The organism is Azoarcus sp. CIB, from assembly GCF_001190925.1.
Classification (GTDB): Bacteria; Pseudomonadota; Gammaproteobacteria; order Burkholderiales; family Rhodocyclaceae; genus Aromatoleum.
Window position 1 is genome coordinate 624,002 of the sequence record NZ_CP011072.1, and the last position, 56,028, is coordinate 680,029.

Annotated in this window: 51 protein-coding genes, 2 tRNA genes and 3 rRNA genes (2 of these 56 only partly in view); 31 read left to right on the plus strand and 25 right to left on the minus strand. The window is 66.0% G+C overall.

Features of this window, described 5'->3' with window-relative positions; genetic code table 11:
- Positions 1-241: the 3' portion of a transglycosylase SLT domain-containing protein gene (locus tag AzCIB_RS02640; protein WP_050414470.1), read on the plus strand. It extends 488 nt beyond the left edge of the window; only the last 241 of its 729 coding nucleotides appear in the window; the start codon falls outside the window, past its left edge; its stop codon occupies positions 239-241.
- A 43-nt stretch (positions 242-284) separates the two neighbouring features.
- Here the strand turns inward: AzCIB_RS02640 and AzCIB_RS02645 are convergent, their stop codons facing one another.
- Entirely contained in the window at positions 285-1,445 is a 1,161-nt protein-coding gene (locus AzCIB_RS02645; protein WP_050414471.1) for a pyridoxal phosphate-dependent aminotransferase, read from the minus strand.
- Positions 1,446-1,553: 108 nt separating this feature from the next.
- The gene (locus AzCIB_RS02650) at positions 1,554-3,401 is read right to left on the minus strand and encodes a phosphoenolpyruvate carboxykinase (GTP) (protein WP_050414472.1); all 1,848 of its coding nucleotides are present in this window, start codon (positions 3,399-3,401) and stop codon (positions 1,554-1,556) included.
- Positions 3,402-3,734: 333 nt separating this feature from the next.
- Between AzCIB_RS02650 and AzCIB_RS02655 the strand changes: the two genes are divergently transcribed.
- The 3 genes from AzCIB_RS02655 (at position 3,735) to pbpG (ending at position 8,500) form a co-directional block, all read left to right on the plus strand.
- Positions 3,735-6,011, plus strand: a complete 2,277-nt coding sequence (locus AzCIB_RS02655; protein WP_050414473.1) for an NADP-dependent malic enzyme — start codon at positions 3,735-3,737, stop codon at positions 6,009-6,011.
- A 97-nt stretch (positions 6,012-6,108) separates the two neighbouring features.
- Positions 6,109-7,239 carry a patatin-like phospholipase family protein gene (locus AzCIB_RS02660; protein WP_050414474.1) on the plus strand — a complete coding sequence of 377 codons (1,131 nt, stop codon included), beginning with the start codon at positions 6,109-6,111 and terminating at the stop codon, positions 7,237-7,239.
- Between the two features lie 178 nt (positions 7,240-7,417).
- Positions 7,418-8,500, plus strand: coding sequence for a D-alanyl-D-alanine endopeptidase (pbpG, locus tag AzCIB_RS02665; protein WP_050414475.1), 1,083 nt, complete (start codon positions 7,418-7,420; stop codon positions 8,498-8,500).
- Between the two features lie 52 nt (positions 8,501-8,552).
- Here pbpG and AzCIB_RS02670 read toward each other — a convergent pair whose 3' ends face one another.
- Positions 8,553-9,284, minus strand: coding sequence for an IclR family transcriptional regulator (locus AzCIB_RS02670; RefSeq protein ID WP_232299423.1), 732 nt, complete (start codon positions 9,282-9,284; stop codon positions 8,553-8,555).
- A 585-nt stretch (positions 9,285-9,869) separates the two neighbouring features.
- On the opposite strand from AzCIB_RS02670, the gene AzCIB_RS02675 reads away from it, so the two are divergent.
- Positions 9,870-10,961 carry a pseudouridine synthase gene (locus AzCIB_RS02675; protein ID WP_232299340.1) on the plus strand — a complete coding sequence of 364 codons (1,092 nt, stop codon included), beginning with the start codon at positions 9,870-9,872 and terminating at the stop codon, positions 10,959-10,961.
- Here the strand turns inward: AzCIB_RS02675 and AzCIB_RS23605 are convergent.
- From AzCIB_RS23605 to AzCIB_RS02700, 6 genes are all read right to left on the minus strand, one after another.
- On the minus strand, positions 10,905-11,210 hold the full coding sequence (locus AzCIB_RS23605) for a hypothetical protein (protein ID WP_083446854.1): 306 nt from the start codon (positions 11,208-11,210) through the stop codon (positions 10,905-10,907). The two genes, AzCIB_RS02675 and AzCIB_RS23605, sit on opposite strands and share 57 nt — an antisense overlap.
- Positions 11,211-11,342: 132 nt before the next feature.
- Positions 11,343-12,542, minus strand: a complete 1,200-nt coding sequence (locus tag AzCIB_RS02680; protein WP_050414477.1) for an ABC transporter permease — start codon at positions 12,540-12,542, stop codon at positions 11,343-11,345.
- A complete protein-coding gene (locus AzCIB_RS02685) occupies positions 12,539-13,747 on the minus strand; it encodes an ABC transporter permease (protein ID WP_050414478.1) in 1,209 nt (402 codons plus the stop codon). The genes AzCIB_RS02680 and AzCIB_RS02685 overlap by 4 nt, the downstream gene beginning before the upstream one ends.
- Position 13,748: 1 nt before the next feature.
- Entirely contained in the window at positions 13,749-14,441 is a 693-nt protein-coding gene (locus AzCIB_RS02690; RefSeq protein ID WP_050414479.1) for an ABC transporter ATP-binding protein, read from the minus strand.
- An 8-nt stretch (positions 14,442-14,449) separates the two neighbouring features.
- Positions 14,450-15,613 (minus strand): efflux RND transporter periplasmic adaptor subunit, encoded by a 1,164-nt coding sequence (locus AzCIB_RS02695; protein ID WP_050414480.1) that lies wholly within the window; start codon positions 15,611-15,613, stop codon positions 14,450-14,452.
- A gap of 90 nt (positions 15,614-15,703) precedes the next feature.
- Positions 15,704-17,437 carry a glutamine--tRNA ligase/YqeY domain fusion protein gene (locus AzCIB_RS02700; protein ID WP_050414481.1) on the minus strand — a complete coding sequence of 578 codons (1,734 nt, stop codon included), beginning with the start codon at positions 17,435-17,437 and terminating at the stop codon, positions 15,704-15,706.
- 229 nt (positions 17,438-17,666) lie between these two features.
- Here AzCIB_RS02700 and crcB point away from each other — a divergent pair, with 229 nt between their 5' ends.
- From crcB to AzCIB_RS02715, 3 genes are all read left to right on the plus strand, one after another.
- Positions 17,667-18,065, plus strand: a complete 399-nt coding sequence (gene crcB / locus AzCIB_RS02705) for a fluoride efflux transporter CrcB (RefSeq protein ID WP_050414482.1) — start codon at positions 17,667-17,669, stop codon at positions 18,063-18,065.
- A 139-nt stretch (positions 18,066-18,204) separates the two neighbouring features.
- Positions 18,205-18,663: a DUF2778 domain-containing protein gene (locus tag AzCIB_RS02710; protein WP_050414483.1), complete on the plus strand. Its 459-nt coding sequence runs from the start codon at positions 18,205-18,207 to the stop codon at positions 18,661-18,663.
- Positions 18,664-18,704: 41 nt separating this feature from the next.
- On the plus strand, positions 18,705-18,920 hold the full coding sequence (locus AzCIB_RS02715) for a hypothetical protein (RefSeq protein ID WP_157058410.1): 216 nt from the start codon (positions 18,705-18,707) through the stop codon (positions 18,918-18,920).
- 66 nt (positions 18,921-18,986) lie between these two features.
- On the opposite strand, the gene AzCIB_RS02720 is transcribed toward AzCIB_RS02715, so the two are convergent.
- Complete coding sequence (locus tag AzCIB_RS02720; protein WP_050414485.1) at positions 18,987-20,279, minus strand: TIGR03862 family flavoprotein; 1,293 nt, start codon at positions 20,277-20,279, stop codon at positions 18,987-18,989.
- Positions 20,276-20,770, minus strand: coding sequence for a DNA-deoxyinosine glycosylase (locus tag AzCIB_RS02725; RefSeq protein WP_050414486.1), 495 nt, complete (start codon positions 20,768-20,770; stop codon positions 20,276-20,278). Before AzCIB_RS02725 ends, AzCIB_RS02720 begins: the two co-directional genes overlap by 4 nt.
- A 142-nt stretch (positions 20,771-20,912) precedes the next feature.
- On the opposite strand from AzCIB_RS02725, the gene AzCIB_RS02730 reads away from it, so the two are divergent.
- The 14 genes from AzCIB_RS02730 to AzCIB_RS02790 all read left to right on the plus strand — a co-directional run bounded on the left by AzCIB_RS02730 (position 20,913) and on the right by AzCIB_RS02790 (position 36,343).
- Entirely contained in the window at positions 20,913-21,509 is a 597-nt protein-coding gene (locus AzCIB_RS02730) for a Yip1 family protein (protein ID WP_050414487.1), read from the plus strand.
- A gap of 172 nt (positions 21,510-21,681) precedes the next feature.
- Positions 21,682-25,770, plus strand: a complete 4,089-nt coding sequence (hrpA, locus tag AzCIB_RS02735) for an ATP-dependent RNA helicase HrpA (protein ID WP_083447124.1) — start codon at positions 21,682-21,684, stop codon at positions 25,768-25,770.
- Positions 25,771-25,873: 103 nt separating this feature from the next.
- On the plus strand, positions 25,874-26,257 hold the full coding sequence (rpsF, locus tag AzCIB_RS02740; protein WP_050414488.1) for a 30S ribosomal protein S6: 384 nt from the start codon (positions 25,874-25,876) through the stop codon (positions 26,255-26,257).
- Between the two features lies 1 nt (position 26,258).
- Positions 26,259-26,612: a primosomal replication protein N gene (gene priB / locus AzCIB_RS23610; protein WP_083446855.1), complete on the plus strand. Its 354-nt coding sequence runs from the start codon at positions 26,259-26,261 to the stop codon at positions 26,610-26,612.
- Positions 26,575-26,847 (plus strand): 30S ribosomal protein S18, encoded by a 273-nt coding sequence (gene rpsR, locus AzCIB_RS02745; protein WP_015434307.1) that lies wholly within the window; start codon positions 26,575-26,577, stop codon positions 26,845-26,847. The genes priB and rpsR overlap by 38 nt, the downstream gene beginning before the upstream one ends.
- A gap of 16 nt (positions 26,848-26,863) precedes the next feature.
- Positions 26,864-27,313 (plus strand): 50S ribosomal protein L9, encoded by a 450-nt coding sequence (gene rplI / locus AzCIB_RS02750; protein WP_050414490.1) that lies wholly within the window; start codon positions 26,864-26,866, stop codon positions 27,311-27,313.
- A 115-nt stretch (positions 27,314-27,428) separates the two neighbouring features.
- Positions 27,429-28,838: a replicative DNA helicase gene (gene dnaB, locus AzCIB_RS02755; protein ID WP_050414491.1), complete on the plus strand. Its 1,410-nt coding sequence runs from the start codon at positions 27,429-27,431 to the stop codon at positions 28,836-28,838.
- A gap of 340 nt (positions 28,839-29,178) precedes the next feature.
- Positions 29,179-30,714 (plus strand): 16S ribosomal RNA (locus tag AzCIB_RS02760).
- A 72-nt stretch (positions 30,715-30,786) separates the two neighbouring features.
- Positions 30,787-30,863 (plus strand) — tRNA-Ile (locus AzCIB_RS02765).
- 8 nt (positions 30,864-30,871) lie between these two features.
- Positions 30,872-30,947, plus strand: a tRNA-Ala gene (locus AzCIB_RS02770).
- 269 nt (positions 30,948-31,216) lie between these two features.
- Positions 31,217-34,100, plus strand: a 23S ribosomal RNA gene (locus tag AzCIB_RS02775).
- A gap of 84 nt (positions 34,101-34,184) precedes the next feature.
- Positions 34,185-34,298: ribosomal RNA gene (gene rrf / locus AzCIB_RS02780) — 5S ribosomal RNA — on the plus strand.
- The 16S, 23S and 5S rRNA genes sit together here with 2 tRNA genes alongside, the layout of an rRNA operon.
- A 141-nt stretch (positions 34,299-34,439) precedes the next feature.
- Positions 34,440-35,603 carry a UbiH/UbiF family hydroxylase gene (locus AzCIB_RS02785; RefSeq protein ID WP_050414492.1) on the plus strand — a complete coding sequence of 388 codons (1,164 nt, stop codon included), beginning with the start codon at positions 34,440-34,442 and terminating at the stop codon, positions 35,601-35,603.
- 17 nt (positions 35,604-35,620) lie between these two features.
- Entirely contained in the window at positions 35,621-36,343 is a 723-nt protein-coding gene (locus tag AzCIB_RS02790) for a DsbC family protein (RefSeq protein ID WP_050414493.1), read from the plus strand.
- Between the two features lie 48 nt (positions 36,344-36,391).
- Here AzCIB_RS02790 and mltA read toward each other — a convergent pair whose 3' ends face one another.
- On the minus strand, positions 36,392-37,645 hold the full coding sequence (mltA, locus tag AzCIB_RS02795) for a murein transglycosylase A (RefSeq protein WP_232299341.1): 1,254 nt from the start codon (positions 37,643-37,645) through the stop codon (positions 36,392-36,394).
- 92 nt (positions 37,646-37,737) lie between these two features.
- On the opposite strand from mltA, the gene AzCIB_RS24830 reads away from it, so the two are divergent.
- From AzCIB_RS24830 to AzCIB_RS02805, 3 genes are read left to right on the plus strand one after another with little or no spacing between them, the layout of a single operon-like run.
- On the plus strand, positions 37,738-37,860 hold the full coding sequence (locus AzCIB_RS24830; RefSeq protein WP_286130891.1) for a hypothetical protein: 123 nt from the start codon (positions 37,738-37,740) through the stop codon (positions 37,858-37,860).
- A complete protein-coding gene (locus AzCIB_RS02800; RefSeq protein WP_050414494.1) occupies positions 37,853-38,728 on the plus strand; it encodes an ATP-binding protein in 876 nt (291 codons plus the stop codon). The genes AzCIB_RS24830 and AzCIB_RS02800 overlap by 8 nt, the downstream gene beginning before the upstream one ends.
- Positions 38,725-39,666 carry a Nudix family hydrolase gene (locus AzCIB_RS02805; protein ID WP_050414495.1) on the plus strand — a complete coding sequence of 314 codons (942 nt, stop codon included), beginning with the start codon at positions 38,725-38,727 and terminating at the stop codon, positions 39,664-39,666. The genes AzCIB_RS02800 and AzCIB_RS02805 overlap by 4 nt, the downstream gene beginning before the upstream one ends.
- Here AzCIB_RS02805 and AzCIB_RS02810 read toward each other — a convergent pair.
- The 12 genes from AzCIB_RS02810 to AzCIB_RS02865 form a co-directional block, all read right to left on the minus strand.
- Positions 39,657-39,860, minus strand: a complete 204-nt coding sequence (locus AzCIB_RS02810) for a DNA gyrase inhibitor YacG (protein ID WP_050414496.1) — start codon at positions 39,858-39,860, stop codon at positions 39,657-39,659. The two genes, AzCIB_RS02805 and AzCIB_RS02810, sit on opposite strands and share 10 nt — an antisense overlap.
- Positions 39,861-39,873: 13 nt before the next feature.
- Positions 39,874-40,629: a cell division protein ZapD gene (gene zapD, locus AzCIB_RS02815; RefSeq protein WP_050414497.1), complete on the minus strand. Its 756-nt coding sequence runs from the start codon at positions 40,627-40,629 to the stop codon at positions 39,874-39,876.
- A gap of 122 nt (positions 40,630-40,751) precedes the next feature.
- Positions 40,752-41,369, minus strand: a complete 618-nt coding sequence (gene coaE, locus AzCIB_RS02820; RefSeq protein ID WP_198149606.1) for a dephospho-CoA kinase — start codon at positions 41,367-41,369, stop codon at positions 40,752-40,754.
- Complete coding sequence (locus AzCIB_RS02825) at positions 41,366-42,097, minus strand: SPOR domain-containing protein (RefSeq protein ID WP_050414500.1); 732 nt, start codon at positions 42,095-42,097, stop codon at positions 41,366-41,368. The genes coaE and AzCIB_RS02825 overlap by 4 nt, the downstream gene beginning before the upstream one ends.
- A gap of 43 nt (positions 42,098-42,140) precedes the next feature.
- Positions 42,141-43,508: a TrpB-like pyridoxal phosphate-dependent enzyme gene (locus AzCIB_RS02830; RefSeq protein ID WP_050414501.1), complete on the minus strand. Its 1,368-nt coding sequence runs from the start codon at positions 43,506-43,508 to the stop codon at positions 42,141-42,143.
- A 47-nt stretch (positions 43,509-43,555) separates the two neighbouring features.
- Complete coding sequence (locus AzCIB_RS02835; RefSeq protein WP_050414502.1) at positions 43,556-44,284, minus strand: type III pantothenate kinase; 729 nt, start codon at positions 44,282-44,284, stop codon at positions 43,556-43,558.
- Positions 44,281-45,090, minus strand: coding sequence for a biotin--[acetyl-CoA-carboxylase] ligase (locus AzCIB_RS02840; RefSeq protein WP_050418177.1), 810 nt, complete (start codon positions 45,088-45,090; stop codon positions 44,281-44,283). Before AzCIB_RS02840 ends, AzCIB_RS02835 begins: the two co-directional genes overlap by 4 nt.
- A 126-nt stretch (positions 45,091-45,216) precedes the next feature.
- Positions 45,217-46,632 carry a nitrogen regulation protein NR(I) gene (gene ntrC, locus AzCIB_RS02845; protein ID WP_050414503.1) on the minus strand — a complete coding sequence of 472 codons (1,416 nt, stop codon included), beginning with the start codon at positions 46,630-46,632 and terminating at the stop codon, positions 45,217-45,219.
- A gap of 45 nt (positions 46,633-46,677) precedes the next feature.
- A complete protein-coding gene (glnL, locus tag AzCIB_RS02850; protein WP_050414504.1) occupies positions 46,678-47,748 on the minus strand; it encodes a nitrogen regulation protein NR(II) in 1,071 nt (356 codons plus the stop codon).
- Positions 47,749-47,807: 59 nt separating this feature from the next.
- On the minus strand, positions 47,808-48,275 hold the full coding sequence (locus AzCIB_RS02855) for a DUF4124 domain-containing protein (protein ID WP_050414505.1): 468 nt from the start codon (positions 48,273-48,275) through the stop codon (positions 47,808-47,810).
- Between the two features lie 134 nt (positions 48,276-48,409).
- Positions 48,410-49,819, minus strand: a complete 1,410-nt coding sequence (glnA, locus tag AzCIB_RS02860; protein ID WP_050414506.1) for a type I glutamate--ammonia ligase — start codon at positions 49,817-49,819, stop codon at positions 48,410-48,412.
- A gap of 277 nt (positions 49,820-50,096) precedes the next feature.
- On the minus strand, positions 50,097-51,275 hold the full coding sequence (locus tag AzCIB_RS02865; RefSeq protein WP_050414507.1) for a cation diffusion facilitator family transporter: 1,179 nt from the start codon (positions 51,273-51,275) through the stop codon (positions 50,097-50,099).
- Positions 51,276-51,335: 60 nt separating this feature from the next.
- On the opposite strand from AzCIB_RS02865, the gene AzCIB_RS02870 reads away from it, so the two are divergent.
- The 6 genes from AzCIB_RS02870 (at position 51,336) to AzCIB_RS02895 (ending at position 55,989) form a co-directional block, all read left to right on the plus strand.
- Complete coding sequence (locus tag AzCIB_RS02870) at positions 51,336-51,788, plus strand: rhodanese-like domain-containing protein (protein WP_050414508.1); 453 nt, start codon at positions 51,336-51,338, stop codon at positions 51,786-51,788.
- Between the two features lie 78 nt (positions 51,789-51,866).
- Positions 51,867-52,967: a quinolinate synthase NadA gene (gene nadA / locus AzCIB_RS02875; RefSeq protein WP_050414509.1), complete on the plus strand. Its 1,101-nt coding sequence runs from the start codon at positions 51,867-51,869 to the stop codon at positions 52,965-52,967.
- A 22-nt stretch (positions 52,968-52,989) separates the two neighbouring features.
- Positions 52,990-53,739, plus strand: coding sequence for an endonuclease/exonuclease/phosphatase family protein (locus AzCIB_RS02880; protein ID WP_050414510.1), 750 nt, complete (start codon positions 52,990-52,992; stop codon positions 53,737-53,739).
- On the plus strand, positions 53,736-54,893 hold the full coding sequence (gene clsB / locus AzCIB_RS02885) for a cardiolipin synthase ClsB (RefSeq protein WP_050414511.1): 1,158 nt from the start codon (positions 53,736-53,738) through the stop codon (positions 54,891-54,893). The genes AzCIB_RS02880 and clsB overlap by 4 nt, the downstream gene beginning before the upstream one ends.
- Before the next feature lie 103 nt (positions 54,894-54,996).
- A complete protein-coding gene (locus AzCIB_RS02890) occupies positions 54,997-55,230 on the plus strand; it encodes a DUF2789 domain-containing protein (RefSeq protein ID WP_050414512.1) in 234 nt (77 codons plus the stop codon).
- A gap of 48 nt (positions 55,231-55,278) precedes the next feature.
- Entirely contained in the window at positions 55,279-55,989 is a 711-nt protein-coding gene (locus AzCIB_RS02895; protein ID WP_050414513.1) for an SDR family oxidoreductase, read from the plus strand.
- 7 nt (positions 55,990-55,996) lie between these two features.
- Here the strand turns inward: AzCIB_RS02895 and gluQRS are convergent, their stop codons facing one another.
- Positions 55,997-56,028: the final stretch of a tRNA glutamyl-Q(34) synthetase GluQRS gene (gluQRS, locus tag AzCIB_RS02900; protein WP_083447125.1), read on the minus strand. The gene runs 895 nt beyond the window's last position; only the last 32 of its 927 coding nucleotides appear in the window; its start codon lies off the right edge, out of view; its stop codon occupies positions 55,997-55,999.

Here is a 56,028-nt window from a genome sequence, read left to right on the forward strand (position 1 = left end):
TCTCGACAAGATCGGCCGCCATGCCGGCGAGGATGCCCTGTTCGATCCCACGCTCAACATCCGCGTCGGCACGATGGTGCTCGTCGAGGGTATGCAGCGCTTCGGCACCCTGCAGAGCGCGCTGCAATACTACGGCGGTGCGCTCAGAGATCCGAACGCGAGCTACGCGAACAAGGTGCTCGCGATGAAGAAGCGCCTCGTCGCGGCGGCAACCCGCGCCAAGACCGAAACCGGCGTCTGATCCGCAGCGGCGGGGTGAACGCCCCGCCGCGCGGTGCTGTTCCTCAGCCGCGCATGCGCGCGATGCGCTCCGCCGCTTCCAGCAGGCGTTCGCAACGGTTCGTGTAGGCGATGCGCAGATGGCGGCCCGGCTGGTTGTCGCCGAAGTCCAGCCCCGGCGTCGCCGCCACGCCGGCTTCCTCTATCAGCCGGTGCGCGAGCGCTTCGCTGTCGTCGGCGAGGCGCGAGATGTCGGCGTAGATGTAGAACGCCCCCTGCGGCTCCGCTGCGACGACGAAACCCAGTTCGCGCAGTGCCGGGAGCAGGGTGTCGCGACGCAGCGCGAACTCGTTGCGGCGCGCCTCCAGGATCTCGATCGTCGCAGGCGCGAAGGCCGCCAGCGCCGCGTGCTGCGCCGGCGTCGAGGGCGAGATGAAGAAATGCTGCGCGAGTTTCTCGATCTCGCGCACATAGGCCTGCGGCGCGACCAGCCAGCCCAGGCGCCAGCCGGTCATCCCGAAGTACTTGGAGAAGCTGTTCACGACGAACACGTCGTCCATGGTCTTCAGCACGGTGCTCGCTTCGACGCCGTAGGTCAGGCCCTGATAGATCTCGTCCACGATCAGCGTTCCCTGGCGCGCCATCACCGCTGCCCGCAGCGCCGCGAGTTCGGCCTGGTCGAGCAGGGTGCCGGTCGGGTTGGACGGGCTGGCGACGATCAGGCCGCGCGTGCGCGCCGTCCAGGCGTCTGCCACCTGGTCGGGCGTCGGTTGGTAGCGTGTCTCGGCGCCCACCGGCAGCGCCCGCGGCACGCCTTCGAAGCTGCGCACGAGATGGCGGTTCGACGGATAGCCGGGGTCGGGCAGCAGCCACTCGTCGCCGGGGTCGGTCGTTGCGGCGAGCGCCAGCATCAGCGCGCCCGAGGCGCCCGGCGTGACGATGATGCGCTCCGGGGCGACGTCCGCGCCGAAGCGCTCGCGGTAGAAGCGCGCAATCGCCTCGCGCAGCTGCGGCAGGCCGAGTGCCGCCGTGTAATGCACGTCGCCGCCGGCAAGGAAGCGCGTCGCCGCGGCTATCATCGGCTGCGGCGTCGCGAAGTCAGGCTCGCCGACTTCCATGTGGATGATGTCGCGCCCCTGCGCCTCGAGCTCGCGTGCGCGTCGCAGCAGCTCCATCACATGGAAGGGCTGGATGTCGGCGGTGCGGCGGGCGAGATGCGGGGGCATGCGAGGTCCTCGGGGGCGATCGATGTGAAATTGTAGGGGACAGAAAAAACAAAAGCGCCGACGCGCGGCGCTTTTGCAGGCTCAGCCGGCCGTGGCCGGCCGGGAAGCTCAGACCGACAGGGTCAGTTCGAACATCTCACGCTTGAGTGTCAGCGCGCGCGGCAGGCGATCCTGGAGCTTGTCGAACCATTCCTTGTGCAGCTCGAGCTCCTTCTTCCAGGCCTCGGCGTCAACCGTGGTCAGCGCATCGAACTCTTCCTTGGTCACGTCGGAGCCGGTCCAGTCGATGTCCTCGAAGTTGGGCATCCAGCCGAGCGAGGTTTCCTGCGCGCCGATGCGGCCGCGCACGCGGTCGACGATCCACTTCAGTACGCGCATGTTCTCGCCGAAGCCCGGCCACATGAACTCGCCCTTCTCGTTCATGCGGAACCAGTTCACGCAGAAGATCTTCGGCGTGTTCTCGACCACATGGCCCATTTTCAGCCAGTGATTGAAGTAGTCGCCCATGTGGTAGCCGCAGAAGGGCAGCATCGCGAACGGGTCGCGGCGCACCACGCCCTGCGCGCCGAAGGCGGCGGCGGTGGTCTCCGAGCCGAGCGTCGCCGCCATGTAGACGCCGAAGTTCCAGTTGAACGCCTGGTAGGCCAGCGGCACGGTGGTCGCGCGGCGGCCGCCGAAGATGAAGGCCGAGATCGGCACGCCGGCCGGGTCCTGCCAGTTCGGGTCGATCGACGGGCACTGCTCGGCCGGCGCGGTGAAGCGCGAGTTCGGGTGTGCTGCCTTGCGGCCGGTTTCCTTCGCCAGTTCGGGCGTCCAGTCCTTGCCCTGCCAGTCGATCAGGTGGGCGGGCGCTTCCTTGCTCATGCCTTCCCACCACACGTCGCCGTCGTCGGTCAGCGCGACGTTGGTGAAGATGATGTTTTCCTTCAGCGTCGCCATCGCGTTGTAGTTGGTCTTTTCCGACGTGCCCGGGGCAACGCCGAAGAAGCCGGCTTCGGGGTTGATGGCGTAGAACTTGCCGTCCTTGCCCGGCTTGATCCACGCGATGTCGTCGCCGACGGTGGAGATCTTCCAGCCGTTGAAGGATTTCGGCGGGATCAGCATGGCGAAGTTGGTCTTGCCGCAGGCCGACGGGAAGGCCGCCGCGACGTAGGTCTTCTCGCCTTCGGGCGACTCGACGCCGAGGATCAGCATGTGCTCGGCGAGCCAGCCTTCGTCGCGCGCCATCGTCGAGGCGATGCGCAGTGCGAAGCACTTCTTGCCCAGCAGCGCGTTGCCGCCGTAGCCCGAGCCGTAGGACCAGATCTCACGGGTCTCGGGGTAGTGGACGATGTACTTGGTGTCCGGGTTGCACGGCCAGCGCGAATCCTTCTCGCCCGGTCCGAGCGGGGCGCCGACGGAATGCACGCAGGGCACGAATTCGCCATCGGTGCCGAGCACGTCATACACGGCGCGGCCCATGCGCGTCATCGTGCGCATGTTGGTGACGACGTAGGGGCTGTCGGAGATCTCGACGCCGATGTGGGCGATCGGCGAACCGAGCGGGCCCATCGAGAACGGCACCACGTACAGCGTGCGACCCCGCATGCAGCCCTTGAACAGGCCGTTGAGGGTCTCGCGCATGGTGGCCGGATCTTCCCAGTTGTTCGTCGGGCCGGCGTCGTCCTTGTCCTTGGAGCAGATGTAGGTGCGGTCTTCGACGCGCGCGACGTCCGAGGGGTCGGACCACGCGAGGTAGGAGTTCTTGCGCTTTTCCGGATTGAGCTTGATCAGCATGCCCGCCTGAACCATTTCGGCGCACAGGCGATCGTATTCCTCGACCGATCCGTCGCACCAATACACCCGGTCGGGTTCGGTCAGTGCGGCGATTTCCGCGACCCACTTCTTCAGGCCAGCGTGGCGGATGTAAGCGGGCGCGCCGGCCAGGATGGCCTCGGCGGACAAGCGTTGAGTCATGGTGAAAAGCTCTCCAGATTGCAGAAGCAAAAGCGGTAACCCACCTGGAGCTCGCAGCCACGCGTCCTGGCGGGGTTTTGAACGGGCCTTTCGACCTTCTTGTTGTGCCGGTGTTGCGGAAACTACTAGGGTAAACCGCAGTCGGCGAAAGCCTAATATTATGCCACGCCAGACGGTTCGACGGAAAACACCTTCTTCGTCCCCTGGCGCCCAGCCGTCCCGCCGCACCCCGGTGGGACTGTCTCCTTGTTGCAATCCGCGGCATCATTGCAGGTTCGGGAGACGGTCGGAGACGACCGCGAGAGATTGATTACAACAATTACGGGACATCACATGGACGAATTGATCCGCGCTGCGGCGCTCGACTATCACCGTTATCCGCGGCCGGGCAAGATCTCGGTCACCCCCACGAAAGTACTTTCCAACCAGCGCGACCTGTCCCTGGCTTATTCGCCGGGCGTCGCCGCCGCGTGCGACGCGATCGTCGAGGAGCCTGGCGAGGCCGCGAACCTGACCGCGCGCAGCAACCTGATCGGCGTCGTCACCAACGGCACCGCCGTGCTGGGCCTGGGCAACATCGGCCCGCTCGCCGCCAAGCCGGTCATGGAAGGCAAGGGCGTGCTGTTCAAGAAATTCGCGGGCATCGACGTGTTCGACCTGGAGATCGCCGAGAACGACCCCGACAAGCTGATCGACATGATCGCGGCGCTGGAGCCCACCTTCGGCGGCATCAACCTCGAGGACATCAAGGCGCCGGAGTGCTTCTACATCGAGTCGCGCCTGCGCGAGCGGATGAAGATTCCGGTCTTCCACGACGACCAGCACGGCACGGCGATCGTCGTCGGCGCGGCGATCCTCAACGGCCTGCATCTGCTCGGCAAGGACCTGAAGAAGGTCAAGCTCGTGACTTCCGGCGCGGGGGCTGCGGCGCTCGCCTGCCTGGGCCTGCTCGAGAAGCTCGGCATTCCCGTCGAGAACATCTGGGTCACCGACCTCGAAGGCGTCGTGTACGAGGGCCGCACGGCCCTGATGGACCCGATCAAGGCGCGTTACGCGAAGGCCACCAGCGCCCGCAAGCTCGCCGAGGTCATCGAGGGCGCGGACGTGTTCCTCGGCCTGTCGGCCGGCGGCGTGCTCAAGCCGGAGATGGTCGCGAAGATGGCGGCGCAGCCGATGATCCTCGCGCTCGCCAATCCGACGCCGGAGATTCTGCCCGAACTGGTGAAGTCGGTGCGGGACGACGCGATCATCGCGACGGGCCGTTCGGACTACCCGAACCAGGTCAACAACGTGCTGTGCTTCCCCTTCATCTTCCGCGGCGCGCTCGACGTCGGCGCGACCACGATCACCGACGAGATGCAGCTCGCCGCCGTCAAGGCGATCGCCGAGCTCGCGCGCGCCGAGCAGAGCGACATCGTCGCCGCCGCCTACGGCGAGAAGGTGTCTGGCTTCGGGCCCGAATACATCATCCCGCGTCCCTTCGACCCGCGCCTGATCGTCAAGATCGCCCCGGCGGTCGCGGAGGCCGGCATGGCCTCCGGTGTCGCGACGCGCCCGATCACCGACTGGGACGCCTACCGTACCCAGCTCAACAATTTCGTGTGGCATTCGGGCCTCATCATGAAGCCCGTGTTCGCTGCCGCGCGCGGCACGAACCAGCGCATCATCTTCGCCGAAGGCGAGTCCGAGCGCGTGCTGCGCGCGGTGCAGACGGTCGTTGACGAAGGCCTCGCGCGCCCGATCCTGATCGGCCGCCCCGATGTCTTGAGTGCCAACATCGAGCGCTTCGGTCTGCGCATGCGTGCCGAAGAACATTTCGAGCTCGTGAACCCCGATTTCGATCCCCGCTTCAAGGAGCTGTGGACCTCCTACCATGGCCTGACGGAGCGCCAGGGCGTGTCGGTCGAGTACGCGAAGAAGGAAGTGCGCCGCCGCACGACGCTGATCGGCGCGCTGCTGCTCAAGCAGGGCTACGGCGACGGCCTGATCTGCGGCACCTACGGCATGCACCGGCTGCACCTCGACTTCATCGAGAAGGTCATCGGCCGGCGCGAGGGCGTGAAGCACTGCTACGCGCTCAACGTCGTGAACCTGCCCGAGCGCACGCTGTTCCTCGCCGACACCTACATCAACTACGACCCGTCGCCCGAACAGATCGTGGAGATGACGCTGCTGGCGTGCGAGGAGATGTCGCGCTTCGGTATGACGCCCAAGGTCGCGCTGCTGTCGCACTCGTCCTTCGGTAGCGCCGATTCGCCGACCGCCGAGAAGATGCGCGCCGCGCTGCGCCTGCTGCACGAGCGTCATCCCGAACTCGAGGTCGAGGGCGAGATGCACGGCGATGCGGCGCTCGACGCCGAATTGCGCCTGCGCATCTTCCCCAATGCGCGCATGCGCGATGCCGCCAACCTGCTGATCTTCCCGACGCTGGATGCTGCCAACATTGCCTTCAACCTGCTCAAGACTGCGGCGGGCGAAGGCATGACGGTCGGTCCGATCCTGCTCGGCGCGGCGCGTCCGGTGCATATCCTGACGCCCTCGGCGACCGTGCGCCGCATCGTCAACATGACCGCCCTCACGGCGGTCGAAGCGGCACAGCGCAAGTCCTGAGGCGGGTTGCCGTGAAAACGCGGGCTTCGGCCTTCCCCGGCCGGGTGCCCGCGTGGCATGATTTCCCCGGAAGTGTCCGCAAGCGACCGGAGGCTGCATGGCTGAAGGCAAGGCTGCGCTGGTACTGACGGGAGGCGGCGCGCGCGCCGCCTACCAGGTCGGCGTGCTGTCGGCGATCCGCGAGATCCGCGGGCGCCGCGCGGGCAATCCGTTTCCCATCCTGTGCGGCACCTCGGCGGGCGGCATCAATGCCGTCGCGCTGGCGGTGTTTTCCAGCGACTTCAACCGCGGCGTGCGCATGCTCGCCCGTATCTGGCGGCAGTTCCACGTCGACCAGGTCTACCGCGCCGACGCCGGTGCGCTGCTCGCGACCGGCTTGCGCTGGGCTTCCGCGCTGACGCTGGGCTGGGCGGTACGTCAGACGCCGGGCTCGCTGCTCGACAATTCTCCGCTGCGCCGCCTGCTCACCGAGGTGCTGGATTTTTCCGCCATCGGTCGCAGCATCGAGCAGGGACACCTGCACGCGGTGAGCGTGGCAGCGTCGGGCTATTCGTCGGGCGAGAGCCTGGTCTTCTTCGAGGCCGTGCCCGAGGTGCAGGCCTGGCGCCGCATGCAGCGGCTGGGCGTGCGCACTTCGATCGGCGTCGACCATCTGCTGGCGACGAGCGCGATTCCCTTCGTGTTTCCACCGGTGCGCATCAACCGCGAATGGTTCGGTGACGGCTCCATGCGCCAGCTCGCGCCGATCAGCCCTGCAATCCACCTCGGCGCAGACCGCATCCTCGTGATTGGTTCGGGGCGGCTGGTTGAAGAGGGGCGTCAGCGCACGGAGGGCTACCCCTCCCTCGCGCAGATCGCCGGCCACGCCTTGTCGAGCATCTTCCTCGACGGCCTGTCGGTGGATCTCGAGCGGCTTCAGCGCATCAACGTCACGGCGGGTGCGATGAGTCCGGAACAGCGCGCGGCGGCAGGCATCTACCTGCGGCCGATCGAAACGCTGGTGATCTCGCCGTCGCAGCGTCTCGACGCCATCGCGGGACGCAACCGCGACAGCCTGCCGCTCGCGCTGCGCACCGTGCTGCGCGGTGTCGGTGCCATGCGGCGCGACGGCTCGACGCTGCTGTCCTACCTGCTGTTCGAGCCGTCCTTCACGCAGGCGCTGATGGAGCTCGGCTACAAGGACACGATGGATCGGCGCGGCGAAGTTGCGGCCTTTCTCCGTGTGTAACGGTCTCCATGCCCGACGCAGGGTCATCTAAACTACGACCTTGGACGGACGTGTGACGCGATGTAAGAAATTTTTCGCGAATTACTTCAAAAAGACTTGATATCTGTTTAATTTGTATAAGAATAATAATGAGTCCGGTGTTGTCCCCATTTTTGTTTCCAATGTTTCAGGCCACAAGATGAAATTCCGTAATCTGGCGATCGCGATGATCAGTCTCGCGATGATGCAGGCGGGTTGGAGTCTCCCCGCTTCGGCCGCCACGAGGGCGGCTGGGTCCGGTTCCGAAGGGACCGCGGCGAAGGTCGTCAAGAAGTCCGCCAAGCGCTCGGTCAGCGCGCCGGCGAAGCAGGCAGTGAAGAAGCGCGTGAGCCGCAAGGTGGCTGCACGATACGAGGCGCGCCGCATCAAGGTTTCGCTGCGCCGTGAGGCCGCGATTCCCGAGGCCGCGATCGACCATACGCCGCTGCAGCTCGATGCCGCCGGCCTGCCGCACCTGCGTTCGTCGGCCTTCCTCGTCATGAACCAGAATACCGGCCACGTGATCCTCGAGAAGAAGAGCGATTCGGTGTTGCCCATTGCCTCGATCACCAAGCTGATGACGGCGATGGTCGTGCTCGATGCCGGTCAGAGCCTGTCCGAGGAGATCGTGATCTCCGAAGGTGATATCGACATGCTCAAGGGCACGGGTTCCCGTCTGGCGCTGGGCACCCGCCTGACGCGCGAGGAGATGCTGCATCTCGCCCTGATGTCGTCGGAGAATCGCGCCGCTTCTGCGCTCGCTCGTCACTATCCGGGCGGCGAGGCCGCCTTCATCGAGGCGATGAACGTCAAGGCGCGCATGATCGGCCTGACGGAAACCCGTTTCAGCGATCCGACCGGGCTCACGCCGGAAAACGTGTCAAGCCCGCACGATCTCGCGCGCATGGTGTCCGCGGCGTCGACGTACCCGCTCATCCGCGAGTTCTCGACGACCTCCGAGCGTTATGTGCAGATCGGTTCGCGCACGCACCGCTTCGGTAACACCAATTCGCTCGTGCGCAGCCCGGACTGGGAGATCGGCGTGCAGAAGACGGGCTACATCCGCGAAGCCGGACGCTGTCTCGTGATGCAGGCCTGGCTGATGAAGCAGCCGGTGATCATCGTGCTGATGGATTCGGACGGGCGCTACTCGCGCACCGCGGACGCCGTGCGCATCAAGAAATGGCTCGAAGCCGCCGGCCCGCAGCGCGTGGCGACGGCCGCCGGGAAGGAAAACATTTGAGAGTGTGACGGCGCGCGTGAAAGTGCGCGCACCGGCAGCGCCGGGGCGATGTTCAGCGCGCGCTGCGCCTGACGTAGCCCAGGGCGCGTGAAATCTCGTCCGCCGCCTCGCGCACGAGCGGGGCGCGGTCGGGGTTGAAGCGCTCCGACGGGGTGGACACCGACAGGCCGGCGATCAGTTCGCCGCTGTCGTCGCGCACGCCGGCCGCGATGCAGCGCACGCCGATCTCTACCTCTTCCAGGTCGAAGGCCACGTCGTGGCGGCGGACCTTGTCGAGTTCCTTTTCGAGGGCGCCGATCTCGGTGATCGATGCCGGCGTCGAACCGGGCAGGCCGGTGCGGCGGCCGTACTCGCGTACGCGGTCCAACCCGTCCTCGACGAGGAAGAGCTTGCCGGTTGCGGTCGTGTGGAGCGGCGCGCGCGCGCCGACGATGTGCACGACGCGCACGGCGGAGCGGCCGCTGGAGGTTCGTTCGACGTAGACGATCTCGTCGCCGTCGCGGATGCCGAGGTTCACACTCTCCCCGGTCGCGGCGTGCAGCTTGAGCATCGCGGGCATTGCGGTTTCGCGCAGCGAGATGCGCGACTTGACCAGGCTGCCCAGTTCCAGGAGCCGGATCCCCAGGCGATAGGTGCCCCCTTCCCCGCGTTCGACGAAACCGCTTTGTGCCATCGCACTCAGGATGCGGTGCGCCGTCGACGGGTGCAGTCCCGTTTCCTGGGCGATCTGCTTGAGCGCGGCCGGGTCCGGGTGACGCGCCAGTACGTCGAGCAGCTTCATCATGCGCTCGACGACCTGGATCGGATTCTTGGTTTCGGTGGGGGTGTTGGTGCTCACGCGATCGTAAGGGATTTGCAGTTGCGCGCATTCTAGCCGGCCCGGCGTGATTTCGCCTAGTGAAATGCCGCGGCGCGTGCCGCAATGTCTGCCGTCGCGTCGCTGGAAGCTGCGGCAGGCAGTCGATATACTGGAAAGCGTTGCGCCCGGCGATGCCGGGCATTGTTTTTTTGAAGGGTTCGTCCGCGCTGTGCGTGGGCGCGCCTGCGAACCGGATTGCCACCATGAAGCGCTCGAAGGAAGCCGGTACGCCCGGCGATGTCCCCGCACAGGAAGATGCAGCCGACGCGCCGCGCCGCACGCTTGGCGTGAAACGGCAGGGCGATGCGCCCGTCGCCGAGGTGCCACGTCGGGCCGGCGTGCGTGCGCGCTTCCAGCCCGGTTATGCGAAGACGGTCGCAGCAAAGCGGGCGGCTGTAGGTCGAGGGGCAGGGAAAGGCGCGCGGAGGCAAGGCCGGGCGGCCACCGGAAGCGGAGCGTGCGGAAGGGGCCGGGCGCGGCCGCAAGACTGAACGTCCGACGACGGCCGGTGTGGCGGGCGCCGAGCGCCGTCCGCGCAAGGATGGCGGAGCGCCTGCGGGCGAGGGGCAGGGAAAGGCGCGTGGGGGCAGGGCCGAGTGGTCGCAGGAACCGGAGCGCAGGGACGAGGCCGGGCGCGGCCGCAAGCCGGAGCGTCCGAAGGCGGCCGGTGTGGCGGGCGCCGAGCGCCGTCCGCGCAAGGAAGGCGATCAGCCGCGCACGACGCCGGGGGGAGAGCGCCCGGCGCGCAAGCCGGCAGCTCCCGCCGACCGTGCCCCCGGCGCTCGCCGTGAGGAGCGCTCCGCCGCTCGTCGCGAGGACCGCCCCGCCGCCGCACGACCGGCGGCCCGCGCCGAGGCGGCAACGATGGCTGCCGCCGAAGGCGTGCGCCTGTCGAAGGTGATGTCCGAACGCGGCCTGTGCTCGCGCCGCGAGGCCGACGAATTCATCGAACGAGGCTGGGTGCTCGTGGATGGCCAGTGCGTGTCGGAACTCGGTTCGCGCATCGACCCGCATGCGGAGATCACACTCGCGCCGCAGGCGAACCGGCGCCAGTCCGAACGCGTGACGATCCTGCTGCACAAGCCGGTCGGCTACGTGTCGGGGCAGCCCGAACCCGGTTACGAGCCTGCCGTGTCGCTGATCGGCGCCGGCAACCAGTTCGACCGCGACACTGCGCAGCCCTTCGACTTTTCGCACCTCAAGGGCATCGCGCCGGCCGGACGCCTGGACATCGATTCGACCGGCCTGCTCGTGCTGACCCAAGACGGCCGCATCGCGCGCCAGCTGATCGGCGACGACTCGGAGGTGGACAAGGAGTACCTCGTCCGCGTCGAGGGTTCCCTCGACGAGCACGGACTCGCGCTGCTGAACCACGGCCTCGAACTCGACGGCCGCAAGCTGCGGCACGCCAAGGTCGAGTGGATCAACGAGGATCAGCTGCGCTTCGTGCTGCGCGAAGGCCGCAAGCGTCAGATCCGGCGCATGTGCGAACTGGTCGGCCTGAAGGTGGTCGGCCTCAAGCGCATCCGGATCGGGCGGATCCGTCTAGGCGACCTTCCGCTCGGGCAATGGCGCTTTCTCCACGAAGACGAGGGGTTTTGACCCCTTCGCCCGCAGCTTCAAGGACGTGGGCTTGGAGGTCGCGGAACTGCGACGGCGCCGTGTTGCGCGCTTGGCCGGCAGGTTCGCGGGATCGCTGACCCCGGATTGTTCGGTAAACCAGCCTTTCAGCGGGCAGTCACGCCCGTCCGGGCAGCCATGCTCGTGGGCGCACTCCTTCTGCGTTTCATCCAGCAACACCATTTCCCGGACCGCTTCGCAGCGGCCGATGGGCGAGTCGAGGAAGGTCATGACGAACTCCTTGAAGCGGTTATGCGGAAAACGGGAATTCTTGTACTTTTAATCTAGTCAGCATCGCCTTCACGTGCCCGTTCGAATCGTGCGGGATTGATCTGGCTCAAGAAATTCCGCAGCGCAAAATGGTTATTCGGCACGCAGCGCTTCGACCGCATCGAGGCGCGCCGCACGGATCGCGGGAAGCACGCCGGCGACGAGCCCGATCGTTACCGCGAGCGTCTCCGCGATGACGACGAAATGCCATGGCGTATGGACCGGCAGGGCCGGCACGAGCAGGCCGACGAGCTGGGCGGCGCCCGCGCCGGCGACCAGTCCGAGTACGCCGCCGATGGCTGCGAGGGTGACGGCCTCGGCGAGGAAGAGACGCAGGATCGTGGCCCGCCGCGCGCCGATGGCGACCAGCAGCCCGATCTCGTTGGTGCGCTCGGTGACCGCGATCGTCATGATCGTGACGATGCCGACGGCGCCGACCAGCAGCGAGATGCCGCCGAGCGCGCCGACCGCGGCGGTGAGGATGTCGAGGATGTTCGACAGGCGCGCGAGCATGTCTTCCTGCGTCGTCAGCGTGAGGTCGTCCTGGCCGTGGCGGGCGACGAGCACCTTGCGGATGCCTGCCGCGACCAGCGTGGCCGGCACCGCTTCCTCATAGGTGACGTTGATCTCCATCAGGCCTTCGCGGTTGTAGAGAGACAGCGCGCGCGAGGTCGGGATGTAGGCGGTGTCGTCGAGGTCGACGCCGAGGAACTGGCCCTTTTCCGCCATTACGCCGATCACGCGGTAGCGTTCGCCGCCGATGCGCAGGCGTTCCCCCAGCGCGTTGGCGCTGCCGAAAAGTTCGTTCTTGAGCTTGGCGCCGAGCACGACGAAGGCGCGTGCGCCGTTCGGATCGTCGGGCGGCAGGAAGCGGCCGATGCGCACCTGCATCGCGAAAATGCGCTGCATCTCGGGGCCGACGCCATACACGCTCGTACGGCGCACACGGCCGCCGCCTTCGACGTCCGAGTTGCCCCACACGATGGGGGTTACGCCGGTGATATGGGGCAGGCGTTCGAGCGCCAGCGCGTCGTCGAGGGTGAGCGGGCGAGCCGTGCTCGGAAGCCCCGGCGGGCCGCCGCGCGTGCCCTGGCGACCGGGGGTGACCTCGATGATGTTGGTGCCGAACTGCGTGAACTCGTTGAGCACGAAGCGGTGCAGGCCCTCGCCGATGGAGGTCAGCAGGATCACTGCGGCAATGCCGACGCCGATGCCCAGCAGCGTGAGGAAGCTGCGCAGGCGGTGGGCGAGCAGCGAGCGCAGCGCGAGCTGCATGAAGTCGCGCACGTTCATCGGCGGGACAGGGCCTGTACGGGGTCGAGCCGGGCGGCGCGCCGGGCGGGCATTACGCCGAACAGGATGCCGGTAATGAGCGCCGTGCCGATGCCGGCGAACACGGCCCAGTCGGGCGGCCACGCGGGCAGTACCGGGAAGGCGAGGCGCAGGCCCCATGCGCCGAGGTGGCCGAGCGCGAAGCCGGTGATCGCACCGGCGAGCGACAGCAGCGCGGCCTCGGTGAGGAAGGCGAGGCGGATGTTGCGGCCGGTCGCCCCTAGCGCCTTGAGCAGACCGATCTCGGCGGTGCGTTGCGTGACCGCGACCAGCATCACGTTCATCACCAGGATGCCGGCGACGGCGAGGCTGATCGCGGCGATGCCCGCGACGGCCATCGTCAGCGCGCCGAGGATACGGTCGAAGGTGCCGAGCACCGCGTCCTGCGTGATCAGCGTGACGTCGAGTTCGCCCTCGCGGCGCAGGCGCATGATGTCTTCGAGTTGCTGCTTCGCCGGCCCGATCGCTGCGCGGCTGCGCGCCTCGACGATGATGCGGAAGAGGTTGTTGGTGTTGAACATCGCCTGCGCGGTGGCGACCGGCACGAACACCAGCTCGTCGGTGTTCATGCCGAGACCCTGGCCGGTCTTGCCGAGCACGCCGATCACGCGCAGGCGTCGGTCGCCGACGCGAACCATGCGACCGACGGCGGGGTCGTTGCCGAAGAGCTCTTCGCGGAGCTTCGTACCGAGCACGGCGACTGCCGAGGCGCGGCCGAGATCCTCGCGCGGCAGGAAGCTGCCTTCGGCCATGTGGAAGGCGCGGATGTCGACATAGTCGCCGTTGGTGCCCACGACCATCGCCTCGCGCAGCCGTCCGCCGTAGGCGATCTCGGAATTGCCGACCGACAGCGGCGCCATGCGGGTGACCAGTGGGGCGCGCAGCAGCGCTTCGGCGTCGCGCACCGTGAGATCGCGCGGCGTGCTCGTGATGATGTTGCCGAGCCCCAGTCCGCCCGTGGCAGTGCGCCCGGGGAGCACGATCACGAGATTGCTGCCTAGCGCCGAAAATTCATTCATGACGTAGCGCCGCGCGCCGTCGCCGAGCGCGGTGAGCACGACTACCGCCGCCACGCCGATCGACATTGCCAGCACCATCAGCGCGGTGCGCAGCGGATAGCCGGTGGCGGCGCGGGTCGCGAAGCGGAGCGTGTCGGCGGGCGTCATGTCATGCGGGCGCGGGCTCGCGGACGTCCTGCAGCAGGCGGCCGTCTTCCATCATCAGCCGCCGGCGGGCGCGTCCGCCCATGACCGGGTCGTGCGTGACGACGATCAGTGTGACGCCCGAAGCGTTGAGCTCTTCGAGCAGGTGCGTGACGTCCTGCCCGGTCGTGCGGTCGAGGTTGCCGGTCGGCTCGTCGGCGAGGATCACCGCCGGGCGCATGATCGTCGCCCGCGCGATCGCGACGCGCTGGCGCTGGCCGCCCGACAGTTCCTCCGGGCGGTGGCTTTCGCGCGTTTCCAGGCCGAAGTCCTTCAGCGCCTGCGCCACCCGCGTGTGGCGCTCGGCGGGCGGGATGCCGGCGAGCATCAGCGGCAGCGCGATGTTCTCGGCGGCCGTCAGGCGCGGCACCAGATGGAAGCTCTGGAACACGAAGCCGATGCGCGTACGGCGCACCTCGGCCTGTTCGTCCGGGGAGAGCGTCGTGACGTCTCGTCCTTCGAGGCGGTAGGTGCCGGCATTGGGGCGGTCGAGCAGGCCCAGCAGGTTCAGCAGGGTCGACTTGCCCGAGCCCGATGGGCCCATCACGGCGACGTATTCTCCGCGCTCGATTGACACGCTCAATTCTTGCAGCGCATGGACTTCGCTGTCGCCGAGCTTGAAGACGCGCTCGATGCCCGAGAGTTCGATCTGCGCCATCGCCGCCCTCAGCGCGAGGCCCCGGTTCCGTCTTCCGGCCGCACGCGGGCGCCGGCCTTCACGCCTTCGCGCTCCAGCGAGGCGGCGATGCGGTCGCCTTCGGCGAGGCCTTCCAGTACCTCGGTGAATTCCCAGTTCGCGACGCCGGCCTTGATCACGCGCTCTTCCAGGCGGCCGTCATTGGTGCGGTAGAGCAGCACGCGATTGCCTTCGCGCAGTGTCGAGGTCGGCACGCGCAGCGTGTTCTCGCGCACGGCCAGCACGATCTCGGCGTCGGCGCTGTACCCGACGAGCAGGCCTTTGGCTTCTTCGGGATGGACGAAGTCGATGTCGACCTCGACCGTGCGTGCCTGCTTCTCGACTGCCGTGATGTAGGGCGCGATGCGCTTCACGCGCGCCTCGAAGACCTTGCCGGGCAGGGCGTCGAGCGTCACGCGCGTCGGCTGGTCGGGGTGGATCTTGGGGGCGTCGATCTCGTCCATCGGTGCCTTCACGTACAGGCAACTGTCGTCGATGAGGTCGATCGCGGGCGGCGTCGGCACGCCCGGCGGCGACGGCGTCGAGTATTCGCCGAGTTCGCCGGTGATCTTCGCGACGGTGCCGGCGAAGGGCGCGATCAGCACCGTGCGCTGGCGGTCGGTCGAGGTCGCGGTGATCTGTGCCTCGGCCGTGCGCGTGTCGGCGCGTGTGGTGTCACAGGCGGCGCGCCGTGCGCGCGCCTCGGTGCGCGCCTGCTCGACGCGCGAGGTGGAGACGAACTTGCGGTGGAAGAGTTCCTCCTGGCGTGCCGCCTCCCGCTCGGCGTTGTCGGCCTGCGAACAGGCTTCCTGCACGCGCTTGCGCGCGGTTTCCAGTTGCGCGCGATTGACCGCGAGGCGTGCTTCCTGGTCCTCGCTCCACAGCCGCAACAGCACCTGGCCCGCCTGCACGCGGTCGCCTTCCTTGACGCCGAGGTAGTCGATGCGCCCGCCGATGATGGTCGACAGCTTCGTGCGCTGGCAGGCCTCGATCTCGCCCGCGCGCGTGTTCGACAGTGTCGCCTCGACCGTGCCGCGTGCGACCTCGACGAGCCGCACCGGGATGGGCTTCGGGCGGGTGAACCACCAGATCCCTGCGGCAATCAGGGCGAGGACGACGAAAGCGATCAGGCTGCGTCGGACGAAGGGTTTCATGAGGCTCCTGCGCGGTTTCCAAACGGCATGTCGGGATCGATGATCCGCCCTTCGTCCGGTGCGCGCAACCGCGCGGAGAGCCTCAGTTCCTCAACCCTTGGCCTTGGCCCACGAGTCCTTCAGCGTCACGGTGCGGTTGAACGCCGGCGCACCGGCCTGCGAATCGACGCGGTCGGCGACGAAGTAGCCGTGGCGCTCGAACTGGAAGTGCTCCTCGGGGGCGGCGTTGCGCAGCGCCGGTTCCAGCACCGCGCGGATCGTGCGCTTGGAGTCGTAATTGAGGTCGTCGAGGAAGCTGCGCTCGAAGTTCTCGGGGTCGCCCTCGCGGCGGTTGCCGGGGTAGGGGTGGGCGAACAGGCGGTCGTAGAGGCGCACCTCGGCCTCGTAGCCGTGCGCGACCGACACCCAGTGCAGGTTGCCCTTCACCTTGACGCTGTCGGCGCCCGGCGTGCCCGACTTGGTGTCCGGCAGGTACTCGCACAGCACGGCGGTCACGTTGCCGTCGGCGTCCTTCTCGCAGCCCGTGCATTTCACGACGTAGCCATAGCGCAGGCGCGCCATGTTGCCGGGGTAGAGGCGGTGGAAGCCCTTCACCGGCGTTTCCATGAAGTCCTCGCGCTCGATCCACAGTTCCTGCGAGAACGGCATCGCGCGCTTGCCCAGTTCGGGCTTGAGCGGATGGTTCGGCGCCTCACACTGTTCGCTCACGCCTTCCGGATAGTTGGTGATCACGAGTTTCAGCGGGTCGAGCACGGCGACGCGGCGCTCGGCGGCCTCGTTGAGATCCTCCCGCATGCACTCCTCAAGCACGCTGAAGTCGATCCAGGTATCCGATTTGGTGACGCCGATGCGTTCGGCGAAGAGGCGGAAGCCGCCCGCAGTGAAGCCGCGCCGGCGCGCGCCCACCAGCGTCGGTAGCCGCGGGTCGTCCCAGCCCGACACATGGGCTTCCTCTACGAGTTGGATCAGCTTGCGCTTCGACAATACGACGTAGGTCAGGTTGAGACGCGCGAACTCGATCTGCTGCGGCAGCGGGCGTGGGAAGAAACCGCCCGTCGCGAGTGCATCCAGCAGCCAGTCGTAGAAGGGGCGCTGGTCCTCGAACTCCAGCGTGCAGATCGAGTGCGTGATGCCCTCGATCGCGTCCTCGATCGGGTGCGCGAAGGTGTACATCGGGTAGATGCACCACTTGTCGCCCGCGCGGTGGTGATGCGCCTTGCGGATGCGGTAGATCGCCGGGTCGCGCAGGTTGATGTTGGGCGAGGCCATGTCGACTTTCGCGCGCAGCACATGCTCGCCGTCGGCGAACTCGCCCGCGCGCATGCGGCGGAAGAGGTCGAGGTTCTCCTCGACGCTGCGGCTGCGGTAGGGGCTCTCGCGCCCGGCTTCGGTCAGGGTGCCGCGATAGGCGCGCATCTCCTCGGCGGACAGCGACTCCACGTAGGCCTTGCCGGCCTTGATCAGGTATTCGGCGCACTCGTACATCTTGTCGAAGTAGTCGGATGCGAAGTACAGGTGCTTGCCCCAGTCGAAACCAAGCCAGCTCACCGCCTCGATGATCGAGTCGACGTATTCCTGCTCCTCCTTCTCCGGGTTCGTGTCGTCGAAGCGCAGGTGGCACACCCCGGCGTAGCTCTGCGCCAGGCCGAAGTTCAGGCAGATCGATTTCGCGTGGCCATAGTGCAGGTAACCGTTCGGTTCGGGCGGGAAGCGGGTCTCGACCCGTCCGCCCCATTTGCCGCTCCGGATGTCCTCGTCGATGATGTTGCGGATGAAGTTGCTCGCGGGCGCTGCGGCGGCACCGGATTTCGGAGTGTCGGACACGGGGAAAAGCCTCGATTCAAAGGGCGAAAATTGCGTGAGTCGGCGATTTTAGCGCGTCGGCGCCCCGAATGAGTCTCCGGCACCGGCTGGGGCATCGGGTGCGGGCCGCGCTGGGCTAGAATTCCATCCGATTGCCATTCACTGGACGACCCATGCATTTCAGCCGAATCGGCCGGCGCGGCGAGCGCCCGACGCCCGGAAGCGCCCGCGTTTGCACGGGGGCCGGGCGATGAGCGCACCGCTGGCGACCCTGCCCGCATTCGCGGCGATCGGGCTCGGCGCCGCGTTCGGCGCGTGGCTGCGCTGGGGACTGGGCCTGCTGCTCAACCCGCTCTTCCTTGTGGTCCCGCTCGGCACGCTCGCCGCGAACCTGCTCGGCGGCCTGCTGATGGGCGCCGCGCTGGCGTGGATCCACGCCGTGCCCGAGATGTCGCCGACCCTGCGCCTGCTCCTCACCACCGGCTTCCTCGGCGGCCTCACGACCTTCTCGACCTTCTCCGCGGAAGGCCTGCACCTCGCGCAGCGCGGCGAGTGGGCCTGGCTCGCGCTGCACACGCTGCTGCACGTCGCCGGTTCCCTGCTGATGGCATGGGCCGGCTACGCGGCGTTCAACGTCTTGAAAGCTTGACGCCGACAGGTCGCACCACCCAGGCCGGGCTGGCGGGTCGGGTGTTTGCTGCTCGAAATATCACTGTGGAATAATCCGGTTTTGGCCTCCGTCGAGGCCGTATCGTTCGTGTGCAGCCAGTTCAGGAGCGGGAGGGTGGATGTTCAGGTGCAGCTTTGATCTCAATGGTCTGGCCATGAGTTCGTTGCGTGTTGGCGCTCAGTCCTTCCCGGCCTTTTCCAGTTTAGGGGAACATGCCAACAAACGCTCGTCAGCCTGCCTGCGTGGCCAGGGACCCTTGCCGCCCGGCACGTACTACATCTTCGATCGACAGTCGGGCGGAATGCTTGGCGCAGTGCGGGATTTCTTTACCGGGCGGGATGACTGGTTCGCCCTGTATGCAGCCGACGGTCGCATCGATGACGAGACCTTCTGCGACGAAGTAACGCGGGGAAATTTTCGCCTGCATCCCAAGGGGCGAATCGGCAGGAGCGAGGGCTGCGTTGTCCTCGATCGTCAGCAGGACTTCATTGTGCTGCGCTCGATCCTGAAGAGTCTCGAACCGCGGAGCGTCCCCGGTACGAAACTCTCGGCGTATGGAACACTGCTGGTCGCATGACAATCGTGCGGCGGATTATCGGAGGAGGGTTGGTTGCGGGTATGACCTACCTGTTCGCTCGGATATGGCTCAATTCCTCCTGGTCGGAGCGCGTGTGGACGTGGATCAACGCGACGCTCGGTAGGGGGCAGGATCCGGGATTCGCCTCGGATGTCGAACTGGTGATTGTGCTGGTCTGTGCCGCCGCCTTGGCAAGTGTCCTGACTTGGGTGGCGATGCGTTTGAGTTCGTTCATCCTGCCAGGGAACAGCAATTGAGGCTGCTTGAGCAGGACCGCGGTGGCTGTCGCTTCGGTGACATCCTCCGCCCTGGTTGTGCTCGGCTCAGCTTGTGCAATCGTACTCGCTGAGCCAGTCGGCCACGCCCAGCCCCGCGGCACGCCCCGTCGCGAAACACGCTGTGAGCAGGTAGCCCCCTGTCGGCGCCTCCCAGTCGAGCATCTCGCCGCAGCAGAACACGCCGGGCAGCGCGCGCAGCATCAGCCTGTCGTCGAGCGCCTCAAACAGCACTCCGCCGGCGCTGCTGATCGCCTCGTCGAGCGGGCGCGGCGCGGTCAGCGTGACCGGCAGGGCCTTGATCGCGGCGGCGAGGCGTTCCGGCACCGCGAAGGCGTCCTTCGCGATGCATTCGCGCAGCAGGCCCGCCTTCACCCCCTCGATGCCCGCCTTGCTCTGCAGGTGGCTTACCATCGAACGCGATCCGCGCGGGCGTGCGAGTTCCCCTGCAAGGCGCTCGAGACTGCGCCCGGGCGCGAGATCGAGGTACAGCGTCGCCGAACCCGCTGCCTCGATCGTGTCGCGAAGCGGCGCCGACAGCGCGTAGATCAGCCCCCCCTCGATGCCGGTCGCCGAGATCATGCACTCGCCCGCGCGTTCGTACGTGTCCCCATGGGCATCGGTGACGCGCGCCGCGACCGATTTCACCGGCGCGCCGACGAAGCGGTCGAGGAGATGCGCGCTCCAACCGGGCGCCGCGTTGCCGCCCAGGTGACCGACGTCGAAGCCGCAATTCGCCGGGCGCAGGGGGGCGAGCTCCACGCCACGCTGCGCGAGCCAGGGCATCCAGGCGCCGTTCGAGCCGAGCTTCGCCCAGCTGCCGCCGCCCAGCGCGAGGATCACCGCGTCGGCCGCGATGCGGCACTCGCCTTCGGGTGTCGCGAAGCGCAGGCTGCGTGTCGGATCCTCATCCCCGCCTTCCCAACCCAGCCAGCGATGCCGCACGTGCAGGCGGACCCCGGCCTGCCGCAGGCGGTGCAGCCACGCCCGCAGCAGCGGTGCTGCCTTCATCTCGGTCGGGAACACGCGTCCCGAGCTGCCGACGAAGGTCTCGATCCCGAGTTTCCGGGCCCACGCGCGCAGTTCCGCCGCACCGAAGCGGCCCAGCAGCGGCGTAAGCTCTGACTGCCGTTCGCGGTAGCGCGTGACGAAGGTCTCGGGCGGCTCCGAATGGGTGAGGTTCAGCCCGCCGATGCCCGCGAGCAGGAACTTGCGCCCCGGCGAAGGCATCGCGTCATACACGTCGACCGCGCAGCCGCGCTCCGCGAGCATCTCCGCCGCCATCAGCCCGGCCGGTCCGGCACCGATCACTGCGATCCGCCGCTCGTTCGTGCCGCTCATCGTGCAATCTCCTGCCACGCCGCAAGCTGCGTCGCATACGGGCAGGACGCGTTCGCCGGGCTCGTCGACGGCAGTCGCAGCCAAGCGATGCGCTCGTCGAGCCCCGGCGCGACGTGCCGCCGGAACAGTGTCGCCGCCGCCGTGCCGTTGAGGAATACCCGTCCGATCCCCGGATGCGCCGCGAAGAAGGCGGCGAAATCGTTCACTTCCATCGACTCCGGCTCGATGTCGGCGTCCAGGCTGCCCTCGCGCCGGCACGCGCCGAGCACGTCCCACAGCGCATAGCCGCGTTCGGCGAAGAGCCGCGCACGTTCCGCGTAAGGCCGCGCCGCGTCGAGGCCCAGCACGGCGCACACGATCGGCCAGAAGCCGTTGCGCGGATGCGCGTAGTACTGCCCCGCCGCGAGCGAGGCCGCGCCCGGCATGCTGCCCAGGATCAGGGTGTGAGCGTGCGGCAGGGCGATCGGCGGGAAACCTTCGAGTCGGGACATCGGGTGGCGGGTTGCACGCGGCGGGAAACGGGACGCACGGTACCTAGCCGCGCCGTGTCCCGCAAGACGCGCATGTCGATGGATAGATTGCCGACGCAGCCGGTCGAACGATTGTCTCATTCGAGGAGGCAAGGAGGTCGCAATGAACACCCACAACTTACCCAAGATGTTGTACTCGTATTCGGAGGGCTGGCAGGACCTGATCCAGGTGCATCCGACCGTCGCGAAGATCTTCACGCTGTACGTGATGCCGATGTCGCTGATTCCGCCGGTGATGTTCCTGTACTCGATGTTCGCCACGCCGGGAGCGGTATTCCCGGAACTGGTGCCACCGATCAGCGTCGGCGAGGCGCTCGCCGCGGCCGTCGCGTTCTATGTCGCGGAACTGGCGATGGTCGCGCTGATGGCTTCCATCATCCAGCAGATGGGCGATGTCGTCGATGCCACGCCGCCGTACTCCGAGTCCTTCATTCTCGCCGCGGTCGCGCCGACCCCGTTGTGGCTCTCCGCGCTGGCGCTGTTCATCCCCTCCGCGTGGGCGGCCGGGGTCGTCGTCGCGCTCGCGTGGGTCGCCTCGGCGGCGCTGATCTATCACGGCGTCTACCCGCTGTTCAAGCTCGATGACCGGAGCAAGTCGCGTCTGATGGGCTCCTTCGTGCTCACAGCGGGCGTGATCGCCTGGGGCGCCCTGCTGGTCGTACTCGCGCTCGCGATGAGCATGATCGTCGGCCTGCGCTGAGCACCTGATCCGCGCCCGGCGCGACACCGTCGCCTGGCGCCCGCGCTGCGGCCGGTGCTCGACGTTCTGGCATAATCGCCGCACTTATCCCACGGCGCCGCCGGTGCCGGGGATTTCTTCGTTAACCGTTCGCCCGCGTCGCCGGATGCAGGCGCCTTCCGACGACTCGAGATTGACCTCTACCGACCCCCGCCATGCCAGCGCGCGCGGGCGCGATGATTTTTCCGACTGCCTCACCGCCGACCGGCCGCGCCTGCGCCGGCTCGCGCGCGATCTGGGCCGCAACCAGGGCGCGAAGCGCGAGCGCCTGCAGACCGACCTCGACGCGCTGCGCGCCCGTTCGCGCGCGACGCTCGCCGAACGCCAGGCCCGCCTGCCCAAGCCCGACTTCCCCGCCGAACTCCCCGTCACGCAGAGGCGCGACGAGATCGCCGCGGCGATCGCTGCCCACCAGGTCGTCATCGTCTGCGGCGAAACCGGTTCCGGCAAGACCACCCAGCTGCCCAAGATCTGCCTCGCCCTCGGCCGCGGCGCCGCCGGCCTCATCGGCCACACCCAGCCGCGCCGCCTCGCCGCCCGCGCCACCGCGACCCGCATCGCGCAGGAGTTGAAGAGCGAACTCGGCCAGGCCGTCGGCTACAAGATCCGCTTCACCGACCGTCTCAGCGAAGCGAGCTGCATCAAGCTGATGACCGACGGCATCCTCCTCGCCGAGACGCAAGGCGACCCGACGCTCGCCGCCTACGACACGCTGATCATCGACGAGGCCCACGAGCGCAGCCTCAACATCGACTTCCTGCTCGGCTATCTCAGGACCCTGCTGCCGCGCCGCCCCGACCTGAAAGTCATCGTCACCTCGGCGACGCTGGACGCCGACCGCTTCGCCCGCCACTTTGCCGCGCCCGACGGCAAGCCGGCTCCGGTCATCGAAGTCTCCGGCCGCCTCTATCCGATCGAGCTGCGCTACCGTCCCATCGAATCCGACGCCGAACCGGCGCAGGAATCCCGCCGCCCCGGCGCCGATCGCCGCAAGGACCGCGACCTCTACGATGCGATCGTCGACGCCGTCGACGAGGCGCACCGCAGCGGTCCCGGCGACACCCTGGTCTTCCTGCCCGGCGAACGCGAGATTCGCGAAGCGACCGAAGCCCTGCGCAAGGCCCATCACGCCGGCGGCACCGAGATCCTGCCGCTCTACGCGCGCCAGTCCGCGCAGGAGCAGACGCGCGTGTTCGCACCCGGCAAGGGCCGCCGCGTCGTGCTCGCGACCAACGTCGCCGAAACCTCGCTCACCGTTCCCGGAATTCGCTACGTCGTCGACGCCGGCCTCGCACGCGTCAAGCGCTACTCGCACCGCAACAAGGTCGAGCAGCTGCAGGTCGAAAAGATCGCGCAATCGGCCGCCAAGCAGCGTGCGGGGCGCTGCGGCCGCGTCATGGACGGCGTGTGCTTCCGCCTCTACGACGAGGACGATCTCGGCAAGCGCCCCGCGCACACCGACCCCGAAATCCTGCGCTCCTCGCTCGCCGGCGTGATCCTGCGCATGAAGTCGCTGCGCCTCGGTGCCGTCGAGGACTTCCCCTTCATCGACGCGCCGCTCCCGCGCATGATCGCCGACGGCTACCAGCTCCTAACCGAACTCGGTGCGGTCACTGACGACGATGCACGCGAACTCACGCCGACCGGCGTCGAACTCGCCAAGCTCCCGCTCGACCCCAAGATCGGCCGCATGATCCTCGCCGCGCGCGACCGCGGCTGCCTCTCGGAAGTCCTCGTCATCGCCGCCGCCCTGTCGACGCAGGATCCGCGCGAGCGCAACCCGGAAAGCCCCGGCGCCGCCGACCAGGCGCACGCGAAGTTCCGCGGTGGCGAGCAGGATCAGCACTCCGAGTTCCTGTGGTACTGGAATCTCTGGAGGGCCTGGACGGAAGTGCTGCGCCACGAGACCGGCAGCAAGCAGAAAGCGTGGGCGAAGCAGCATCACCTGTCCTATATGCGACTGCGCGAATGGCGCGACGTCCATACGCAGCTGCACACGCTGTGTACCGAGCACGGCTGGAAGGAAAACGACAAACCCGCGCAATACGAAGGCCTCCACAAGGCGCTCCTCGCGGGCCTGCTCGGTCATGTCGGCTGCAAGATCGAGGACGCCAGCGGCCCGCAGGCCGGCAGTTACCTCGGCGCGCGCGGCATCAAGTTCTGGCCGCATCCCGGCTCCGCACTCGCGAAGAAGGCCGGCAAATGGATCGTCTGTGCCGAACTCGTCGACACCTCGCGCCTCTTCGGCCGCTGCCTCGCGAAGATCGAGCCCGAATGGCTCGAGGAAGTCGGCTCCCACCTCCTCAAACGCCAGGTTTATGAGCCCCACTGGTCCAAGGCCTCCGGCTCCGTGCGCGCCTGGGAGCGCGGCACGCTGCACGGCCTCGTCCTGTACCCGCGTCGCGGCGTCGGCTATCGCGACACCGACCCGAAACTCTGTCGCGAGCTCTTCATCCGCGAAGGTCTCGTGCAGGGCGAGATCGCCGAAGGTCCGGCGCGCAGCATGCCCTTCCTGCAGCACAACCGCCGCCTCGTCGCCGAAATCGAACGCCTCGAACACAAGTCCCGCCGCCCCGACGTCCTCGTCGACGAAGAGCTGATCCACGCGTTCTACGAGGCCAAGCTGCCGGAAGACATCCTCGACCTCACGAGCTTCGAGGCCTGGCGCAAGCTGGCAGAGAAGGCCGAGCCCAAGCTCCTGCACCTCTCGCGCGACCAACTGATGCGTCACGAGGCCGAAGGCATCACCACCGACCGCTTCCCGGCGACCTTCGAAGTCCTCGGCCAGAAGCTCAAGCTCACCTATCTCCACCAGCCCGGCGACGCCGACGACGGCGTCACACTTACCGTCCCGCTCGCGATGCTCAATCAGATCCCGGCAAACCGCTGCGAATGGCTTGTGCCCGGCCTGCTGGAAGAGAAGGTCGCAGCACTGCTGCGCACCGTGCCGCAGAAGCACCGCCATCGCCTGCAGCCCATCTCCGAAAGCGCCGCGGCCTTCATGGAGCACTTCGACGCCGGCGAATTGGACACCGACGAAGCGCTCCTGCGCGCACTGCAACGCTTCGTCGAAGAGCGCGTGTCGCTCAAGCTGCCGATGGAATCCTTCCGTGCGGAAAACCTCAATCCGCACTGCTTCATGAACTTTCGCGTCATCGACGAGCACGGTCGCGTGCTGGGCCAGTCGCGCAACCTCGCCGAACTGCGCACGCGGCTGCGCGACCAGGTCGCCGAACGCTTCCGCGGCGCGCGTATCGCAATCCCGGAAGTCCAGGCGCCGAAAGCGGCAGCGCCTTCAGCCGCGCCAGCGAGAGGGCATGTGGGGCAGGGCGCTCCGGCGAAGCCTGCCGCGGAAACTTCTGCCGCCCAGCTGTCCGGCATCACTGCCTGGACTTTCGGCGCACTGCCTGAGCTCCTCGAAGTGAAGGTCGCCGGCCGCGAAGTCATCGGCTTCCCCGCGCTCCACGACGACGGCGACAGCGTCTCTCTGCGCCCCTTCGACACCCCAGAGGAAGCGGCGAAGGTCCATCGCAAGGGCCTCGCCCGTCTCTTCGCGCTCACGCTCAAGGACCAGGTCCGCGCAATCGAGAAGCTCCCCGGCCTGCGCGAGCTCGCGCTCGCCTTCATCCCCTTCGGCACCGAAGCCGAGCTCAAGGTGCAGCTCGTCGCCGCGACCCTCGCGCGCACCTGCCTGCTCGACCCACTCCCCGCCGATGCCGCAAGCTTCGAGCGGCGCTGCACCGAAGCCAAGCCGCGCATCACCCTGATCGCGCAGGAATTCATGCGCCTCGCGGTCGGCCTCATCGCCGAGCACGCCTCGCTGCACAAACGCCTCACCGGCATGAAGGGTTTCCCCGAGGTCGCCACCGACATCCAGGCCCAGGTGCGCGAGCTGATGCCCAAGGATTTTCTCGTCGCCTATCCGTGGGAGCGTCTTGCTCACTTCACGCGCTACCTTAAAGCTGCGGGTGTGCGCCTCGACAAGCTGCGCACCAACCCCGCGCGCGACGCCCTGCTTCTCGCCGACTGGCGCGGCCTCGCCCAGCCTTTCGAGCGCGAGCGCCTGGCCAAGCGCAAGGCCCATGTCGACGACCCGGGCCTCGACGAATTCCGCTGGCTGCTCGAAGAGCTGCGCGTCGGCCTCTTCGCGCAGGAGCTCAAGACCCCGATGCCGATGTCGGTAAAGCGCCTGCAGAAAATCTGGGACGCGCGCCCGCGCTGACGCCGACCGTTGATTTGGTGAGATTTTCCTGTTAATCTGATCGGCTTCCCTTGCTCTACCGGTGCGCATGCCGGGGAGCTGTCATCAACCGCAAGGAGTCTCCATGCGACATTACGAAGTTGTATTCATCGTCCACCCGGACCAGTCGGAACAGGTCCCGGCGATGATCGAGCGCTACAAGTCGCTCGTCACCGCCCGCAACGGCCAGATCCACCGCCTCGAAGATTGGGGCCGCCGCCAGATGGCCTATCCGATCCAGAAGGTGCACAAGGCTCACTACGTCCTCATGAACATCGAGTGCGACGGCGAAGCTCTTGGCGAGCTCGAGCACGCCTTCAAGTTCAACGACGCCGTCCTGCGCCACCTCGTCGTCAAGATGAAGGCCGCCGTGATCACCCCGTCGCCGATGATGAAGGAAGAGAAGTCCCGCTCGCTGACCGCCGCGCCTGCCGCGGAAGAAGCGAAGCCCGAGGCCGAATCCGTCTGAGGTGACTGACGAGGGGATCAACCAGCTGCACCTCGACGCCCGGATCGCTGAACTCCAGCCCCTGCGTCGAACCCCGGCAGGAGTGCCGATCGCCGCTTGCGGCCTCGCGCACGAATCGAAACAAATGGAAGCGGGCCTGGTTCGCGATGTTTCGGTGGAACTGCAGGCGGTGGCGGTTGGTGAACTGGCCGGTGTGCTGGCCAGCGCATCCCCCGGCATGAGGATAAGGGTCGCCGGATTTCTCGCCGCGAAGAGTCTTCGCAGCCGGAGCCCGGTACTGCACCTGAGCAAGATCGAATTTCTGGAAGGAAACGAAAATGGCGTTCAACAAGAAGTTTGCAAAGAAGAAGGATGACCGCGGCAATCGCGGCCTGTTCAAGCGTCGCAAGTTCTGCCGCTTCACCGCGGAGAAGATCGAGGAAGTCGACTACAAGGATGTGGACATCCTGAAGGACTTCGTCACCGAAAACAGCAAGATCATGCCGGCTCGCATCACCGGCACCAAGGCCGGCTACCAGCGTCAGCTGTCGACCGCGATCAAGCGCGCGCGCTTCCTCGCCCTGCTGCCTTACACCGATCTGCACAAGTAATCAGGAGAGATCGGACATGCAAATCATTCTGCTCGAAAAAGTCGCCAACCTCGGCACCCTCGGCGATGTGGTCAAGGTCAAGGACGGCTACGCCCGCAACTACCTGATCCCCCAAGGCAAGGCCAAGCGTGCGACCCAGGTCAACATGGCCGCATTCGAAGCCAAGCGCGCCGAACTCGAAAAGGCCCAGGCCGAGAAGCTCGTCGAAGCTCAGGCTGTCGCCACCAAGCTCGAAGGCCTGATGCTGCAGATCGCCCGCAAGGCTGGCATGGACGGCCGCCTGTTCGGCTCCGTCACCAACATCGACATCGCCGAAGCGCTGGAAGGTCAGGGCTTCAAGGTCGAGCGCAGCACCATCCGCATGCCGGAGGGCCCGATCAAGGCCGTCGGCGACGTGCAGATCGACATTGCTCTGCACCACGACGTCGTGGTTCCGGTTACCGTTTCCGTGCTCGGTGAACAGTAATCCGCCTGCGCTGACGTGATTGCACAAGGGGCTGCCTCGGCAGCCCCTTTTGTTTTTCAGCGCCGTCTGCCGCTTCGTTAGAATTCAGCATCGCTCCCCTGGAAGACTGCCTCCGATGGCCACTCAAAAGCGCCGCTTTTCCGAGAACTCCGGCGACCCCGCGATCTCGGCAATCAAGCTCCCGCCGCACTCGCTCGAAGCCGAGCAGTCGCTGATCGGCGGCATCCTCCTCGACAACCAAGCCTGGGAGCGCGTCGCCGACCTCGCCAGCGAAGTCGACTTCTATCGTGACGACCACCGGCGCATCTTCCGCCACATCAGCAAGCTGCTCGACCTCGGCAAGCCAGCCGATGTCGTCACGGTCTTCGAGTCGCTCGAAAAGAACGGCGAATCCGAGCAGGCGGGCGGACTCGCCTATCTTGCCGAGATCGCCAATAGCACGCCGTCGGCGGCCAACATCCGTCGCTACGCCGAAATCGTCCGCGAGCGCGCGATCCTGCGCAAACTCGTCACCGTCGGCGACGAGATAGCCGCCTCCGCGCTCAGCGCGACCGGTCGTGACGCCAAGACCTTGCTCGACGAGGCCGAAGCCAAGGTGTTCGAGATCGCCGAGGCGGGCGCGCGCAGCTCCACCGGCTTCGTCTCGATCCAGCCCATCCTCAAGCAGGTCGTCGATCGCGTCCAGGAGCTCTACGACCGCGACAATCCGTCCGAAGTCACAGGCGTGCCGACCGGTCTGGTCGATCTCGACGAAAAGACCTCCGGTCTGCAGCCCTCGGACATGATCATCGTCGCCGGCCGTCCCGCGATGGGCAAGACCACCTTCGCGCTCAACGTTGCCGAGCACGTCGCGATCGACTGCAAGCTTCCGGTTGCTATTTTCTCGATGGAAATGCCGGGTACGCAGCTCGCCACCCGTTTCATATCCTCGGTCGGGCGCATCGATCAAGGCAAGATCCGCACGGGCCGTCTCGGCGACGAGGATTGGCAGCGCCTCACGATGGCGATGGGCAAGCTCTACGACGCGCCTCTTTTCATCGACGAGACGCCCGGACTCAACCCCATCGACCTGCGCGCCCGTGCGCGCCGCCTCTCGCGCCAGTGCGGCAAGCTCGGCCTCATCGTCATCGATTATCTGCAGCTCATGGTCGGCACCAAGGACAGCGACAACCGTGCCTCCGAGCTGTCCGAGATCTCACGCTCGATCAAGTCGCTTGCGAAGGAGCTGCATGTGCCGATCATGGCCCTGTCGCAGCTCAATCGAAGTCTCGAGCAACGCCCGAACAAGCGCCCCGTGATGTCCGACCTTCGCGAATCCGGCGCCATCGAGCAGGACGCGGACATTATCATGTTCATCTATCGCGACGAGGTCTATAACCCCGATTCGCCGGATAAGGGCACCGCCGAACTGATTATCGGCAAGCATCGTAACGGCCCGACCGGCACCGTGCGCATGACCTTCGTCGGTGAATGCACGCGATTCGAGAATTACGCCGGCGGAGCTGGTTTTTATCAGAGCGAATAAATTTCCGGATTTTTCCGCAAACAGCTTGACGGCGTGTTTGAGGTCTATATAATTCGCGCCTCTTCAGCGCTGCCGCGGAAAGTGCGGCGGCGGTGGAGGGCAGGAAAGAGAGTGCGGTGCGGCAGCGGATTTAAAAAAGTTTGCTGCGGTGCTTGACGAAAGTAGTGAAGTTTGTCAGAATCTCTTTCTCGCTGCTTCGGCAGCGGTTCTTTAAAAAATTGGACAACCGATAAGTGTGGGTGCTTGGTTGGCGCGACCGAACTGCTTCGGCAGTTTTAATGTTGCAAAGATTGAGTGCTCACAGATGTCAGTAATGATTCTTTGAGTACTTTGTTGGATTGAACTTAAGAGTTTGATCCTGGCTCAGATTGAACGCTGGCGGCATGCTTTACACATGCAAGTCGAACGGCAGCGGGGGCTTCGGCCTGCCGGCGAGTGGCGAACGGGTGAGTAATGCATCGGAACGTGCCCAGTCATGGGGGATAACTACGCGAAAGCGTAGCTAATACCGCATACGCCCTGAGGGGGAAAGCGGGGGATCGCAAGACCTCGCGTGATTGGAGCGGCCGATGTCGGATTAGCTAGTTGGTGGGGTAAAGGCCTACCAAGGCGACGATCCGTAGCGGGTCTGAGAGGATGATCCGCCACACTGGGACTGAGACACGGCCCAGACTCCTACGGGAGGCAGCAGTGGGGAATTTTGGACAATGGGGGCAACCCTGATCCAGCCATGCCGCGTGAGTGAAGAAGGCCTTCGGGTTGTAAAGCTCTTTCAGACGGAAAGAAAACGCCCCTCCTAATACGGGGGGTGGATGACGGTACTGTCAGAAGAAGCACCGGCTAACTACGTGCCAGCAGCCGCGGTAATACGTAGGGTGCGAGCGTTAATCGGAATTACTGGGCGTAAAGCGTGCGCAGGCGGTTGTGTAAGACAGGTGTGAAATCCCCGGGCTTAACCTGGGAACTGCGCTTGTGACTGCACGGCTAGAGTACGGCAGAGGGGGGTGGAATTCCACGTGTAGCAGTGAAATGCGTAGATATGTGGAGGAACACCGATGGCGAAGGCAGCCCCCTGGGCCGATACTGACGCTCATGCACGAAAGCGTGGGGAGCAAACAGGATTAGATACCCTGGTAGTCCACGCCCTAAACGATGTCGACTAGTCGTTCGGAGAGGTAACTCACTGAGTGACGCAGCTAACGCGTGAAGTCGACCGCCTGGGGAGTACGGCCGCAAGGTTAAAACTCAAAGGAATTGACGGGGACCCGCACAAGCGGTGGATGATGTGGATTAATTCGATGCAACGCGAAAAACCTTACCTACCCTTGACATGCCTGGAATCCTTGAGAGATCAGGGAGTGCCTTCGGGAACCAGGACACAGGTGCTGCATGGCTGTCGTCAGCTCGTGTCGTGAGATGTTGGGTTAAGTCCCGCAACGAGCGCAACCCTTGTCGTTAATTGCCATCATTTAGTTGGGCACTTTAGCGAGACTGCCGGTGACAAACCGGAGGAAGGTGGGGATGACGTCAAGTCCTCATGGCCCTTATGGGTAGGGCTTCACACGTCATACAATGGTCGGTACAGAGGGCTGCCAAAGCGCGAGCTGGAGCCAATCCCTTAAAGCCGATCGTAGTCCGGATCGTAGTCTGCAACTCGACTACGTGAAGTCGGAATCGCTAGTAATCGCAGATCAGCATGCTGCGGTGAATACGTTCCCGGGTCTTGTACACACCGCCCGTCACACCATGGGAGTGGGTTTCACCAGAAGTAGGTAGCTTAACCTTCGGGGGGGCGCTTACCACGGTGAGATTCATGACTGGGGTGAAGTCGTAACAAGGTAGCCGTATCGGAAGGTGCGGCTGGATCACCTCCTTTCAAGAGACAGGTCGCATCTGACCAAGTATCCACAACTTATCGGTTGTTCAGGCACGAGCCTCGAGATGACGAGGGTCTGTAGCTCAGCTGGTTAGAGCACCGTCTTGATAAGGCGGGGGTCGTTGGTTCGAACCCAACCAGACCCACCACCGAACGAGGGGGATTAGCTCAGCTGGGAGAGCACCTGCTTTGCAAGCAGGGGGTCGTCGGTTCGATCCCGTCATCCTCCACCAACGCTTCGGTGGGCTCGACTGTAGGGCTAAGCAGTGTGCACGGTCGTGTGCAGTGCTTAGGCCTTGGTGCCAGTGTTCTTTAACAAAGTGGAAGAAGTAAAGTGTGCAATCTCTGTTGCGCTGTGTCAGCGGCGCGTGAAGACAGGGGTTGAACATGGGTTGTGTGATTGCATTGCAATCGTCTGCGCTTTGAACCAGCAGCAGGCGGTTGCGCACAAGCGTGAGTTCGCCTATGACTGGGTCCCTGGCGACAGGGTCCAGGGTTATAGGATCAAGCGACTAAGTGCATGTGGTGGATGCCTTGGCGATCACAGGCGATGAAGGACGTGCAAGCCTGCGAAAAGCGGGGGGGAGCTGGCAATGGAGCTTTGATCCCCCGATGTCCGAATGGGGAAACCCACTCCTTCGGGAGTATCCCTGGCTGAATACATAGGCCAGAGGAGGCGAACGCGGCGAACTGAAACATCTAAGTAGCCGCAGGAACAGAAATCAACCGAGATTCCCCAAGTAGTGGCGAGCGAACGGGGAGTAGCCTGCACGACTAAACCATCTATTTAGCAGAACGGTCTGGAAAGTCCGACAATACAGGGTGATAGTCCCGTATGCGAAAAGTAGGTGGCGGGTCTGAGCGTGCGACAAGTAGGGCGGGACACGAGAAATCCTGTCTGAAGATGGGGGGACCATCCTCCAAGGCTAAATACTCGTGATCGACCGATAGTGAACCAGTACCGTGAGGGAAAGGCGAAAAGAACCCCGGGAGGGGAGTGAAATAGATCCTGAAACCGCATGCATACAAACAGTGGGAGCCTCCTTGTGGGGTGACTGCGTACCTTTTGTATAATGGGTCAGCGACTTACGTTCAGTAGCGAGCTTAACCGAATAGGGGAGGCGTAGGGAAACCGAGTCTGATAAGGGCGACATAGTTGCTGGGCGTAGACCCGAAACCGGATGATCTATCCATGGCCAGGATGAAGGTGCCGTAACAGGTACTGGAGGTCCGAACCCACTAATGTTGAAAAATTAGGGGATGAGCTGTGGATAGGGGTGAAAGGCTAAACAAATCCGGAAATAGCTGGTTCTCCCCGAAAACTATTTAGGTAGTGCGTCGTACGGACACTTGCGGGGGTAGAGCACTGTAATCGTTGGGGGGGTCACTGCGATCTACCCCGCGATAGCAAACTCCGAATACCGCAAAGTGATATACGGCAGACAGTCCTGGGGTGCTAACGTCCTGGGACAAGAGGGAAACAACCCAGACCGCCAGCTAAGGTCCCAAATACATGGCTAAGTGGGAAACGAAGTGGGAAGGCATAGACAGCTAGGAGGTTGGCTTAGAAGCAGCCACCCTTTAAAGAAAGCGTAATAGCTCACTAGTCGAGTCGTCCTGCGCGGAAGATGTAACGGGGCTCAAGCCATGAACCGAAGCTGCGGATCTCGAAAGAGATGGTAGGGGAGCGTTCCGTAAGCCTGCGAAGGTGTCTCGAGAGGGATGCTGGAGGTATCGGAAGTGCGAATGCTGACATGAGTAGCGATAAAGGGTGTGAAAAGCACCCTCGCCGAAAGCCCAAGGTTTCCTGCGCAACGTTCATCGACGCAGGGTGAGTCGGCCCCTAAGGCGAGGCAGAAATGCGTAGTCGATGGGAAACAGGTCAATATTCCTGTACCGATTTTAGATGCGATGGGGGGACGGAGAAGGTTAGGTCAGCCGGGTGTTGGACGTCCCGGTTTAAGCGTGTAGGCGTGCACCGTAGGCAAATCCGCGGAGCTAAGCTGAGGCGTGATGACGAGGTCTCTTTGAGACCGAAGTGACTAATACCATGCTTCCAGGAAAAGCCTCTAAGCTTCAGTCTAAAATCGACCGTACCGCAAACCGACACAGGTGGGCAGGAAGAAAATTCTAAGGCGCTTGAGAGAACTCAGGAGAAGGAACTCGGCAAATTGATACCGTAACTTCGGGAGAAGGTATGCCCCACTAGCTTGTAGGAGTACATCCGAAGGGCGAAGGGGCCGCAGAGAATCGGTGGCTGCGACTGTTTATTAAAAACACAGCACTCTGCAAACACGAAAGTGGACGTATAGGGTGTGACGCCTGCCCGGTGCCGGAAGGTTAAGTGATGGGGTGCAAGCTCTTGATCGAAGCCCCGGTAAACGGCGGCCGTAACTATAACGGTCCTAAGGTAGCGAAATTCCTTGTCGGGTAAGTTCCGACCTGCACGAATGGCGTAACGATGGCCACACTGTCTCCTCCTGAGACTCAGCGAAGTTGAAATGTTTGTGAAGATGCAATCTACCCGCGGCTAGACGGAAAGACCCCATGAACCTTTACTGTAGCTTTGCATTGGACTTTGACGGGACTTGTGTAGGATAGGTGGGAGGCTTTGAAGCGGGGACGCTAGTTCTCGTGGAGCCAACCTTGAAATACCACCCTGGTGTCGTTGAGGTTCTAACCTTGGCCCGTGAATCCGGGTCGGGGACCGTGCATGGCAGGCAGTTTGACTGGGGCGGTCTCCTCCCAAAAGGTAACGGAGGAGTACGAAGGTCGCCTAGGTACGGTCGGACATCGTACTGATAGTGCAATGGCAAAAGGCGGCTTGACTGCGAGACCGACAAGTCGAGCAGGTGCGAAAGCAGGTCATAGTGATCCGGTGGTTCTGTATGGAAGGGCCATCGCTCAACGGATAAAAGGTACTCTGGGGATAACAGGCTGATTCCGCCCAAGAGTTCACATCGACGGCGGAGTTTGGCACCTCGATGTCGGCTCATCACATCCTGGGGCTGTAGCCGGTCCCAAGGGTATGGCTGTTCGCCATTTAAAGTGGTACGTGAGCTGGGTTTAAAACGTCGTGAGACAGTTTGGTCCCTATCTGCCGTGGGCGCTGGAAGTTTGAGAGGACCTGCTCCTAGTACGAGAGGACCGGAGTGGACGTACCCCTGGTGTACCGGTTGTGACGCCAGTCGCATCGCCGGGTAGCTAAGTACGGAAGAGATAACCGCTGAAAGCATCTAAGCGGGAAACTCGCCTCAAGATGAGACTTCCCCGGGGCCTCGAGCCCCCTGAAGGGTCGTTGAAGACTACAACGTTGATAGGTCGGGTGTGGAAGCGCAGTAATGCGTTAAGCTAACCGATACTAATTGCCCGTGAGGCTTGATCCTATAACCCTGGATCACAGCGAACTCAACACGCTAAACAATCACACTCCCACACACTCTACTTCTCCACTTTGTGACCCCTTACAGTCTGACGACCATAGCGTCCCGGAACCACTCCTTCCCATCCCGAACAGGACAGTGAAACAGGACCGCGCCGATGATAGTGCTCTTCGTGAGTGCGAAAGTAGGTCATCGTCAGACTACCCCACTCCAAAAAAGCCGCTTCCCTACTCCAGGGCAGCGGCTTTTTTACGTCTACCGCCGGTCCGGACCGTGTCGTGCGACCGTGACTTGAGGCAACGCATCGTGCAGAATCGCCACTCTTCACCGGATTGGCATTTAATGGATTTCGATCTGATCATCGTAGGCGGGGGGCTCGCCGGTGCAAGCCTCGCGGCCGCTCTGCAGGGAACCCGCTACCGTATCGCGCTCGTCGAGGCGCGTCCGCCTGCCGTGGTCGAGGGCTGGGATCCGCGTGTCTACGCGATCAGTCCGGCATGCGCGGAGTTCCTTCGGGAGAGCGGGATCTGGCAGCACCTCGATTCCGGGCGGATAGCGCCAGTACACGCGATGTCGATCCGCGGGGATGCGGGTGGGGTACTCGAGTTTTCGTCGTACGGCAGTGGCTTGTCGGAACTCGCCTGGATCGTCGAGTCCGGACGGATGCAACGCGAGCTGTGGGAAACGGTCAAGCGCCAGCACAACGTGACGATGCTGGTCGGCGACGCGCCGGAGGCGATGGCCGTGGATAGGGAGAGTGTTTCGCTCGCGCTTCCCGGCCGGAAGTCGATTTACGGCCGGCTCGTTGTCGGTGCCGACGGCGTCAATTCCTGGGTGCGCAAGCAGGCGGGAATCGATGCGGAGATCAGCCCCTACGGGGAACGCGGCGTCGTGGCGAACTTCAGGTGCGGAGCGGATCATCGCGGCCGAGCGTTCCAGTGGTTTCGTGATGACGGCATCCTCGCGCTGCTCCCGCTGCCTGGGCGTATGGTGTCGATGGTCTGGTCATGTGCAGACGGCTTCGCCGATTCGCTGCTTGCGCTGGACGGGGCTGCGCTGTGCCGACGTGTAGCTGACGCTGCGGGCGGCGTGCTCGGTACGCTGGACCTGGTGACGCCGGCGCAGGCCTTCCCGCTGCGCTTCATGCGCGTGTCGTCGGTGGTGAAGGAGCGCGTGGTGCTGGTCGGCGATGCGGCGCATGCGATCCATCCGCTTTCGGGGCACGGCATCAATCTGGGCTTCCAGGATGCGCGGGCGCTTGCTGCGGTGCTCAGGGAGCTTCCCGCATGGCGGGATCCAGGGGAGATCGCGGTGCTGCGCGGCTATGCCCGGGCGCGCGCCGAGGAACCCTTTCTGGTTCAATACGCGACACACGGGCTCAACCGCCTGTTCGGCTCGCGCAATCCGCTGCTCGCGGCCGTGCGCAACGCCGGTTTGAACCTCACCGACCGTTTGCCTGTCGTACGCAACGCGCTCGTGCGTTATGCCGTGGGCGGCCGATTCTGATTCTATGGAGATGTTAGATGCTTAAGAAGGTAATCCGTCCGCTGGTCGCGGCTCTAGGGCTTGTGCTGCTGACGCAGGGGGCTGCACGCGCCGACGAGGCCGAAGTGAAGAAGGCGGTTGAGGCCTTCGTTGGTGCTCCGGCGGTCGAGTCGGTTGTGAAGCTGCCGTATGCCGGCCTCTACGAGGTCGTGATGAAGAGCGGGGAGCTGATCTACACGGACGAGAAGACGAGCTTCTTCCTCGACGGGCGCCTGATCGACACGAAGACCCGGAAGGATGTCACGGCGGCGCGCATGGCGCAGCTGTCGTCGATCGATTTCGCGTCGCTGCCGCTCGACCACGCGATCAAGCAGGTTCGCGGCAACGGTTCGCGGGTGCTGGTGACGTTCGAGGATCCGAACTGCACGTACTGCAAGCGGCTCGGCAAGGAGCTTTCCCAGATGAAGGATGTGACGCTCTATACCTTTCTGTTCCCGATCCTGAGCCCGGACTCAACCGAAAAGTCGCGCAACATCTGGTGTGCGAAGGATCGCGCAAAGGCATGGAACGAGTGGATCCTCGAGGCGAAGACCCCGGTTGCGGCGAAGTGTGACAGCGGAGCGGTGGACCGGAACGTGGCGCTCGGCCAGAAGCTGCGCATCAACGGCACGCCGACGATCTTCCTCGCCGACGGGCGCCGCCTGGGCGGCTACGTGCCGGCGGCGGAACTTGAGCAGCAGCTAGCGAGCGTCGCGAAGTAAGACGACGAACGACGGCGCCTGAGGGCGCCGTTCGTTTTTCTGGCGCCCTCAGAGGGCGCCGGGTTCGCTCGGTAGCAGGATCCACAGCTGGCCCGGTTGGCGCATGCGGCCGGCCTGTACGCCGGCATCCGCGCCGAGTCCCCAGAAGAAGTCTGCCCTGACGGCTCCCTTGATGGCGCCGCCGGTGTCCTGGGCGAGCATCAGCCTGCGCAGCGGACGGTCGCTGTTCGGTGCGGTCGTCGCGAGGAAGACGGGAGCGCCCAGCGGGATGGTGCGCGGGTCGACGGCCAGGCTGCGCCCCGGCGTGAGCGGGACGCCGAGTGCGCCGGTGGGGCCGCCGGTGGAGGCTGGCATTTCCTTGAAGAAGACGTAGCTCGGGTTGGTGTGCAGCAGTTCGGCGAGGCGGTGCGGGTTGTTGCGCGCCCAGTTCTTGATGCCGTCCATGGAGGCCTTGTCGAGCGGTAGTTCACCCTGGTTCACGAGCCAGCGGCCGATCGATTGGTAAGGGTGGCCGTTCTGGTCGGCGTAGCCGATGCGGACCTGGCTGCCGTCGGGCAGTTCCACGCGTCCGGAGCCTTGCACCTGGAGGAAGAACAGGTCGATCGGATCGGCTGCCCACAGCAGGGTTGGCGCGGGGGATCGGTCCTGCATGCCGTCGAGTTCGGCGCGCGTCCAGTAGGGCACGACCTTCTTGCCGACCAGACGGCCGCGCAGGCGAAGATTGCGCATGTCGGGATAGAGGTCGCCGAACTCGATCGTGAGCATGTCGCCCGGCACGCCGTGGACGGGCCACGGATAGCGTTCCGAGCGCGAACGGCTGCCCTTGATGATGGGCTCGTAGTAACCCGTGATCAGGCCGTCGGCCGTGCCGTCGGGGTTGCGGACGGCCCATGGGGTGAAGCGGGTTTCGATGAACTGGCGTACGGCGGTCGCGCCGGGGGTGTCGCCGAGGCGCTGCGCGTCGTCGCACACGCGCTGCCAGCGCGGCTGTTTGGCGAGGACCTTGCACGACTGGCGCAGGGCGGGCCAGGCTTGTGCGACATCGTCGCTACGCCAATCGGGCAGTTCGCTCCAGCTTGTGCGCTGCAGCGCTTCCACAGCGGGCGACGGAGCGGGGGGCTGTGCCGCTGCGGGCGTCTGTGGGGCCACACAGGTCGGGCATGACGGGCAGGGCTTCGCTGCCGTGCACGGGGTCGTGGCGGTCGCGGGCGCCGGCGGCTGGCTGGCGCAGGCTGCGAGTAGAACGAAGGGCAGGAGACACAGCAGGCGCTGCGCGAGTGATGTTGGGGCGCGCCGGTTCATGGGGAGGATCAGGTAGACTCGTGAAATCAAGGGCCCCCAGTATACCGGCTTGCCCGGATCGGCCCGAATCGCCATTCCCGCAGGAGAGCGCAATGTGGGTGATCTTTCTGGAAGCGGGCGTCGCGCTCGCGCTGCTGCTGGTGATCGTGTGGGCGACGTGGCCGAGGCGGCGCGATGGTGACGCGAACGAAGGAAGAACAAATCGAGATGAGTGATCTAGTGCAATTGGTGACGCGCGCCGAGCAGCTGATCGGGCGACTGGAGCAGCTGCTGCCGCGTCCGCTGGAGGCGCCCGACTGGTCAGCCGCGCCGGCCTTCCTGTGGCGCAGGCGGAACGGTCATGCGAGCCTCGTGCCCGTGACGCGTCCGCACGGGATCCGCCTCAAGGATCTGCGCGACGTTGATGGGCAGAAGGAGCGCATCGATTTCAACACGCGGCAGTTCCTCGCGGGCAGGCGCGCGAACAACGTGCTGCTGACCGGGGCCCGCGGCACCGGTAAGTCGTCGCTCGTGAAGGCCTTGCTGAACGCCTACGCGGGCAAGGGCTTGCGGCTGATCGAAGTCGATCGCGACGACCTGATGGACCTACCCGAGATCATCGAGCTGGTCCAGGGGCGGCCGGAGCGCTTCATCCTGTTCTGCGACGATCTGTCCTTCGAGGACGCGGAGCCCGCCTACAAGGCGCTGAAGAGCGTGCTCGACGGGTCGGTGGCGGCGGTTCCCGATAACGTGCTGATCTACGCGACCTCGAACCGGCGTCACCTGATGCCGGAGTACCACGACGAGAACCTGCAGACGAAGCATGTGGACGGCGAGATCCATCCGGGCGAAGCGGTCGAGGAGAAGATATCGCTTTCGGAACGCTTCGGTCTGTGGATCTCCTTTTACCCCTTCAGCCAGGACGAGTATCTGGAGATCGTCGCGTACTGGCTGAAGACCTTCGGGCTGGATCGCAAGGCGATCGACGGTGCGCGGCAGGAGGCCTTGCAGTGGGCGCTGATGCGCGGCTCCCGTTCCGGGCGTGTTGCCTGGCAGTTCGCGCGTGACTGGGCCGGGCGCTTCGAGACGGGAAGCGCACGATGACCAAGCGCGTCGAGGTGGCTGCCGGCGTGATCTTCCGCCGCGACGGGCGTTTCCTGCTCGGGCAGCGGGCGCCCGATACCTTCTACGCGGGCTACTGGGAATTCCCCGGCGGCAAGGTTGAGTCGGGCGAGTCGCCGGCCGACGCGCTGATCCGTGAGCTCGACGAGGAACTGGGGATTCGCGTGCATGCCGTGCGGCCATGGATCACGCGCGAGCATGCGTATGAGCATGCGCATGTGCGGTTGCACTTCTTCGAGGTTGCCGACTGGGAAGGCGAGCTGCACGATCACGTGCATAGCGCGCTTTCCTGGGAGCGGGTGGAGGCGCCGGAGGTCGGGCCGATGCTGCCGGCGAACGGCCCGATCCTGAAGGCCTTGCGCCTGCCGCGCTGGATGGGGATCACGCATGCGGCCGAAATTGGCGTCGCGCGCCAGCTCGAGCTGCTCGACGCGGCGCTGGCCGGCGGTCTGCGGCTGGTCCAGGTGCGCGAGCCGGGAATGGCCACGCCCGAAGTACGTGCCTTTGCCGCCGAGGTTTTGAAACGGGCGCGGGCGTGTGGGGCGGCGGTTGTCGTGAACGGCAGCGCGGAGCTCGCAGCGGAGACCGGGGCCGATGGCGTGCACCTGTCGGCCGCGCAGCTGGGCGTCCTGGGGGCGCGACCGGCGCTGGAGTGGGTCGGTGCCTCGTGCCATACGCGCGAGGAGCTGGAGCGTGCGGCCGGTCTCGGCCTGGACTATGTAGTGCTGGGCGCGGTGCAGTCGACCGCGACGCATCCCGGGCAGGCGGCGCTGGGGTGGGAGCGGTTCACGGAGTTAGTCAGCGGGCTGCCGATGCCCGTGCTTGCGCTCGGGGGGCTGGGGTTGGCCGACATGGAGCGCGCGCGGATGGCTGGCGCGCATGGCATCGCGGCGATCCGCGGGACTTGGGATCAGTCCTGAGTCGAGGGTCCGGAGGGGTTTTGCTCGCCCGGATCGCCCTCGTCTGCGGTTGGGACGCGGTAGTCCTCGGATGCCCAGGCACCGAGGTCGATCTGCTTGCAGCGTTCGGAGCAGAACGGGCGGAAGCGGTTCTCCGGCACCCAGCGGACGGGGGCGCCGCATTGCGGACAATTGACGGTGCGGATCTTCGCCATGCTGCGGGCGGCCTCAGAGGCTGCAGAAAGTGAGTTCGAAGTTGACGTCGCGCTCGGCGAGCCGCGGGCGGATCACCGTTTCGGAGAGCATGAAGCGGACGTTGAGCGCGTACTTGTTGGCGCTGATCTCGGGCACGACGGCGTCGTTCGGAGGCAGGCGCAGGCGCAGCATCTGTGCGCTGCGGCCGGCCATCATGAGCTGGTAGGTGCCGCCGCGGGCGAGCTGCGTCTCGGGGCGCCCGCTCGCGCGCAGCAGGCGCAGGACGATCGAGAGTCCGTCGCGGATCGGCAGCATCGGGTGTACCCAGTTGGACAGCTCGTGTCTGCGCTGGTCAGCATCGCGCTGCAGCCAGTAGTGGTAGGACGGCAGGTCGAACTGGCACACGCCGCCGGGAATCGACGCGCGGCTGCGGATCGCCATCAGCCACTCGTTTTCGCGCAGGTACTGGCCGATCTTGCCGGCCATCGCGAGCAGCGACGAGGAGGCCTGTTCGATCTCGTAGAGTGCCCCCGACAGCGCTTCCTCGGAGATCTCCGGATTGTTGCGGAAGGAGATCAGGATCTGGCGTTGGCGTTCGAGTTCCTGCACGAGGTCGACCTTGAGGTCGGCGCGGCCGGCGACCTCGAGGATTTCGAACAGGGTGAGCAGTGTGACGTGGTGATCCTGCGGAGCATCGCCGCGCGAAAAATGGGCGAGCTTGGTGTACAGGTCTTCCAGGCGCAGGAGGGTGCGGATACGCTCGTTAAGAGGATATTCGTAGCTGATCACCGCATGTGCGCCTGAGAAAACCGGATCTCCCGTTAGTGCCGGGATGATAGCACAGGGGATATGCCGCGGCCTGTCCGTTTGCGGCGCGGAATCGCCCGAAAAGCCTTTGTCCGTGGGCGTTTTCAGGCGACCGTGCGGGCGGCGGCGAGGTACTTTTCGTGTAGGCGGTCGACCTGCGTGATGAGCGTCGCGAGATCACTGCCGTTGTCGATGACCTCGTCGGCGGCGGCGAGGCGTTGTTCGCGGCTTGCCTGGGTCGCCATGATGGCGCGGACCTGCTCTTCCGGCAGGTGGCTGCGCGTCATGACGCGCGCGATCTGGACCTCGACGGGGCAGTCGACGACGCACAGGCTGTCGCATCGTTCGCGATACTTGCCGGATTCGACCAGCAGCGGCACGACCAGCACGACATAGGGGGCGCGCGCCGCACTCACCTGACGTGCGCTTTCGGCGCCGATCGCCGGGTGCAGGATCGCTTCGAGCCGGCGCCGTTCGTTCGGGTCGGCGAAGGCGCGGTCGCGCATGGCCTTGCGGTCGAGTGCGCCGTCGGGTGTGATCACGGCGTCGCCGAAGGCCGCGCGGATCGCCGGAATCGCTTGTCCGCCCGGTCCGGTGAGGGCATGCGCGATGGCATCGGTGTCGACGATAGCGGCGCCGAGTTCGGCAAAACGGTCGGCCGCTGCGCTTTTGCCGCTGCCGATGCCGCCGGTGAGGCCGACGATGTAGGGGCTGTTGCTCATGGTGTGCATTCGCTGATGGTTGCGCCCGACCGGCGCACGGCCGGTGAACTGGTGAGGGTTTTGAGGGTGCTTGCCGGGCCGCGGACCTCAATGCGGTGAACGGTGGTCGTGCGCGAGGCGATGCCGGCGCCGCGCACCTGTTTCGCCTGCATTGTCGCGAGGTGTTGCTGGGCCTTGGCTTCGGTCTTGAATAGGCCGAGCGAGATCGCGTACTGGTTGGGGCCGGGGTCGTTGACGATGAAGAGTTCCGATACCCCCTGGCTGCGCAGTTCGGCGACGCGCCGTTCGGCCGCTTCGCGCCCGCCGTTGGGAGGGATGCGCACCCACCACGCGGTGGGGGTGCTGCTGGTTTTGCGTTCGCCGCGCAGTCCGGGTTTGCCCGCGATGGCAGCCTGCATGAGGGCATCGGCTTCGCTTTCGGCGAGTCCGCCGATGACGGTGCAGGCCTGCGGCAATGCCGGCGCAGCGGCCGCAGGGGTTGCGGGCGGTGGCGCTTCGCGGCCGTTGGCGGTTTCGGGCAGGGCGGCGGTCTGCTCGGCGGGCGGCGTTGCCGCTTCGGCTTCGCGCTGGGGGGCGGTGCCGCCCGGGCGCAGCACGATGCGGTCCGGGTTGAGCTGGTTGCTCAGGCGTTCGGGTTCGCCTTCGGGCGCGGAGTTGCCCAGCCAGCCCCGGATCGACGCCAGGGCGAGCAGGTTGAGCAGCACGAGAATGACGAATACGATGCGCATGGGCGAACTTTACCGGATAGGCGACCGATTCTGGCCCCAAGCCTCAGCCGAACTTCGGCAGGTGCGCGAGCGAGGCGGCGACCGCTTCGGCCGGATAGTCGTAGTTTTCGAGTTGGCCGGAGAAGTAGCGGTCGTAGGAGCTCATGTCGAAGTGACCGTGGCCGGTGAGGTTGAAGAGGATTACCTTCGGCTCGCCCGTGGCCTTGCACGCGAGCGCCTCGTCGATGGCGGCGCGGATCGCGTGGCAGGACTCGGGCGCCGGGATGATGCCTTCGTTGCGCGCGAACATGACGCCGGCCTCGAAGGTGGCGAGTTGCGGCACGGCGACGGCCTCGAGCAGTCCCTCGTGGTAGAGCTGCGACACCAGCGGCGAGTCGCCGTGGTAGCGCAGGCCGCCGGCGTGGATGCCCGGCGGCATGAAATCGTGGCCCAGCGTGTACATCTTCATCAGCGGCGTGAAGCCGGAGGCGTCGCCGAAGTCGTAGGCGTACTGGCCCTTCGTCAGCGTCGGGCAGGAGGTCGGCTCGACAGCGACGCAGCGGAGCTTCTCGGCGCGCTTGTCGCCCGAGGCCTTGTCGGCGAGGAAGGGGAAGGCGATGCCCCCGAAGCTCGAGCCGCCGCCGCAGGGGCCGAGGACGACGTCGGGGTAGAGGCCGATCTTGTCGAACTGCTTCTTCGCCTCCAGGCCGATGATGGTCTGGTGCAACAGCACGTGGTTGAGTACCGAGCCGAGGGTGTAGTTGGTGTCGGCGCGGCCGGCGGCCTCTTCGACGGCTTCGGAGATGGCGAGGCCGAGCGAACCGGGGTTGTCCGCATCCTTGGCGAGTGCGTCGCGGCCGGTCTGGGTCATCTCGGACGGGCTCGCGAACACTTCGGCGCCCCAGGTCTGCATCATCAGGCGGCGGTAGGGCTTCTGGTGGTAGCTGACCTTGACCATGTAGACGCGCACGTCGAGGCCGAACATCTGGCCGGCGAAGGCGATTGATGAGCCCCACTGGCCTGCGCCGGTCTCGGTGGCGAGGCGCTTGATGCCGGCCTGCTTGTTGTAGAAGGCCTGCGGTACGGCGGAGTTGGGCTTGTGCGAGCCGGCGGGGGAGACGCCTTCGTGCTTGAAGAAGATCTTCGCCGGGGTGCCGAGCGCACGTTCGAGGCGCACGGCACGCATCAGCGGGCTGGGGCGCCAGATCTTGTAGATCTCGCGCACTTCGTCTGGGATCGCGATCCAGCGCTCGGCGCTCATCTCCTGTTCGAGGATCTGGCCGGGGAAGATCGCCAGCATCTGCTCGGGGCTCACCGGCTTGCCGTCGGGCCCGAGCGAGGGGGACGGCGGGTTGGGCATGTCGGCGACGACGTTGTACCAGTGCGTCGGGATCTCGTTCTCGTCGAGCAGGATGCGGGTCGGTTCGGTCATCTGGTCTTCTCCCTCTTTGTCGTTTGGCGGTGGTGCGACGCGCCTCCCTACGGCGTGTCGGGCTGTGTGGCGGCGACTGCTAGGCCCTTGAGGACCAGGTTGTCGACGTGTCGGAACGGGATGTCCAGCGCGTTGGCGAGCATGTCGGCGCCGCCGCCGCTCAGCAGGCACAGGGCGCCGGTTTCGTGCGCAATGTGCCGGAACATGCGCTCGACGGCGCCGGCCTGCGCGTTGACGCAGCCGGATGCGATGGCGTCGGCGGTGTTGCGCGGGGCATCGACGAAGCGGCCGTCGGCGAACGGCAGCTGGGCGGTGTCGCGGGCGAGCGAGCGGCGCATCAGGTGTTCGCCGGGGAGGATCACTCCGCCGCGGAAGAGGCCGTCTGCGGCCAGGATGTCGATCGTGGTCGCCGTGCCGGCACTGACGACGAGGCAGGCGGCAGGGTGCAGGGCGCGCGCGCCGATCAGGGCCGCCCAGCGGTCGGTGCCGAGCTGGCCGGGCTGGTCATAGGCGTTGCGTACTCCGCAGCACGCGGCTGACGAGCGCAGCCATTCCGGGGCGGGGGCGTGGCCGTGCAGGGCATGTGCGATCGCGTCGGCGACATCGGAGCCGGCGACGTTGGAGCCGAAGACCCTGGTTATGCCGGCGCAGCCTTGCGCGATGGCGCCGAGCTCGTCGACGCGCGCATGTTCGAGCGCGCCCTCGCCCTGCCACACGCCGTCGCCGAAAAGGCCCCATTTGACGCGTGTGTTGCCGGCGTCGATCAGCAGGATCACTGCGCGGCCCTCAGCGAGACCTCGCCGGTGAGGATGCGGGTCAGGCCCTCGTCGGTACGCAGGAGCAGGGCGCCGTCGTCGTCGACACCGACGCAGATGCCGGTGATCTCGTTTCCGTCGCCGGTGATGCGTACGGGCAGGTCGGCGAAGGCGTTGCGCTGCTGCCAGGCGCTGCGCAGCGCGGGGAAACCGGCGGCGGCGTAGGTGTCGAACAGGGCATACAGCTCGGTGAGCACCGCCGCGAGGAGGCGGTTGCGGTCGGGCCGCGTGGCGAGGTGCTCGCCCAGGTCGGTGACGGCGGGCTGGTCGGGGATTCGTGTTCCCGCGGGCAGGTGCAGGTTGATGCCGATGCCGACGACGGCCGCCGGGGTGCGGCCGCGGCCGGGCAGCAGTTCGACGAGGATGCCGGCGAGCTTGTGGCCATTCACGAGCACGTCGTTGGGCCACTTGAGCTGCAGGCCCTGTACGCCGAGTATTTCCAGCGCACGGACGACGGCGAGACCGGCGACGAGCGACAGTCCGGCCGGTACCGGGGCGCCGGGCACGAAACGCCAAAGGGTCGAGAAGGTCAGGCTGCCGCCGGGCCACGACTGCCACTGGCGGCCGCGCCGGCCGCGTCCGGCGGTCTGCCGTTCGGCGACGACGACGTGGACGCGTCCGTCGTCCGCCGGCGTCGCGTCCATGAGCACGCTGTTGGTGGAGGCGCACTCGTCGAGCACCTGCACGTCGAAGGTGCCGGCGAGATCGCCGAGTTGCTGGAGGATGGCTGCGGCGTTCAGCGGCGCGTCGGAGGTGGGTGCACTCAAGCCGGTCTTCCCGTGCGATACGTGAAAACCTGCATTATCCGTCATTGCATGCGCATGCACGAGTGCGGTGCGCTGCATCCCGGCGGCGCGGGGGGTTCCTGCGGCCGGACCAGGGTGGCTGTGGCGTCAGGCCGGTGGCGGCGCGGGGCGTTCGTCGTCCATGCCGAGTTCCTGGATCTTGCGCGTGATGGTGTTGCGTCCGATTCCCAGCAGCTGCGCGGCTTCGATGCGGCGGCCACCGGTGGCGCCGAGGGCGCGGCGGATCAGCGTGCGTTCGAAGTCGCGCGTGAGGCGCTCGAACACTTCGCCCGGTGAGGTTGCGATCAGGCGGTCGGCTTCGAGCGCGAGCCCGTCCGCCCAGCTGATCGGCGCCTCGCGGTCGGGCTGTGCCTTCATGTCGGGCGGCAGGTCGGCGATCTCGACGACCTGACCGGGCGCCATCACGTTGAGCCAGTGGCACAGGTTCTCGAGTTGCCGCACGTTGCCGGGGAAGGGCAGGGCCTGCAAGTACTTGATTGCCGCGTCGGACACGCGCTTGGGCGCCACGCCGAGGTCCTGAGCGCTCTTCTGCAGGAAGTGCCCGACGAGCAGCGGGATGTCCTCGCGGCGCTCGCGCATCGGCGGCAGGCGCAGGCGGATGACGTTGAGGCGGTGGAACAGGTCTTCGCGAAACAGGCCCTGGCGGACACGGTCTTCGAGGTTCTGGTGGGTCGCTGCAATGACGCGGACGTTGGTGCGGATCGGCTGTTGGCCGCCGACGCGGTAGAAGTGGTTGTCGGAGAGCACGCGCAGCAGGCGCGTCTGCAGTTCGGCGGGCATGTCGCCGATCTCGTCGAGGAAAAGCGTGCCGCCGTCGGCTTGCTCGAAGCGTCCGCGCCGCTGGGCGGCTGCGCCGGTGAAGGCACCGCGCTCGTGGCCGAACAGCTCGGATTCCAGCAGGTCGCGCGGAATCGCCGCGGTGTTGATTGCGATGAAGGGGGCGTCGGCCCGCGGGCTGTGGCGGTGCAGCGCGCGCGCGACGAGTTCCTTGCCGGTGCCCGATTCGCCGTTGATCAGCACGGTGGCGTGCGACTGCGCGAGGCGGCCAATCGCGCGGAAGACTTCCTGCATCGCCGGCGCCTGGCCGAGGATCTCGGGGGCGAGCGCGGTGCTCTCCGATGCACCTTTCTGGTGCGAGCTTTGCGCGATCGCGCGCTGAACCAGTGCAACGGCCTGATCAACGTCGAACGGCTTGGGCAGGTATTCGAAGGCGCCACCCTGGAAGGCCGACACCGCGCTCTCCAGATCCGAGTATGCGGTCATGATGATGACCGGGAGTTGCGGGTGCAGCGTCTTCACCCGCTTGAGCAGGCTGAGGCCGGACTCGCCCGGCATGCGAATGTCCGAAATCAGTACCTTGGGCGGGGTCGGTTCGATCTCGAGCGCGGAGAGAGCCTCGTTGGCGGACGAGAAGCTGCGATGCGGGATGTCCTCGCGGCCGAGTGCCTTCTCGAGCACCCAGCGGATGGAGCGGTCATCATCAACGATCCAGACGGTGTTCATTATTTAATGCACCTTTTTGGTGCGATCGTGCCGCTCCTTGGGGCGTCAGGCACGGTCGATGATCGGCAACAGGATGGTGAAGCAGGTGCGGCCCTTGCGGCTTTCGACTTCGATCATGCCTTGATGCTGCTCGACGAAGCTCTGTGCCAGCGAGAGACCGAGGCCGCTCCCCCCTTCGCGCCCCGAGACCAGCGGATAGAAGATCTTGTCGCGGATCTCATCCGGAATGCCGGGGCCGTTGTCGATTACTTGCAATTCCAATGCCAGCTTGAAGCGGCGCTTTGCGAGCGTCACCTGGCGGGCGACGCGCGTGCGCAGGCGGATCTCGCCACGGCCCTCCATCGCCTGCGCGGCGTTGCGCGCGATGTTGAGAATGGCCTGGATGAGCTGTTCGCGGTCGGCGGTGAGTTCGGGCAGGCTCGTGTCGTAGTCGCGGCGGATCGTGATCTCGGGGTACTCGGCGAGGATCAGGCGGCGCACGCGCTCCAGCACGTCGTGGATGTTGAGCTGGTCCGGCCGCATCATGCAGTGCGAGGTCAGCAGCCGGTTCATCAGGTCCTGCAGGCGGTCGGCCTCGGCGATGATGACCTCGGTATATTCGCGCAGCTGCGGGTCGGCGAGTTCCCGTTCCAGCAGCTGCGCGGAACCACGGATGCCGCCGAGCGGGTTCTTGATCTCGTGGGCGAGGTTGCGGATCAGTTCGCGGTTGGCCTGCTGCTGCTGCAGCAGCTGTTCCTCGCGTGCGACGCGCAATTGCGCGTCGATCGGGCGGAACTCGAGGAGCAGGCGCAAACCCGCTGCCTCGGCCGGGCTCACGGTGCAGTCGACGTGCAGCGGCTCGGCGTTGGGGCGGGCGATCTTGAGATCCTGGCCCGTGTAGCTCCAGTTCTTGCGCAGCGCGTTGTCGAGCGCGGCGGCCAGGCCGGCGGGTTCGCCGAGGAGCTGCGACAGCGGGGCGCCGATCAGGCGCCGGTGGCTGACGGCGAAGAGGTTTTCGGCGCCGGCGTTGAGGTAGCGGATCAGCAGATGGTCGTCGACGACGACAACGGCCGACGAGAGTAGATCGAGCCCGGCGAAGGGGCCCGCAAGAGCGGGGGGTTTGGGCGTGTTCGGCATGGGTGTGTTCTCGGAATCCCTTTTGGTCTCGCAAAAAACACGCCAGCTTGCAGTTGCCCCTACTTCAGGTTGCCGAGTTCCTTCCTGAGGGCCTCGATATTGCGCTGGTGCAGTTCGACCGTGTCGCGCAGCGGTTGCAGCCGGCTCTGGACGACGGGCAGCCGGCGCTCGGCGCCCTGGTAGCGCCCTTCCTGCTCGGCGACGGCCTTTTCGGCATCGGCGAGGGCGGCTTCCTCGGTGGCGAGTTCCTTTTCCAGCACTTGCCGGCGGGTGTCGTCGCGGGCGCGCTGTGCGTCAGGGGCAACGCGCGGGAAATTCGATGGGGTCGGTTGGGATGCCGAGGGCGCGCGCTTGGACGGGGCGGGAACCGAGGAGACGGCCTGGTCCTCGCTGAGCTGCTTGCAGCCGCGGCCCTGGTTGCGGTCGTTGGTGTAGGTGACGGCGCCGTTTGCGTCCACGCACTTGAAGACCTGGGACTGGGCCAGGGGGGACGCGAGCAGAAGGAGCAGTACCGGAAGAGTTCGCATGTCCGTCGGTCGGAGAGTCAGGGATGCATCCGGTGCCGAGACGGGCCTCCCGCAATGCATACGTGGGGCATTAGACCCCATAAAAAAGGGACGGGCAATGCCCGTCCCCCTTCGACCTCAGCGTAATCCGGAGATTACAGGCTGTAGTACATGTCGAATTCCACCGGGTGGGTGGTGATGCGCATGCGGTCGACTTCTTCCATCTTCAGCGCGATGTAGGCGTCGATGAAGTCGTTCGAGAACACGCCGCCACGGGTCAGGAACTCGCGATCCTTGTCGAGGTACTCGAGCGCCTGTTCGAGGCTGGTGCACACGGTCGGGATCAGCGCGTCTTCTTCCGGCGGCAGGTCGTACAGGTTCTTGTCGGCCGGATCGCCAGGATGGATCTTGTTCTGGATGCCGTCCAGGCCGGCCATCATCAGGGCGGCGAAGCACAGGTACGGGTTGGCCAGGGGATCCGGGAAGCGCGCTTCGATGCGGCGGCCCTTCGGGTTGGCGACGTACGGGATGCGGATCGAGGCCGAACGGTTGCGGGCCGAGTAGGCGAGCTTGGTCGGGGCTTCGTAGTGCGGCACGAGGCGCTTGTACGAGTTGGTGCCCGGGTTGGTGATCGCGTTCAGCGCGCGGGCGTGCTTGATGATGCCGCCGATGTAGTACAGCGCGATGTCGGACAGGCCGGCGTAGCCGTTGCCCGCGAACAGGTTCTGGCCGTCTTTCCAGATCGACTGGTGGACGTGCATGCCCGAGCCGTTGTCGCCGACGATCGGCTTCGGCATGAAGGTCGCGGTCTTGCCGTACTGGTGTGCGACGTTGTGCACGATGTACTTGAGGATCTGGGTCCAGTCGGCGCGCTGGGTCAGCGTGCTGAACTTGGTGCCGATCTCGCACTGGCCGGCGTTCGCGACCTCGTGGTGATGCACTTCCACCGGTACTCCGGCGGCTTCGAGCGCGAGCACCATGGCGGCGCGCACGTCGTTAAGGCTGTCGACCGGGGGAACCGGGAAGTAGCCGCCCTTGACGCGCGGACGGTGGCCGGTGTTGCCGCCTTCGAACTTGTCGGCGGTCGACCACGCGGCTTCTTCCGAGATGATCTTGCTGTACACGCCCGACATGTCGACGGACCACTCGACGGAGTCGAAGATGAAGAATTCGGGTTCCGGACCGAAGAAGGCGGTGTCGCCCAGGCCGGTGCTCTTCAGATAGGCCTCGGCGCGCTTGGCGATCGAGCGCGGGTCGCGGTCATAGCCCTTGCCGTCGGACGGTTCGATGACGTCGCAGGTCAGGACGAGGGTGGTCTCGTCGAAGAACGGGTCGATGAAGGCGGTGCGGGCTTCCGGCAGCAGGATCATGTCGGAGGCCTGGATGCCCTTCCAGCCGGCCAGCGAGGAGCCGTCGAAGGGGTGGCCGTGCTCGAAGTGATCTTCCTCGAACGCCGAAACGGGCAGGCCGACGTGGTGTTCCTTGCCACGCGTATCGGTAAAGCGCAGGTCGACGAAGCGGACTTCGTTTTCCTGGATCATCTTCATGACGTCTTGAGCGTTCATATTCACTCCTGATGAGAAGAGGCGAAAGCGGTTGTTGGTAACGGAAAACTTCCGATGGAGCGGAAGTAAGCAGTATCTGTGCCATGCGTAAGTTCGGCTTCGCCGGGCATTGTGCCACAAGGGCGAGTGCGCGTATCGCGGACGCGCGTGAACGAGGTGCGCGGGGCTGTGGCGGAAGCGGCGGAATAAGGGACGGAAAGCACTGCGGGTTCGGGCGAAGCGGTGAGAAGGTCTGCGCGTGCACCGAAAATGTGCGTGCCGTGCTGTGCATGCACCATCAAGGTGCGATCCGGCCCAGGATGGTGATGGCCCGGTAGTGAGGGCGCTCCGCGAGCAGGGCGTCGATGCGCAGGCGCAGCTCGTCGCGGGGGATTTCGTCGAGGTCAGCTGCGCCGAGGATCACCTCGGCCTCGATGCGGTCGCCGAGGTAGTGGATCAGCACGCGCGGCGGCGTCGCGAGCGGCCGGTCGATCAGGGCTTCGAGGGTACGCACGATTTCGGTGCGTTCGGGCAGGGGCGTGAGTCCGGCGCTCTGCAGTAGCGCATCGTTTTCGGCGTCGACATGCACCAATACCTCGCGCACGTCGGGGTGAGCGGTGCGCACGCGTAAGTACACCGTGTCGGAAATCTGGTGCCCTTCGGACACGGTGATGCGCGGGTCGACCTGAATGTGGGCGTCGCACAGCACGCGATCGGCCATGCGGCGGGTGCGCAGGTCGTGCAGGCCGATGACGCCCGGCGTCGCCCGGATGGTGTCGCGGATGCGCGCGACTTCCTGCTCGGACAGGCCGGTGTCGATGAGTTCGCGCACAGCCTTCCAGGCGAGTCGCAGGCCCATGTGAAGGATCAGGAAGCCGACGAGAGCGGCTGCGAGCGGCTCGAGAAAGGGGTAGCCGGCCAGGCTGCCGCCGATGCCGACGGCGACGACCAGCGAGGATGCGGCGTCCGAGCGTGCGTGCCAGGCATTGGCTTCCAGCACGGGGGCTTTCAGGCGCCGGCTTGCGGCGAGGGTGTAGCGGAACAGGACTTCCTTCGCGCCGAGCGTCACCAGGGCCATGCCGAGAGCCACGGGGTGCAGCGGCGGAGCTGCGTCCATGTGCTGCAGGCGCAGGCCCGAGCTCCACAGGAAGCCCGTGCCGACGCCGGCGAGCACGAGCCCCAGCAGCAGCGAGGCGGCGGTCTCGATGCGGCCGTGGCCGTACGGGTGGTCGCGGTCGGCCGGCTCGGCGCCGCGTCGTCCGGCCATCAGTACGAGCAAGTCGGTGAATAGATCGGAGAGCGTGTGCGCGGAATCGGCGACGAGGCTGAACGCGTGTGCGAACAGTCCGACCGCGATCTGGCCGATGGAGAGCACGGTGTTCGTGGCGATCGCCACGAGCGCGACGCGCTGTATGCCGCGGCTGCGTGCCTCGTCGGCGCCGCTTCGGCGCGACTTGCCTGATGTCGAGTGGTCCATGGCGCTAGCGGTATGGGTATACTCAAGTTCCGATCGAGCAATTCTAGCCGGATGGATGCAATGGGAAAGTTGACCGACCTGCTCCGCCTCGCCCAGCAGCGAGCGCAGGAGATGAAGCTCCCGTATGCGGGCGCGCTCACGCCGGCCGAGGCCTACGAGGTGTGGCAGCTCGCGCCCGGTGCGAAGCTTGTCGACGTGCGCACGCGCGCCGAATGGGACTGGGTCGGCCGCGTGCCCGGCGCCGTCGAGATCGAGTGGATGGGTTATCCCGGCAACGTCGCGAATTCGCACTTTCTCGCGCAGTTCGGGCGCGAAGTCGATGCCGAGGCGCTGGTGATGTTCATGTGCCGTTCGGGTGCGCGCTCCGACAAGGCGGCACGGGCCGCCACGGAGGCGGGGTACCAGAGCTGCTACAACGTGCTCGAGGGGTTCGAGGGCGACCGCGACGCGAACGGTCAGCGCAGCCGCATCGGCGGCTGGCGCCATGCCGGACTGCCCTGGCACCAGGGCTGAGCGCGTACGTGCGCCGATTTGACACGCCGGCGCGCAGCCGGTTTGATTGACGATTATTGCGACGAATTACCGAAGACGATGCAGACCGCCACCATCAGTTTCGACCGCTTCAATGCCTTGCGCGACGACGAGGCCCAGGAGCGCATCCGCGCCGCGCGCGCGCGCCTCGGCGAGCGGGCCGTGCTGCTGTGCCATCACTACCAGCGCGCCGATGTGTACCAGCACGCCGACCTGACCGGCGATTCGCTCAAGCTGTCGCGGCTCGCGTCGCAGACCGACGCGGAGTTCATCGTCTTCTGCGGCGTGCATTTCATGGCCGAAGTGGCGGACATCATGTCGCAGCCGCACCAGAAGGCGATCCTGCCCGATCTCGCGGCGGGCTGTTCGATGGCGGACATGGCGAACCTCGCGAAGGTCGAGCGCTGCTGGCGAGAGCTGCGCGAGGTGCTCGGTACGCCCGACGCGCTGATCACGCCGGTGACCTACATCAACTCGGCGGCTGACCTGAAGGCCTTCTGCGGCGAGCACGGCGGCATCGTGTGCACGTCGACGAACGCGCCGGTGATCCTCGACTGGGCCTTCGCGCAGCGCGAGAAGGTGCTGTTCTTCCCCGATCAGCACCTGGGGCGCTGGACGGGCTACAAGAAGGGCATTCCGCTCGAGCAGATGGTGGTATGGGATCCGGACCTCGAATACGGCGGCCTCACACCGGAGCAGATCCGCAACGCGAAGATCCTGCTGTGGAAGGGGCACTGCTCGGTGCACCAGATGTTCCAGGAAAACCATATCCGCCGCTGGCGCATGCAGCATCCGGAAGGCCTCGTGATCTCGCACCCGGAAAGCAGCCTGGACGTGTGCGTGAATTCCGACTATGTCGGTTCGACCGAGTACATCATCAACGTGATCAAGAACGCGGCGCCGAACACGCGCTGGCTGGTCGGCACCGAGCTGAACCTGGTCAATCGCCTGGCCGAGGAAGTGAAGCCGGAAGGCAAGATCGTGCAATTCATGGCGCCGACGGTGTGCATGTGCTCGACGATGCAGCGTATCGACCCGCAGCATCTGGCGTGGACGCTGGAGAACCTTGCCGACGGCAAGATCGTCAATCACATCCAGGTGCCGCCGCACGAGGCCGAACTCGCGAAGGTGGCGCTGGACCGGATGCTGGCGGTGTCCTGACCAGGGGTGCGGAGGCCAGACCATGAAACTGCGCGTCTGCACCTACAACATCCACAAGGGGTTCTCGCAGTTCAATCGCCGCGTGGTGATCCATGAACTGCGCGACCGCCTGCGCAGCCTCGACGTCGACCTCGTGTTCCTGCAGGAGGTGCAGGGGCTGCACCTGGGGCATGCGAGCCGCCATCCGAACTGGCCCGAACCGCCGCAGCATGAGTTCCTCGCCGAGGAGGTGTGGCACCAGACCGCCTACGGCGGCAACGCGGTGTATGACCACGGCCACCACGGCAACGCGATCCTGAGCCGTTTTCCGATCGTCTCGACGAACAACCTGGACGTCTCCGACCACCGTTTCGAGCGCCGCGGGCTGCTGCATTGCGAGGTGCAGGTGCCCGGGGTCGAGCTGCCGGTGCATTGCGTGTGCGCGCACCTGGGGCTCTTCGCGGGCAGCCGGCGCAGGCAGATGGAGGCGCTGGCCGATCGCATGGAGCGCCTGGCGCCGGACGGTGCGCCGCTGATCATCGCGGGCGACTTCAACGACTGGCGCAACCGCGCGCAGGATCTGCTGGTCGAGCGCCTGCGCGTCCGGGATGCGTTCGATTCGGGGCGCAGCCGTCCGCCGCGCAGCTTCCCGAGCAGGTTGCCGGTGTTCCGCCTGGATCGCATCTACGTGCGGGGCTTTTCCGTCAGGCAGGCCGACGTACATTCCGGTCCGCCCTGGTCGCGGATTTCCGATCACGCTGCCCTGACCGCGGAACTGGAGTCCGCCGGGTGAGCACCTTCCTCGGCGGCAATGCGATCACCCTGCTGGAGAACGGCGCCGACTATTTTCCGGCCTTGCTGCAGGCGATCGAGGGCGCCGAGCGCGAGATTTTCCTCGAGACTTATATCTTCGAGAACGACGGGGTCGGAACCCAGGTCGCGGCGGCCTTGGCGCGCGCGGCCGCGCGCGGTGTCGCGGTGCGCGTGCTGGTGGACGGCTTCGGCGGCCGTGCCTTCGTGCGTTCGGTGATGCAGGGCCTCGTCGCCAGCGGCGTCGGCGTGCAGGTCTACCGCCGCGAGCTGCGCGTCTTCGCGATGCGCCGCCACCGCCTGCGCCGCCTGCATCGCAAGCTCGCGGTCGTCGACGGGCGCGTGGCCTTCGTCGGCGGCATCAACATCGTCGACGACCTGACGCGCGACGGTCCCCCGCATCCGCGCTACGACTATGCGGTGCGCGTCGAGGGGCCGCTGGTCGAGCCTATCCTGCATTCGGTGCATCACGTGTGGCGGCTGGTCGCGTGGGCCGGGCTGCGCCAGCGGCAACCGCAGCCGCTCGTCGCGCCGGCGTGCATCGACCCGGCGGGCAACGTGCGCGCGTGCTTCCTGATCCGGGACAACCTGCGTCATCGTCGCGACATCGAGGAGGCCTATCTCGATGCGATCGATGCGGCCCGGCGCGAGGTGGTGATCGCCTGCGCGTATTTCTTCCCCGGACGGCGCTTTCGCCAAGCGCTGGTCGATGCCGCCGAGCGCGGCGTGGAGGTGGTGCTGCTGCTGCAGGGGGTGTCGGATCACCCGATGCTGCAGTACGCAACGCGTGCGTTGTACCCCTTCTTTCTCGCCCGCGGCATCCGCCTGTTCGAGTACCGGCAGAGCGTCCTGCACGCAAAGGTCGCCGTGGTTGACGGTCAGTGGGCGACGATCGGGTCGAGCAACATCGATCCGTTCAGCCTGCTGCTCGCGCGCGAGGCGAATGTCGTGGTCGACGATGCGGGCTTTGCCGCAGACCTGCGCAGTAGCCTCGAGCGGGCGCGCGCGAACGGCGCACGCGAGCTGCGCAGCGGGGACTGGGGGCGCTTGTCGCGGCTGCGCCGGGCGGCGACCTGGGCGGCCTATCAGGTGGTGCGTCTGGCGATCGGTGTGGCCGGCTACGGCCGGCACAGCTGAGGCCGTGCCGGGCTGAACTCGACCGGGACGGCAAAGTCGAAGGGTTGTTCGGCGCCGCGTGATACGCGTCGCGCAGGTGCCGCCCATCCCCAGGAGGTGTCCCATGGAACCGCCGCTCCACACGATGAACAACCTGTTTGCCCAGCTCGGGCTGCCGTCCGACGAATCCGCGATCGAGCGCTTCATCGCCGCGCACGCGCCCCTGCCGTGCGGCGTGGAGCTCGCCAAGGCGCCGTTCTGGTCGCCGCAGCAGGCGGCTTTCCTCAGCGAGGAGCTGAAGGAAGACGCGGACTGGGCCGAGATCGTCGATCAGCTCAGCGCGCGCCTGCGTTCCTGAAACCCGCGCCCGTGCGCTGCGATTCGGCGCGCGGCGGGGAGGCCCATCATGGAAGACCGCATCATCTCGGTCGTCAGCGGGGCGAGCCGCGGGCTCGGGCGCGCGGCGGCGCACCGCCTCGCAACGATGGACGGCTATCGGGTTGTCGCCACCGCGCGCAATCCGGACGACCTCGAACCGTTGCGCTCCAAGCTCGCCATCAGCGGCCACGTCGTCGAGACGCAGCAGCTCGACATCACCGACGACGCCTCGGTGAATGCGCTGCGCGACTGGATCGCGGGGCACTTCGGGCGCGTCGACGTGCTCATCAACAACGCCGGCATCCTGATCGATCGCCATTCGACCAGCATCCTCGAGCTGCCGCTCGATCAGGTGCGCGAGACGCTGGAGACGAACCTGATCGGGACGCTGCGCCTCACGCAGGCGCTGGTGCCGCTGATGCGCACGAGTCGCGCGGGGCGGGTCGTCAATCTCGCGTCGAGCATGGGGCAGCTGGCGGACATGGATGCGGGCACGCCCGCCTACCGCATGTCGAAGACCGCGCTCAACGCGCTGACGCGCATCCTTGCGGCGGAACTGGCGGGAACCCCGATCAAGGTCAATTCGGTGTGCCCCGGCTGGTGCCGCACGGATCTCGGCGGGCCGGAGGCGCCGCGCCTGCCCGAGGAGGGCGTCGAATGCGTGGTGTGGGCGGCGACGCTGCCCGAGGACGGGCCGACTGGCGGCTTCTTCCGCGATTGCCAGGCGATCCCCTGGTAGGGCGGCGTCAGGACGCCGTGGCGGCGAGCCCGGCCGGTG

What these genes read in the sequence shown, in the direction of transcription:
- rplI (WP_050414490.1), top strand. Translation starts at nt 26,864, where the DNA reads ATGCAAATCATTCTGCTCGAAAAAGTCGCCAACCTCGGCACCCTCGGC.
- crcB (WP_050414482.1), top strand. Translation starts at nt 17,667, where the DNA reads ATGAGCGCACCGCTGGCGACCCTGCCCGCATTCGCGGCGATCGGGCTC.
- AzCIB_RS02695 (WP_050414480.1), bottom strand. Translation starts at nt 15,613, where the DNA reads ATGAAACCCTTCGTCCGACGCAGCCTGATCGCTTTCGTCGTCCTCGCC.
- ntrC (WP_050414503.1), bottom strand. Translation starts at nt 46,632, where the DNA reads ATGAACACCGTCTGGATCGTTGATGATGACCGCTCCATCCGCTGGGTG.
- AzCIB_RS02685 (WP_050414478.1), bottom strand. Translation starts at nt 13,747, where the DNA reads ATGACGCCCGCCGACACGCTCCGCTTCGCGACCCGCGCCGCCACCGGC.
- AzCIB_RS02785 (WP_050414492.1), top strand. Translation starts at nt 34,440, where the DNA reads ATGGATTTCGATCTGATCATCGTAGGCGGGGGGCTCGCCGGTGCAAGC.
- AzCIB_RS02830 (WP_050414501.1), bottom strand. Translation starts at nt 43,508, where the DNA reads ATGACCGAACCGACCCGCATCCTGCTCGACGAGAACGAGATCCCGACG.
- pbpG (WP_050414475.1), top strand. Translation starts at nt 7,418, where the DNA reads ATGAAATTCCGTAATCTGGCGATCGCGATGATCAGTCTCGCGATGATG.
- nadA (WP_050414509.1), top strand. Translation starts at nt 51,867, where the DNA reads ATGCAGACCGCCACCATCAGTTTCGACCGCTTCAATGCCTTGCGCGAC.
- AzCIB_RS24830 (WP_286130891.1), top strand. Translation starts at nt 37,738, where the DNA reads ATGTGGGTGATCTTTCTGGAAGCGGGCGTCGCGCTCGCGCTGCTGCTG.
- rpsR (WP_015434307.1), top strand. Translation starts at nt 26,575, where the DNA reads ATGGCGTTCAACAAGAAGTTTGCAAAGAAGAAGGATGACCGCGGCAAT.
- AzCIB_RS02650 (WP_050414472.1), bottom strand. Translation starts at nt 3,401, where the DNA reads ATGACTCAACGCTTGTCCGCCGAGGCCATCCTGGCCGGCGCGCCCGCT.
- dnaB (WP_050414491.1), top strand. Translation starts at nt 27,429, where the DNA reads ATGGCCACTCAAAAGCGCCGCTTTTCCGAGAACTCCGGCGACCCCGCG.
- AzCIB_RS02720 (WP_050414485.1), bottom strand. Translation starts at nt 20,279, where the DNA reads ATGAGCGGCACGAACGAGCGGCGGATCGCAGTGATCGGTGCCGGACCG.
- AzCIB_RS02790 (WP_050414493.1), top strand. Translation starts at nt 35,621, where the DNA reads ATGCTTAAGAAGGTAATCCGTCCGCTGGTCGCGGCTCTAGGGCTTGTG.
- AzCIB_RS02805 (WP_050414495.1), top strand. Translation starts at nt 38,725, where the DNA reads ATGACCAAGCGCGTCGAGGTGGCTGCCGGCGTGATCTTCCGCCGCGAC.
- AzCIB_RS02825 (WP_050414500.1), bottom strand. Translation starts at nt 42,097, where the DNA reads ATGCGCATCGTATTCGTCATTCTCGTGCTGCTCAACCTGCTCGCCCTG.
- AzCIB_RS23605 (WP_083446854.1), bottom strand. Translation starts at nt 11,210, where the DNA reads ATGACCTTCCTCGACTCGCCCATCGGCCGCTGCGAAGCGGTCCGGGAA.
- coaE (WP_198149606.1), bottom strand. Translation starts at nt 41,369, where the DNA reads ATGAGCAACAGCCCCTACATCGTCGGCCTCACCGGCGGCATCGGCAGC.
- AzCIB_RS02725 (WP_050414486.1), bottom strand. Translation starts at nt 20,770, where the DNA reads ATGTCCCGACTCGAAGGTTTCCCGCCGATCGCCCTGCCGCACGCTCAC.
- AzCIB_RS02880 (WP_050414510.1), top strand. Translation starts at nt 52,990, where the DNA reads ATGAAACTGCGCGTCTGCACCTACAACATCCACAAGGGGTTCTCGCAG.
- AzCIB_RS02800 (WP_050414494.1), top strand. Translation starts at nt 37,853, where the DNA reads ATGAGTGATCTAGTGCAATTGGTGACGCGCGCCGAGCAGCTGATCGGG.
- AzCIB_RS02680 (WP_050414477.1), bottom strand. Translation starts at nt 12,542, where the DNA reads ATGAACGTGCGCGACTTCATGCAGCTCGCGCTGCGCTCGCTGCTCGCC.
- AzCIB_RS02855 (WP_050414505.1), bottom strand. Translation starts at nt 48,275, where the DNA reads ATGCGAACTCTTCCGGTACTGCTCCTTCTGCTCGCGTCCCCCCTGGCC.
- glnA (WP_050414506.1), bottom strand. Translation starts at nt 49,819, where the DNA reads ATGAACGCTCAAGACGTCATGAAGATGATCCAGGAAAACGAAGTCCGC.
- AzCIB_RS02810 (WP_050414496.1), bottom strand. Translation starts at nt 39,860, where the DNA reads ATGGCGAAGATCCGCACCGTCAATTGTCCGCAATGCGGCGCCCCCGTC.
- AzCIB_RS02715 (WP_157058410.1), top strand. Translation starts at nt 18,705, where the DNA reads ATGACCTACCTGTTCGCTCGGATATGGCTCAATTCCTCCTGGTCGGAG.
- AzCIB_RS02660 (WP_050414474.1), top strand. Translation starts at nt 6,109, where the DNA reads ATGGCTGAAGGCAAGGCTGCGCTGGTACTGACGGGAGGCGGCGCGCGC.
- AzCIB_RS02670 (WP_232299423.1), bottom strand. Translation starts at nt 9,284, where the DNA reads ATGATGAAGCTGCTCGACGTACTGGCGCGTCACCCGGACCCGGCCGCG.
- AzCIB_RS02865 (WP_050414507.1), bottom strand. Translation starts at nt 51,275, where the DNA reads ATGGACCACTCGACATCAGGCAAGTCGCGCCGAAGCGGCGCCGACGAG.
- AzCIB_RS02870 (WP_050414508.1), top strand. Translation starts at nt 51,336, where the DNA reads ATGGGAAAGTTGACCGACCTGCTCCGCCTCGCCCAGCAGCGAGCGCAG.
- AzCIB_RS02730 (WP_050414487.1), top strand. Translation starts at nt 20,913, where the DNA reads ATGAACACCCACAACTTACCCAAGATGTTGTACTCGTATTCGGAGGGC.
- AzCIB_RS02895 (WP_050414513.1), top strand. Translation starts at nt 55,279, where the DNA reads ATGGAAGACCGCATCATCTCGGTCGTCAGCGGGGCGAGCCGCGGGCTC.
- rpsF (WP_050414488.1), top strand. Translation starts at nt 25,874, where the DNA reads ATGCGACATTACGAAGTTGTATTCATCGTCCACCCGGACCAGTCGGAA.
- AzCIB_RS02645 (WP_050414471.1), bottom strand. Translation starts at nt 1,445, where the DNA reads ATGCCCCCGCATCTCGCCCGCCGCACCGCCGACATCCAGCCCTTCCAT.
- AzCIB_RS02710 (WP_050414483.1), top strand. Translation starts at nt 18,205, where the DNA reads ATGTTCAGGTGCAGCTTTGATCTCAATGGTCTGGCCATGAGTTCGTTG.
- AzCIB_RS02690 (WP_050414479.1), bottom strand. Translation starts at nt 14,441, where the DNA reads ATGGCGCAGATCGAACTCTCGGGCATCGAGCGCGTCTTCAAGCTCGGC.
- AzCIB_RS02890 (WP_050414512.1), top strand. Translation starts at nt 54,997, where the DNA reads ATGGAACCGCCGCTCCACACGATGAACAACCTGTTTGCCCAGCTCGGG.
- AzCIB_RS02655 (WP_050414473.1), top strand. Translation starts at nt 3,735, where the DNA reads ATGGACGAATTGATCCGCGCTGCGGCGCTCGACTATCACCGTTATCCG.
- glnL (WP_050414504.1), bottom strand. Translation starts at nt 47,748, where the DNA reads ATGCCGAACACGCCCAAACCCCCCGCTCTTGCGGGCCCCTTCGCCGGG.
- mltA (WP_232299341.1), bottom strand. Translation starts at nt 37,645, where the DNA reads ATGAACCGGCGCGCCCCAACATCACTCGCGCAGCGCCTGCTGTGTCTC.